We start from the raw sequence: 46,009 nt of genomic DNA, 5'->3' as shown, positions 1-46,009 counted from the left end.
AGACGCGCGGGATCCGATCCCCGCGGCGTCCCGCGGCATCGGACGGGCCTGGTCCCCGGCCGGTGCCGTCTTTCTCGTCGCGATGTCTTCGCGGCGCCCCGATCCTGCGACTCCGTGTTAGCGGTCTCGGACGAGGCTTTCGGCCTCCGGAACCCGCATCACCGCCGTGGCCTTCCAGCCGCCCCCCGCCTCGTAGTGGGCGGGTCCGCAGGTCGCTCAGGGTCGGCCCAGACCCGGGTCGGCGCGGGGGCATTTCCGCACCCCGCCGGGCAAAGGGCCGCCCGGTCTCACGCCCGCATCCGAGACACGCCCCGTACCGGCACGCCGCCCGGGGCGATGGCGGCTGAGAGCCACCGACGCGGGCACCGCCCTGTCGCCCCGAGCCCGCCCGGTCAGCCACCGGGACGGCCCCGAACCGAGCGCTGCGGGATCACCCCCGCGGCGCCGGGGAACAGGTGGCGGCTAATGAGCACAAAATAGGAACATTGTCAAGTCGGCGTGCGGCTCCCGCCGGGCTTCGAGGCCCTTCGCCGATCCCGGAGGTGGGCTGTCGCCCTGCTCCCCCCTCGCCTGCGCCCCGTCGTCCCGGGGCCGCGCAGCGGAGCCCGGGATCCAGAGCCGCCGACGCGCCAGGCCTCTGCGCCGACGATGCGTCCCGTGGGCCAAACCTGACGCGGGGACCCATGCGCGAGGTCTGCGATGGGTGGATTGCCGCACCGATGCGTTCGGGTGGATCCCCCCGTGATTCAGAGGTTGGTGGCGGACGGGTATCGAGGCGGCCAGATCGTCGTCACCGCTCATGTGCAGACATGTTTCCTTCCTGCTCAATCCAAGACAGGAAAGCAGAAGTGGGATCGCCCGCAGTCTTACTCGCACGGACGTACGTGCAATAGGTGCGAGCCGGGAGGAACGGGCCGGGGAAAGGAGCAACAAGGCGCCTTTGGGCCAGGTCGTCTGCTATCAAAGCCGTGGGACCCATAGCGATGCCGATGCCGTCCAGGGCGGCCTGAAGCGTGAGATAGAAATGGTCCAGGGTCAGCGTTGCGTCTGTTTCGAGACCCGAGATGCCAGCCTCAGACAGCCAATCGTCCCAGAGCCTCGGAAGACTCAGCGTATGCAAAAGCGTGTGACGCTTCAGGTCTTGGAAGGTCTGGAGCGGCAACCGGCTGAGCAGGGCGGGACTGCAGACCGGCAGCCGCTGTTCGGACAGGAAAGGACGCATTGCGTAGCCATAGAACGAGTCCGGACCACCCCGAATGATGACCTCGTACACGTCAGGCAAGGCTTCCAGAGCTTGGTTGGACGTTTCAACCCTGACCCTGATCTCGGGATATCGCTCCCGAAAGCTTGCAAGCCGAGGGATCAACCAGCGCAGGGCGAAGGTCGCTGGTGCGTTCACCCGAAGCACGGCAACGTCATTGCGGCCGTATCCCGCCGTCGCGGCGGCAACGCGATCAAATGCGGGACCCACCTCCGAGAGATAGGCGCGCGCAGCGGGCGTCAGCACGATGCGCCGGTTGTGCCGTTCGAACAGCGGCGCGCGCAGCCAATCTTCGAGGAGACGCACCTGTTGGCTGATGGCGCCGTGAGTCACGCCCAGCTCACCCGCGGCCGCCTTGAAACTGCCGAGGCGCGCGGCGGCCTCGAAGGCACGCAGGGCATTCAGGGAAGGAAGGATACGCCGCATACGCGTGAGATTTTCTGCTCGAAGATAGCCGAACAAATGGTTTGTGGCCGCATGACACGATAGGCAACCTATCGCATCTGCTCTTCGGAGTGCCTGCCCTTGTTCGATCCTCCACACCGGAGCCGCAGCGGGGTCGGGGGTGCCGCATGACCCCCTTCGTCTTCGCCTGCGTGACCTGCGCCGCCGTCCTTCATGCCGGCTGGAACGCGGTGCTGCGCGGCGGCAGCGACCGCCTGTGGTCGATGACGCTGATGATGGTCGCCGTCGCCTGCGTCACGGCGGTCGGGGCGATGGTCCTGCCCTGGCCCAAACCGGCCAGCTGGCCCTACCTGATCGCCTCGGCGCTCCTCCACACTGCCTACAACCTGTCCCTGGTGCGCACGTACCGCTCGGGCGATCTCGGCCAGACCTACCCGATCTCGCGGGGCTCATCCCCCGTCCTTGTCTCCCTCGGCGCGGTGGTCTTCGCCCAGGAAGCGATCGGCATCTCGACCGCTGTCGGCATCGCCCTGGTCTCCGGCGGCATCGTCTCGCTCGCCTTCCAGCGCAGCCGGGTGAGGGCCGATTTCCTCCCCGCCGCCTTCGCCACGGGCGTCCTGATTGGCGCCTACACCGTCGTCGACGGCATCGGCGTGAGGCTGTCGGGGGACAGCGTCGCCTACGCCAACGGCATGTTCCTGCTGTGGAGCGTGACGATGCCCCCGATCTTCCTCGCCCTGCGCGGGAGGCCCCCGGCCTATACGGGAGCGCAGACGGTATCGGCGCTGGCGGGCGGCCTCGTCTCCATCCTCGCCTACGGCATCGTCATCTGGGCGATGCAATACGACGCGATGGGTGTCGTCTCGGCCCTGCGCGAGACCAGCGTAGTCTATGCCGCGATCATCGGACGGATCTTCCTGAAGGAGGACCTGACCGCACGCCGGATCGCCTCCTGCCTCGCCATCGCGTCGGGGGTCGCCTGCCTGGCGGCCTGAGTGCCCCGGCGGCCGGCCCATGGAAATGATCCGAAGGGAAGCGCTACGACATGACGGGCGACAGAAGGGTCCGGAACGGCCAATGTCATTGCGGCGCGGTGCGCTTCGAGGTGACCCTCATCAACGGCTTCACGTCGATCCGCCGGTGTACCTGCTCCTATTGCCGGATGCGGGGCGCCATCGTCGCCATGGCGGCGTGGGGCGGCCTCAGTTTCGAGCGGGGCGAGAATGCGCTGACGCGCTACCGCTTCCATACCGGCTCGGCGGAGCACTTCTTCTGTTCCCGTTGCGGGATCTGCGCGCACCACCAGCGCCGGTCCGAGCGGAACCTCTATGCCGTGAACGTCGCCTGCCTCGACGGGGTGAGCCCGTTCGATTTCCCGGAGGTGCCCGTCATGGACGGCATCAACCACACGAACGACACCGGCAAGCCCACCCGCCGCGCCGGAACGCTCCGCTTCATCCCGGCTGACGAACCGTCGCGGTCAGACGACGGTCGCTCCGCGAACCTCCTTCGGACGGGCGAAGGTCGCCCTGCATAGCCAGCGCTCGCGAAGGTCGTGTCGGGTCCGTCCGCCTGCGGCCGCATCTATTGGGTGATGGGCGCGATGCCTCCGGCTCGCACCCTTGTCCGATGCCCGGTTCTCAGTGGGTGAGGAAGCCCACGTCTCTGACCGCGTTGTGTCGCAAGCGGCCGGCACCACGCGCCGGATCTCGGCCACGCGATCGCCCGCCTCGGGCGGCCCCCTTCGGCTCCGGCCCTGCCTTCGGCGCCCCGGATGACGGCGCGTCCTACGGAGCCTCGGCGAGGTCGCCGAACAGAGACAGCACCACCGGGCGCCGGTCGAGATTGTAGATCGCGGCGTCCCGGGCGGCACGGCCGAACCGTTCGGCGACCTCGACCAGGGCCGCGAGCCGGGCCGGCGGCTCGTCCCGGCGCCGGTGGAGTTCCGCCGAGACGAAGCGCTGGACCGCGTCCTGGGCGGCCTCGAACCGCGCTTCCGCGTCGCGCCCCGCCAGGGTCTCGGCGAGCTTGAGCACCCGGCCCCAGTCGGGCGTGCGCGCCCGGGCCAGCAGGGTCTCCACCTCCGCCACCAGCCCGGCCGTGACCGGATCGAGCATCGCCAGCGCCCGGGCGACCGAGCCCTCGCACGGGGCGACGGCCCGGGCGAGGGCGGCCTCGTCGGGCTGCGGGAACGGCTCGGGCAGCCCGCGCACCACCCGGGCGACCGCCTCGGCCGCGAGGGGGCGCAGCATCAGCGCCCGGCAGCGGGAGCGGATCGTCGGCAGCAGCCGGCCGGGCTGGTGGGCCAGGATCAGGAACAGGGCTCGGGGCGGCGGCTCCTCCAGCACCTTGAGCAGGGCGTTGGCGGCGTTGGCGTTCAGGTCCTCGGCGCTGTCGAGGATGCAGACCCGCCAGCCGGAATCGGTGGCCGTCGAGGCGAACAGGTCCAGCGCCCGGCGGACCATGTCCACCGAGATCTTGGTCGGCAGCGCCTTGGCGCCGGCGGTCCGGTGGCGGCGCAGGGCCACGAGGTTCGGATGCGACAGGCCCGCGACCTTGCCGGCGACGGGGTCGCCCTCCGGCACGTCGAGCCCGGCCGGGCCGCCGCCCGCCGGATAGGCGAGCAGGCGGCGCGCGACCCGGTAGGCCAGCGTCGCCTTGCCGATGCCGGGGGCGCCCCCGATCAGCCAGGCGTGATGCAGGCGCCCCTCCGCGATCGCCGCCCCGAAGGCAGCGGCGGCGGCCTCGTGGCCGACCAGCGCCTGCGTCTCCCGCGGGCGCGGGATGCCGGGGAGGTCTCCGGGCTCGACGTCGTCGGCGGCGCGGTCGGCGTAGCGCATGGGAGTCCCGCTCATCCGGCGATCAGCTCAGAGCGCCCGCCGCCGAAGCGGATACCGGTTCGGCGCAAGCGAGCGCGTTGCATCGAGGACTTGGAGCCGTTCCCGATCGCAACGCGCTCGGGAACGGCTGTCGTGCCCCTCACAGAACGCCCGCTGCGCCGTCGCGATCAGGTGATCGGGCGTCTTGTCGGGCGCTCTTATGGCCCGGGCCGCGCCGGTCCGAAAGCTCAGGCGGCATCGCCGCGGCTTCCCTCGGCCCCCGTGTCGATCCCGCCCTGGGGCGGCAGCAGGCCCGGCAGCCGGGCCGCCACGATGGCGCGGATCGCGGCCTCGACCGAATCGGGGTCGCGGCTCGCGTCGATCACCGCGCAGCGCTCCGGCTCGGCCCGGGCGATCGCCAGGAACGCCTCGCGCAGGCGGGCGTGGAAATCGAGGGATTCGGCCTCGAACCGGTCGGCCCCCTGCCCGCTCCCGGCGCCGCGCCCGGCCGCGCGGGCGAGGCCGGCCTCGGGCGGCAGGTCGAGGATCAGGGTGAGGTCGGGCCGGGTCGGGCCGACCACGACCCGCTCCAGGGCGGCGATCACCCCCGGATCGAGGCCCCCCGCGGCGCCCTGGTAGGCCCGGGTCGAGTCGATGAAGCGGTCGCACAGCACGGTCTCGCCCCGGCGGAGCGCCGGCCGGATCAGCCGGTCGAGGTGGTCGATCCGGGCGGCGCAGAACAGCAGGGCCTCCGCGAAGGGGCCGTAGGGCCTGGCGACGCCGCCGAGCAAAGCCGCGCGGATCTCCTCGGCCCGCGGCGAGCCGCCGGGTTCGCGGGTCACGCACACGCCCCGCCCCGAGCGCGCCCGCAGGGTCGCGGCCAGGCGGGCGACCTGGGTCGACTTCCCGGCCCCCTCCCCGCCCTCGAAGGTGATGAAGGCCGCCGGCGCCCCCTGCCCCGCCGCGGGATCCTCGAAGCGTGGCACGATCACGAGCGCGCGGTCACGACGGGTTCGTCGCCCTGTCGCCGGTCTTCGCATCGCCCTTCACGTCACCCTTGGGTCCGCCCTTGCCCGCCCGGTCGAAGGCCTTGCGCACGAGCCCGGTGCCGAATTCCAGCGCCGCGTCCATCGCCCGCTGCGGCAGCGTGCCGGGCTCCACCGCCGCGCCGGCGTAGAGCGGCTGGTCGAGAGCGACCGTGTCGCCGCGCTGGATCCGCAGCTCGCCGACCTGCTGGCCCTCCTGCACGGGCGCGACGAGCGGCCCGGTATAGACCACCTTGGCGCTCACCCGGTCGCTGGAGCCGCGGGGCAGAAGGACCCGCACGGGCTTCTTCGAGACCAGGGGCACGGAGCCGGCCTGGCCGCCGAACACGGAGGCCTCGGCCACGGTCTCGCCCGCCGCGAAGATCTGCCGGGGCTCGAACGCGCGAAACCCCCACTCCATCAGCTTGCGCGACTCGGAGGCGCGGTCCCGGGCGGTCTTGAGCCCCGAGACCACCAGGACCAGGCGCTGGCCGCTCTGCACCGCCGAGCCCGTCAGCGCGTAGCCGGATTCCTCCAGGTAGCCGGTCTTGAGCCCGTCCGCGCCGATATCGAGCGCCAGCAGCGGGTTGCGGTTCTGCTGGCGGATCTTGTTCCAGGTGAACTCCTTCTCGGAGAAGATCTTGTACAGGTCCGGGTAGGTGTCGATGATGTGGATCGCGAGCTTCGCCATGTCCCGGGCCGTGACCTTCTGGTCGGGCGCCGCGTAGCCGGTGGCGTTGCGGAAGCTCGAGTTCGTCAGCCCGATCTCCTTGGCGCGCTGGTTCATCAGCCCGGCGAACGCCTCCTCCGACCCGGCCATGTTCTCCGCGATGGTGATCGCCGCGTCGTTGCCCGACTGCACGACCAGCCCGCGCAGCAGGTCCGACATCCTGATGCGGCTGTTGACCTGCGCGAACATCGACGAGCCGCCGCCGCCGGCCCCGCCCCGCCGCCACGCGTCCTCGGTCACGGTGAACTCGGTATCCATCGAGAGCCGGCCCGACTTCAGCGCCTCGAACACGATGTCGGTGGTCATCAGCTTGGCCATGCTGGCCGGCGAGAAGCGCTCGTCGGCGGCCTTCTCGAACAGCACCGAGCCGGAATCGGCGTCGATCAGGATCGCGTGCGGCGCCGCCGTCTGGAAGCTCTGCGCCGCCGCGGAGGCGAGGCCGGCCCCCAGCGCGCAGGCGGCCGCGAGAAGGGTCAGAAGGGTCCTGCGCATCGCCGTTGCGTCCCGCGCCTGTCGCCCGGCCGGAGGAACTCCAGCCGCATCCGGATAACAAGCGTGACCATATTACGGTTTCGGCGTCGGATCGAATGCGAAATGCCGCATCGCAGGGCCGGGGCCGGACGTCCGGGCCGCTCGGCGCCTCAGTAGATCCCGGCCAGACGGGCGTGCCGCGCACCGGCCGGTGCCGCCGTCTTGGCCTGTGCTGCCGTCTTGGCCTGTGCTGCCGTCTTGGCCTGTGCCGCACCCTTGGCGGGGGCCGCGGCCTTGCCGGCCGCTGCAACCTTGGCCGGAGCCTCGATCCTGGCGGGGGCCGGAGCCTTGGCGGGGGCCTGGATCCTAGCGGGTGCCGCCGCGGAGGCGAGGCGTGCCATGGCGGACTTGGCCGCGGGCGGCAGCGCCGCGGGCGCGCCCCTGGCGGCGAGCTTCGCCGGGGCGGGCGCGCCCGCTCGGGCGGAGCCGGGGGCCGGCGGGCGGAGGGTCTCCGCGACGGCCGCACGGCTCGCGATCGCGGGCTTCAGGACGGCCGCGTGCCCGGCCGCCGACGGCGCGCTGTGGCCCAGGGCCGGGTTCAGGCCGGCGACCGTCACGGGCGCCGACTTGGTGCCCGCCGCCTGGTGGGCGGCGATCTGTACCGGCGCGGGGCGGAAGTCCCGCACGCGGGGGGCGGTCGGCTGCACGGCCGCGGGCACCGCCATCGCGGCGGAGGCCAGCACGATCGGGGCGCGCACCGGCGCGGGCCGCTCCGGCTGCGGCGCCTCCTCGCGCTCGGGAGCGGGCTTGAAGGCCAGCGGCTCGGGGGCCGAGCGCGCGTAGCGCTCCGGTTCCTCCGAGGGGCCGAGATCGGCCATCATCACGGTCGAGCGGCCGGCCGGGTGCCCGTCGGTGCGCAGGCTGGCGAGCAGCTTGCGGTCGTCGCTGCCGGCCACCGAGGCCTTGCCGGCATACTCGACCCGCACGCGCGCGGTGCCCCGGCGATGGAAGCCCAGGGCCTCGGCCGCCTCCTCGGACACGTCCATGACGCGGCCCGCATGGTAGGGGCCGCGGTCGTTGACGCGCACCACCATCGAGTAGCCGTTGTCGAGGTTCGTCACCCGGGCGTAGCTCGGCAGCGGCAGGGTCGGGTGGGCGGCCGCGATGGAGTGGCGGTCGAACACCTCGCCGTTGGCGGTCATGCGCCCGTGGAAGGCCGAGCCGTACCAGGAGGCCAGTCCCTCGCGCACGTAGCCGCGGGGATCCTCCTTGGGCACGTAGGTCTGGCCGGCCACCACGTAGGGCTTGCCGGTGTAGCGGCGGCCGCCGCCCTTCGGGATCACGTCGCCCTCGTTGTAGAGGCGCGGGCTCGCCTTGACGCCGTATTTCGGGTCGATGCCGTTGCCGGCGGCGAGCTTCTGCTGGGGCGTGGTGGCACAGTTGGCCGTGGCCAGGGCCACGCCCGAGACGGCCATCAGCCGCAGGGCGAGGCGCGCAGGCCTGGGGAGCGTCGTGCGCACCATGTCGGGGTTCACCAAACTCTACGCGGGACCGCGGCCCGGCGACGGACCAGAGCCGGCCGCGCCGCGAGGCCCAGACCGGTCCACTCAGGATTGTGTCGGTCGCGTAAAGGAAGCCTGAACGATATCGGATTCGGGAGGCGGTCGGCGCTCCCACGGCCGCGCGCATCCTCGCGCGTCACGTCAGGAACGCCGAACAGGGCGTTGATGTGGAACGAGATCCGGACCTGCGCGACATCCGTGCCGCCGGGACGGCCGGTGCCGTCCCGGGCCGGCTCAGCGGGACTGCGACTCGGTCAGCTGCGCGATGGAACAGGCGCCGCGCTGCTTGAACAGCAGGTCGAGACCCTCCAGCATCAGGGCGTGCATCTTGGTCCGCTCGGCATAGGCGAGGTCCCGCAGCTGATCGTAGACCGGCGGCTCCAGGTAGACCGACATCTGCCGGGCACGCTGCTTGAGCGTGGCGGCGGGCCGGGTCGCCGGAGGCGCGAGCGCCAGGGACACGATCTCCGCGCTCTGCGGCCGGGCGGACGCCGCCTGCGCGGCCTGGGGCGTGGCCGACAGGGAGTTGCCCGAGAGAGACCTGCCCGAGAGAGACCTGCCCGAGAGAGACTTGGCCGAGAGTGACTTGGCCGGCGGGCTCGCCGAGGCGACGATCGCCGCGAGGCTGAGCTTAGGCGGCTTGGACATGCTGGCCCGTCCTCAACAACTGCGTGCGGCGCTCGATCCAGGACCAGAGACGGCGGACCTCTCCGGCGGCCTGTCCCTTGGGGTTGAACTCGGTGACGCCCTGGCCGAGGCCAATGGCGTCCTGGTGGTCGGTGCGGGCGACGATGTTCACGTCGGGCAGGATCCCGAGCACCGCCAGCCCGTCCGCCGCGTCGCGGACCCGGTAGGAGCGGGGCGGGGTCTGGTTCAGCACGAAGGCGAACTTCTTCTCCAGCCGGTAGACCGCCGCCAGCGTCGGCTTGAACGCCCGCAGGTCGGCGGGGGTCGGCCGGCACGGGATGATGCAGAGGTCGGCCGCGCGGATCGCCGAGAGCGTGCCGGTGGAATCCACGCCCGGCGTGTCGATGAACACGTAGTCGTAGGCGGAATCCCGCAGGCGCTCCATCACGGCGTCGATCTGCGTGGCGTCGATCTGCGCCACCTCGGGGCCGTCGGCGGTGCGGTGGTCGAGCCAGTCCGAGATCGTGGCCTGCCGGTCCATCTCCAGGATGCAGACCGTGTGGCCCGCCTCCCGGGCGGCCACCGCCAGGGAGATGCACAGCGTGCTCTTGCCGCTGCCGCCCTTCTGCGTGACGAAGGTGATCGCTTTCATCCTGGGCGTCCTCCAGAAGGCCCCGCGCATCCGTCCGGGGCGCCCGCAATCGCGATTGCGGCGCCCTCGTCGGGCAACCTCAGGTGCGCAATCGCGGGCTGCCGCGATCCTGTGACCCAAGGATGTCCCGAGCCAAGCTGCGGCCGTCATGGTTAACGTCTCGTTAAAGCCGCGCCCCCGCAGCGGCCCGCCAATTCCGGACATGATGGTGGCGGTGGCGGCCTACCTAAACTTCAGGTTAATATTTGCGGGGGCTGAGGCCTCAACGGCCTTTCCAGAGCCAATAGGATACCGTAGCGTCACGACGGTCGGCGCCAGCGACGCGTTGAATTTAAAAACCTCAGGTTTGATGGCGCTCGACACCCCGGCGAGGAATGGCATGGCCGAATCCCCGATCCCGCAATCCGTACTGGAAGCCTCCGGCGTGGTCGGGACGTGGGTCCACGATCATTGGGCCGGGCGGCTGGCGCTCTCGGCCTCCCTGGCGGGGTTGCTCGGGCTCGACCCGGAGGCGGCCGCGACCGGCGTCTCCCTCGAGGCCTTCCTGGACCGGACCCATCCCGAGGATCGCATCCGGATCGAGAGCTACCTGCACGCGGTCGCCGAGACCGGCGGCCCCATGGAGGCGGAGTTCCGCACCCGCGACACGCGCAGCGGCATCCGCACCCTGCTGATGCGCGGCCGGATCGAGCGCGACCCCGCGGGCCGCACGATGCAGGGCTGCGGCATCGCCATCGACCGCACGGAGGAGCAGGCGGCCAACCTCGTGCAGAGCGAGCGCGTCGTGAACCGGATGGCCGAGCACATCATCGCCCTGCGCGACCTCGCCCGGGCCCTGCAGCGGCCGGCGCTCACCCAGGGCATCGAGCGCCTGATGATCGAGATCGGCTTCGAGCTCGCCCGCTTCCTGCCCGAGCCCGAGGACGAGGCGCGTCATTGAGAGCCTTCGCCGGCGCGCGCGATTGATCGTGCCCGTGCCGACAAGCTACTGTCCCGGCAATACTTTGCCGGGAGGATGGGATGGCCCGCAATACGATCTACGACCGCGATCTCGACCGCGTGCCGGCCAACCACCAGCCGCTGACCCCCCTGCTCTACCTCGACCGGGCGGCGCGGGTGTTCCCCGATCAGGTCGCCGTGATCCACGGAGACCTGCGGCGCTCCTACCGGGACCTCTACGACCGCGCCCGCCGCCTGGCCTCGGCGCTGGCGCGGCGCGGGATCGGCCGCGGCGATACCGTGGCGGCGCTGCTCGCCAACACCCCCGAGATGATCGAGTGCCACTACGGCGTGCCGATGACCGGGGCCGTGCTCAACACCCTCAACACCCGTCTCGACGCTGCCGCGATCCGCTTCTGCCTGGAGCACGGCGAGGCCAAGGTGCTCATCACCGACCGGGAATTCTCCCGGACCGCCGCCGCAGCGCTGGAGGGCCTGGAGACGAGGCCCCTCGTCATCGACGTGGACGACCCGGAATACGACGGGACCGGCGCGCGCCTCGGGGAGACCGACTACGAGGCGTTCCTGGCGGGCGGCGACCCGGAGCACGACTGGCGGCTCCCGGACGACGAATGGGACGCGATCGCGCTGAACTACACGTCGGGCACCACGGGCGACCCGAAGGGCGTGGTCTACCACCACCGCGGCGCGGCGTTGCTGGCGCTCGGCAACGTCATCACGGGCGGGCTCGGCCAGCACCCGGTCTATCTCTGGACCCTGCCGATGTTCCACTGCAACGGCTGGTGCTTCCCCTGGACCCTGTCGGTGGTGGCCGGCACCCATGTCTGCCTGCGCCAGGTCCGGGCGGAGGCGATGTACCGGCTGATGGCCGAGCACGGGGTCACGCATCTCTGCGGCGCACCGATCGTGATGCAGATGCTGATCAACGCCCCCGATTCCGAGCGCCGTCCCCTGCCCCGGCGCGTGGCCTTCTTCACCGCCGCCGCGCCTCCGCCCGAGGCGGTGCTGGCCGGCATGTCGGAGGCCGGCTTCGACGTGACCCATCTGTACGGCCTGACCGAGTGCTACGGCCCGGCCGTGGTCAATGCCTGGCACGCGGACTGGGACGCGCTGGCGGCCGACCAGCGGGCGGCGAAGAAGGCCCGCCAGGGGGTGCGCTACCCGGTCCTTGAGGCGCTCGACGTGCGCGACCCGGAGACGATGGCGCCGGTGGCAGCCGACGGGGCGACGATCGGCGAGGTGATGATGCGCGGCAACGTGGTGATGCGCGGCTACCTCAAGAATCCCGCGGCCACCGAGGCCGCGTTCCGGGGCGGCTGGTTCCGCACCGGCGATCTCGGGGTGAAGCACCCGGACGGCTACATCCAGCTCAAGGACCGGTCGAAGGACATCATCATCTCGGGCGGCGAGAACATCTCGTCGATCGAGGTCGAGGACGCGCTGTTCAAGCACCCGGCGGTGGCCGCCGCCGCGGTGGTCGCCAGGCCCGACGCGAAATGGGGCGAGACGCCCTGCGCCTTCGTCGAGCTTAAGCCGGGCGCGACGCCCAGCGCCGACGAGCTGATCCAGTGGTGCCGGGGGCGGCTGGCCGCCTACAAGCTCCCGCGCCACGTGGTCTTCGGCGAGTTGCCGAAGACCTCCACCGGGAAGGTGCAGAAGTTCATCCTGCGCGAGCGGGCCCGGCAGGACGGGGACTGAGCCGGGACCGGGGCGAGGGGCCCGCGCGTCCGGCTCAGCCCCGCGGGGGGGCCCGCCGGTGCGCGCGCACAGGCACGCGCACCGCCTTCGCGCCGCGGAGATCGGCCGCGACCTGGGCGAGGAGCGCCTGGACCGACACGAGGCTGAACAGGGCGATGGAGGCGACGAGAGCGGCGGAGACCAGGGTCTTGGCGGTTGCGGGATCCACGGGCTTGGAGTCCTTCGTTCGTCCCGCCGCGGGCGGCCTGGGCGGGGGGCGCCGCGGGCGGCGTCTGCAAGGTCTCCAGGTGGGCACGCGGCCGCGGCTTCACCAGCGTCGCGGTGATGGAGCCTGGCATGCGCCTGGGTTCGGGCTGGGGCACCGGCCTCTCGCGCCGCGCCTCCGTCCCGGCCGAGCGCGCGGCGCGGAACGGGACCTTTCGCGGGCCCCGTTGGAGGCTGGCCGAAGGCTCCGTTTCCCGCAATAAGCCCGGCACGGATGCGGGGCGCGTCCGGGGAGGGACCGCATGGCCGTCAGAGGCATCGCGAACGGCGCTCTGGCGGCGCTGCTCGCCGCTCACGGAGCGATCATGGCCGCGGCACCGGCAGGAGCCCAGGAGGGGGCGCCGCCCCAACCGCCGGGCCAGGGGTCGGCTCCTGCGTCGTCTCCTGCGTCGGCTCCTGCGACGGGCGCATCCGAGCCGGTCACCCGGGCCGGCTACTTCTACATCGGCGGCCGCTACCAGAAGCTCGGCGACAAGACCGTGATGGTCGGCCAGATGTTCGTGCAGTCGCGCGCGCCGGTCCGGATCACGCAGCCCTACCCGGTCGTGATGGTGCACGGCCTGGCCCAGACCGGCGTGAACTTCCTGGCCACCGCCGACGGCCGGCCGGGCTGGGTGCAGCGCTTCGTCGAGAAGGGCTATCGGGTCTACGTCGTCGATCAGGTCGGGCGCGGGCGCTCGGGCACCAACCCGGAGGTCTACGGCCCCTACGACCGGCTCGGCACGCGCAGCCTCGAGAAGACCTACACGGCGCCGGAGGTCTACGACCTGTTCCCGCAGGCCAAGCTCCACACGCGCTGGCCGGGGGGCGCCGGCGTGCAGGGCAACCCCGGCTTCGACCAGTTCTTCGCCAGTCAGGTCCCGTTCCTGGCCAACGGCCAGCAGACCGAGGAGCTGGTCGACCCGGCCCTGGTGGCGCTCCTCGAGAAGATCGGCCCGGCGATCCTGATCACCCACGGCCAGTCGGCCCTGTTCGGCTGGGCGGTCTCGGATGCAAGGCCCGACCTCGTGAAGGCCCATGTCACCGTGGAGCCGAACGGGCCGCCCTTCTTCGACGTGCAGTTCCGCGGCGGCAAGGAGTTCTGGGAGAAGTCCGGGGACGGGCGCGCCCGCGCCTACGGCCTGACCCGCATGCCGCTGACCTTCGACCCGCCGGTCAAGGCGCCGGAGGACCTGGCGGTGGTGCAGCAGGCCAAGGCGGCGGACGGCCATATCCGCTGCTGGCTGCAGGCCGATCCCGCCCGGACCCTGCCGAACCTCGCCAAGGTGCCGGCCGTGGTGGTGACCGCCGAGGCCTCGTTCCACGCCACCTACGACGATTGCACGGTGGCCTTCCTGGCCCAGGCCGGCGCCAGGCCCGACGTGATCCGGCTGGCCGACCAGGGCCTGCGCGGCAACGGCCACATGATGATGCTGGAAGCCAACAGCGACGCCGTGGCGGATGCCCTCGCCGCCTGGCTCGCCAGCCGCGTGAAGTAGCCCGGCCCGGCCGCGCCGCCCACGGAGATCCGCGCCGATCCGCGGGGCCGTGCCGCGCGGGTTCCTGCCCGGCTGCGCCCGCCGGGACGCCTGCGGGCGCTCCCACCCACACGTGTCGAAACCGCAACAACCATCGCCTTCCGCGCGAGGCCCGCTTGCGGCTGAGCCCGTCCGTCCGTACTGCGGGCGACAGAAAGATCAATAAAAACAGTAGTTTATCACCATTCTAAAGAGCCCATCAGCCACGCCGGGAGCGATTCCGGCGAACGCGGTCGGCTGCCCGCGGTGTCGCACAGGGCCAGATCGGAAGGGCCACGTCAGATGAGAGTCGCTCACCCCCGTCCCGGCGCCCTGCGCGCCCGCCTCGCCGGGGCGTCCCTCGCCGTGCTGGCGCAGGTCGCCCCGAGTGTCGCCGCCCCGCCCGCCGAAGGCAGCGTGCAGCTCGACGAGATCAGCGTGGAGAGCCGCGGCGGCGGCCCGGTCCAGGCGGCGCGGCCCGGCGCGGCCGCGCGCGCGGCGGAGAGCCCGACCGGCCCGGTCGACGGCTACGTGGCGACGCGCTCGGCCACCGCCACCAAGACCAACACCCGGCTGATCGAGACGCCGCAATCGATCACGGTCATCGGGCGCCAGCAGATCGACGCCCAGAACGCCCAGACCCTGACCCAGGCGACGCAATACGTGGCCGGTGCCTACGCGGGCACCTTCGGGGCGGACACGCGCATCGACTACCTCACCCTGCGCGGCTTCGTGGTGAGCGATTACGGCGTCTACCGGGACGGGCTGCAGCTCCTGAACTACGGCTTCGGCTACTTCAGGACCAACGCGTTCGGGCTGGAGCGCATCGAGATCCTGCGCGGGCCCGCCTCGGTCCTGTTCGGGGCCGGCTCGCCGGGCGGCATCGTCAACACGATCAGCAAGCGTCCGACGCAGGACCCGTTCGGCTCCGTCGAGGTCGGCGGCGGCTCGTTCGGCCAAGCATACGCCGCCTTCGACCTCGGCGGCCCGGCCGATCAGGACGGCCACTGGTTCTATCGGCTGACGGGCTATGGCCGCCAGGGCGGAACGCAGGTCGATGGCGCGCCGGACAACAGCTACTCCATCGCCCCGGCCCTGACCTATAAGCCCGACGGGTCGACCAAGATCACCGTCTTGGCGAGCTTCCAGCACGACACCACGGCGGTGACCGCGAACTTCCTGCCCTATCTCGGCACCGTGCGGCCCAACCTCTCGGGCCTGCGCATCCCGCGCGCGCTCAACGTCGGCGATGCCGGCTTCAACACCTTCCAGCGCGACCAGGCGTCCCTCGGCTACGAGTTCGAGCACGTCTTCGACGATACGTTCGCGGTCCGGCAGAACCTGCGCTACGCCTTCAATCAGAGCGACCAGAACTCCGATATCGGCCAGCTCGGCTACAGCGACGCCGCCCAGACCCGGCTCGCGCGCTACCAGTTCCGCGACAGCGCCAAGGTCAACCTGTTCCAGGTCGACAACCAGGGCGAGGCCCGGTTCTCCGACGGCTTCTTCCGCCACGATGTGCTGATGGGCCTCGACTACAAGAACTATCAGCTGCACGACAATCAGGCGTCGCTGTTCCCGGCCAACGACCTCAGCATCGTCGCGCCGGTCTACGGTGGCCCGGCGGGCATCCCGACACCCTACCTCGTCAACGCCGACAGCTTCCAGCAGCTCGGCCTCTATCTCCAGGACCAGATCAAGATCACCGACCGGCTCACCCTGCTGCTCGGCGGCCGCCAGGACTTCGCCGACAACCGCGTCCGCGACCGGCTGACGCCCGCCAACAGCAACGGGCGCAGCGACACCGGCACCACCTACCGCACGGCGCTGATCTACAACTTCGACAACGGGCTCGCTCCCTATGTCAGCTACTCGACCTCGTTCCAGCCGCTGATCGGCAGCGACATCAACAACCAGACCTTCAGGCCCGAGACGGGCCGGCAGGTGGAGGGCGGCGTCAAGTTCGAGCCGCCGGGCCAGGGCTACTTCCTCACGCTCGCGGGCTTCGACATCCACCGGCAGAACGTGCTGACCGCCAACCCGGCCAACACCCTGTTCCAGGCCCAGCTCGGCGAGGTGCGCTCCACCGGCTTCGAGGCGCAGCTCGTGGCGAGCCTCGCCGAGGGCCTCAACGTGGCCGCCTCCTACACGATCTACGGGCTGACCAACGAGCGCGGCACGGCCGACGCGATCGGCAAGGTCCCGGTCAACATCCCGGAGAACTTCGCCAACCTGTTCGCCGACTACACCATCCCGACGGGCGCCCTACGCGGCTTCGGCTTCGGCGGCGGCGTACGCTATGTCGGGCGCTCGTTCGCCGACGCCGCCAACCTGTACCGGGTGCCGGACTCCGTGCTGTTCGACGCGCAGGTGCATTACAACTGGGATCGCTGGCGCCTGCAGGTCAACGCGACGAACATCGGCGACCGGCGCTACGTCTCGTCCTGCCAGGCGTTCAACTCTTGCTTCTACGGCGAGGCGCGGCGGGTCCTGGCGAGCCTGAGCTACAGGTGGTGAGGCGCGTCGGTCAGGCGGGGTCGGGCGCGGCGGCGTGCATGGCCGGCCCGGAGAGGCGGGTCGGCAGCGCGTCGATGCGCAGGGACCGGCGCAGGCCCCGCGAGAGCCCGTCGACCGCCACGGTCACGACGGCGGTGGCGGCGATCAGCACCACGGCCACGTCGAGGCGCAGCTCCGAGATCGCGGCGTCGACGTAGAAGCCCAGCGTCGTGACGCCCAGGATGCCGAAGATCGCGCTCTCCCGCAGGATCAGCTCCCAGCGGTAGAGCAGGTAGGCCAGGAACTGCCCGTAGAGGCGCGGCACGGTCTCGTAGGCGTAGAGATTGAGGCCGGTCGGCGCGTCGGCCCGGTACGGGAGCGCGTCGGCGTGCCGGCCCATCAGGTAGCCGATGATCCCGGCATTGTGCAGCGTGAGCGCGATGATCGCCGGCAGCATCGAGGGGCCGAGAAGCTGCAGGCAGAGATAGGCCAGCATGTATTCCGGCGTCGAGCGCACCACCACGAGGAGCACCCGCCCGAGGGGGCGTCCGAGCGGCCCGGCGAAGCGCCGGGTGGTGAGCGGGAACAGCACCAGCGCTCCGAGGGCGGTGGCCGCGAGCGCGATCTGCGCCAGGATCAGGGTCTGGACCGTGCCGGGCAGGATCTGCTCGGTGAGGATCGGGCGCAGCCAGGACCAGAGCCGCGCCCAGGTCTCCGGATCCGCCAGCGCCGCGCCGCGCAGGGGCGCCGGCACGATGTCGTGACCGAGGAAGCGCACGAGGCTCGCCCCGATCGCCGCGTTGCCGATGGCGGGCGGCAGCGCCAGCGTCGCGCCGGCGAGGAGGACCGGCACGGTCCAGCCGCGCACCCAGAGCCGGCGGGTGCCGATCAGCGCGTAGAACACCAGGAGCAGCGCGCCGGCCTCGGCGTAGCGGCCCTGGCGGAAGGCGGATTCGAGGTAGAAGCCCATGGTCGGCAGGCCGATGAAGCCGAGGACCAGGCTGGAGCGCAGGCTGCATTCGAGACGGTAGAGGGTGTAGTCGCGGATCCGCCCGGCGACCTCGGGCAGGCGCGCGTATAGGAAGGCCGAGACGGCACCGGTGCCGGCGGGCAGCACCCGGACCGCCGCGAGATCGGCCTCCTCGATGATCTCGGCATAGACCTTGGCGCAGATGCCCGCGTAGGGCAGCGCGATGGCGAGCACGCCGGTGGCGGCCGAGAGGCCGAACACCTGCATCAGCAGCAGCGCCCAGAACAGCTCGTGCACGGCGCGAAGGCCCGCGCAGGCAAGCCGGACAGGGCGCGCGCGCGCGAACGGGATCGCCAGCAGCAGACCCGCTCCGGCCCCGAGCCCGACCCCCAGCACCGCGAAGGCCAGAGTGTAGACCACGCTCCAGCCCTCGACCGCGAGGATGTCGGGCCTGATCAGGCCGCCGAGCAGGCGCGCGAGGTCGGCCCAGGGATGCAGCGTGGTGACGTGCAGGTCCGCGACGAGCAGGCCGGCGAGCGCCGCCGCCAGGAACCAGCGGCTCACCGCGGCATAGCCGGGCCTCGGAAGGGTGAGCCGCATCAGGCGGCCTCGTAGTAGGGGCTCAGGCGCGCCGGATCCAGGGTCTCGGCCGGCGCGTCGAGGACGATCCGCCCGGCCTTCAGCACCACGATCCGGTCGGTGTGCGCCAGCGCCAGGGTCACGTCGTGGAGGGCCAGGATCAGGGTCTCGTGGCTGCGGGCCATCTCGGCCAGCACCCGCGCGCCCTGCTGGCGGTCGAGCGCCGAGACCGGTTCGTCGCCCACCAGCATCGGCCGGCCGTTGTAGAGGGCGCGGGCCACCGAGACCCGCTGCTGCTGGCCGCCGGACAATTCGCCGGCCTTCGCCCAGAGTTTGTCCGCCAGGCCGACCCGGGCGAGGACGGCCTCGACGGCGGCGACGTCGGCGCGCGCCGGGCGGACCAGACACCGCAGGTTGTGCAGCGTCGAGTGCCGGTCGAGGCGGCCCATATAGACGTTGTGGAACACCGAGAGCGGGCGCACCAGGGCGGCGGCCTGCGGCACCAGCGCGACCCGGTCGGGCGCCTGGGCCTGGATCAGCCCGATCAGGGTCGACTTGCCGGCCCCCGAGCGGCCCATCAGGGCGACGCGCTCGCCCGCCCGCACGGTCAGGTCGATGCCCGACAGGACCGTGCGCCCGCCATAGGCCGCCGAGGCGTTCTCGAGGACGACCGCCATCCCGAGCCTCCCGGCGCCCGACACCGCGTCAGTCCAGCAGGCCGGTGGACCGGCCGACCTCGACCAGGGGCTCGTAGGCGGCGTTGGTGACCGGGATGAACTTCGACCGCCCGAACGGCTCCAGGATCGCCGGGTCGGTGATGCCGGTCAGCGCCGCCCTCAGCCTCTCGGTGAAGCCGGCCCCGTAGGTCCGGTCCACGTCGCCCCGCACGGTCCACTGGTAGTCCGGGAATGTCGGGCTCTCCCAGATCACCGAGACCGCCTTCGGGTCGACCTTGCCGGCCTTGGAGTCGAGGTCCCAGACCGAATAGTCCACGGCGCCGACCGCGAAGGCGCCGGACTGCACCAGCTGGATCGTGCGGCTGTGGTCGCCGGAGAAGCCGACCCGGGAAAAGACCTGCTCCGGGCTCTGGCCCGGAAAGGCCTGCCGGATGAAGTATTCCGGCATCAGCCGCCCGGAGGTCGAGGACCGGGCGCCGAACGTGAAGGTCTTTCCGGCGCTGTCCTTCGGAAAATCCTTGCCGGGCTTCAGCCCGGTCGCGGCGTTGGCGATGAGGTAGGTCTTGAACGCCGCGTCCTCGGCGCCCTGTGCGATCGCCTGGGAACCCGGCACGGCCTTGCGGGCCTGCACCCCGGTGAAGCCGCCGAACCACGCGAGCTGCACCTGGCCGTTGGTGAAGGCGGTCACCGCCGCCGGGTAGCTCTTCACCGGGATGTACCGCACCGGCACGCCGAGCTTGGCCTCGAGATAGGCCGCGACCTTGCCGAAGCGCTCGACCAGGCGGCTCTCGTCCTGGTCGGGGATGCCGGTGAAGACGAAGGGCGGCACCGCCTTGGCCGCCTGCGCGTGCGCCGGACCGCCGGCCGCCAGCAGGGCCGCAAGGCATCCCAGGGCGAAATGCCCGAACCGTCCCAACCCCAGCATCGATCCCTCGTGGCGCCGCGGCGCGGCGCCGGCTCCCGGCACGCGCAGAACAGGACGCGGCGTAGCAGAAGCCGATCCGCCCGGCACTATCACGTCCCCGGTGATGCTTGCGAAAATCGGTCCGGTCGGCCTCCTTCAAGGGCGCAAACGGCCATGCGCGGCCGGACTGCGCCGCCTTGCCGCGGGCCCGTCACGCGCGAAGGCGGCCCCCGCCCGTGCGCGTCGCCCGCGCCGGAGCGTGCCTGCACGACCATCGTGCAGGCACGGGACCCGTGCGCTCAGCGATAGTGGCGGCGCATCATGTGGTGGTGATGGTGCCGGTGCATCATGTGATGGCGCATCATCCGGGACTCCCTCCGGGCGTTGCGGTGCATGCCGCCGAAGCGGTCATTGCCCTGGGCGGCGGCGTTCCGGTCGAGGCCGTCGCCCGGGGAGGCCAGGGTCGGGCTGGCGGCGCCGAGGACGAGGCCGAGCGCGAGCGTCGCGCCGAGGATGAGCTTGTTCATAGGGCTGTTCGATTCTCCGCGACCCTGCGCCGCGCCGACCGAACGGATCAAAGCCGCGCTTGTTCCCGGGACGGGGGTGTCGGGGCGCGGTCTCCTGCGGAGGCCCGGGAGGACGCCCGGGCGCCGACGGCGGAGTCCAGGGACGGGCCCGCCCTCAGGCGGCCGGCTCCGACGCGATGGCGAACAGGGCGGGCCGCCCGGACGGCGCGGCGTCCGGCACCGGGACGGCCCGGACGCCCGGCGGCAGCGGGCCCCCGAGCAGGTCCAGGAAATCCCCCGAGGCGGCGATCTCGATCTCGGCCGCCTTGGCCCGGCCCTCGAGGCGCGACAGGGCGTTCATCGCCGGGCCCAGCACCGTGTACTCGGCCCGCACGCCGTCGTCGAACACGCCGACCAGGAGGTCGCCCGCATGCAGGGCGACCACGACCCGCAGGGTGAACAGACCGTCCGCCGCCCGGGCGGCGTTGAGGGCGGCGATCCGGTCGTGGATCGCCAGGGCGCAGGTGAGCGCCGCCTGCGCCTGCGCGTCGGGGCGGCCGACCACGAACTGCACCAGCACCGCGTCGCCGACATACTTGTCCACGAGGCCGCCCTGCTCCGCCACCGCCGCCTGCGCGGCCGCCCGCACGGCGAGCAGGGCCGCCACCATCGCCTCGGGCGGGTGCTCGCGGCTCAGCCGGGAGAAGCCGCGGATATCGAGGACCATCAGGCAGGCGTGGCGCCGGTGCGCGCCCCGGGCGGAAAACGCGTCCTCGCCGGCGAGGTCGAGGGCGACCGCATCGGGCACGAAGCGCGCCAGCCGGGCGCGCTCATGCTCCATGCGCAGCGCCCGCGCCACCGCGTCGCGCAGGCGGGTCACGCCGTCGACCACCAGGAGCCCCGCCGCCACGAAGGTGGCGAGCCCGGTGATCTGCGCGGTCGGGAAGGTGTCCGGCCCCGGGAACAGCTCCGGATGCGCCAGCCCGACCAGGAAGGCCGCGCTCCAGCACGCCGTCACCAGCGCGCAGAACAGCACCGTCTGCGCCACCCGCATGCTCAGGCCGGTCTGGAGCAGGAGCAGGAAGGCCGGCAGCCGGCTCACCGCGTCGGCGCCGAGGCCCGCCCCGCCGCCGGCCAGCATGTGCTCGATGATCACGTAGACGGCGAGCCCGGCATTGAGCAGGGTCCCGGCCCAGCCATAGGCGGTGGCGGACGGCCCCTCGCCCCGCTCTCCCAGCCCGAACCAGACCGTCCCGAGGCCGTAGAGGCCGAGGATGATCCAGTGGCTGAGGGCGTGCAGCGAGCCGTCATAGGCCTGGGCCGCCATCAGCAGCACCAGCACGATGACGATCCGCAGCCCGAGCAGGCGCAGGCCGCCGCCCGCCCGCATGGCCCGCAGCACCGCGGCGTCGTCCCGGTCCGCCTCCGCCTTGCGCGCGGCGGATTCCCGCGCCGTCCGGAGGGCGGGAACGGCTCCGGCCTCGGGGGGTGACGCGCTCTTCGGCGCGGGCTCCGCCGACTCGGTCGCCACTTCGTCGCAGAGCGCTCTTCGGGCCCCGCCCGAGGCCATCACCCGCTCCGGCCGAGGCGCCGCGCCGCACCGAAGCGGTTGAGGAAGCGCGGCTCCTTCTCGGGGGCGATCCGCACCGCGAGGTGCAGGGTGCCGTCGGCCTCCGACCGGCGGTCGAGGATCTCGGCGTTCTCGTAGAGCCAGTTGAGCGCCGCCCCGTCCTCCGGCGGCAGCGACACCGCGAAGCTGGCGCGATGGCGGCCGATCCGCGCCTCGATCCGGGCCGTGAGGGCGGAAAGCCCTTCCCCGGTGAGCGCCGAGACCAGCACCGGCGCGGCGCTGTCGCGGTCGTTGCGGGCCTTGGCCTGGCCGCTGAGGTTCATGAGGCGGTTGCGCTCGTCGGCGTCGAGGAGGTCGGCCTTGTTCCAGACCTCGATGATCCGCTCGGCCGTGGTCTCGATGCCGAGTTCGCGCAGCACCTCGCCGACATCCTCCGCCTGCGCCTCGGAATCGACGTGGCTGACGTCGCGCACGTGCAGGAGCACGTCGGCCTCGATCGCGTCCTCCAGGGTGGCCCGGAAGGCCGCGATCAGCGGCGTCGGCAGGTCGGAGATGAAGCCCACCGTGTCCGACAGGATCACGGTCTCGCCGTGGGGCAGCTTGGTCGCCCGGGCGGTGGGGTCGAGGGTGGCGAACAGCATGTCCTTGGCGGTGACCTCGGCCTGGGTCAGGGCGTTGAACAGGCTCGACTTGCCGGCATTGGTGTAGCCCACCAGCGCGACGATCGGGTACGGCACCCGGGCCCGGCTCTGCCGGTGCAGGCCGCGGGTGCGCACCACCGCGTCAAGGTCGCGCTCGATCCGGGTCATGCGCTCCTGGATCATGCGCCGGTCGGCCTCGATCTGGGTCTCGCCGGGGCCGCCCAGGAAGCCGAAGCCGCCGCGCTGGCGCTCCAGGTGGGTCCAGGACCGGACCAGGCGGGATTTCTGGTAGGCGAGGTGCGCGTGCTCGACCTGGAGGGTGCCCTCCCGGGTCGAGGCGCGCCGCCCGAAGATCTCCAGGATCAGGCCGGTGCGGTCGATGACCTTGGCGCCCCAGGCCTTCTCGAGGTTGCGCTGCTGCACCGGCGAGAGGGCGCAGTCCATCACCACGAGGCCGATATCCCGGGCGCGGATCAGCCCGGCGATCTCCTCGACCCGGCCCTTGCCGAGATAGGTCGAGGGCCGGATGCGCGGCAGGCTGACCGCGAGGCTCTCGATCACGTCGAGCTCGATCGCGGCGGCGAGCCCGGTCGCCTCGTCGAGGCGCGCCTCGACGGAGCGCGTCGGCGCGGCGGGACCGTGTCCGGGGCCGCCCGTCCCGCGCGCCGGGTAGGGCCCGATCACCAGGGTGTGGGTCGCCGCGGCGATCTCCCCTTCGGGGGCGGCCTGCGCCTGGAGGCGGGCTTCGCCGGACGTCAGCGTCTCGCTCATGCAGCCTTTGACACCGCCGGATCGCCGGCGGCTTCGTTCGAGAGATCGGATCCGACAGAATGGGGATGCGGGCGGGCCGGGCCAAGGCTTGAGGCGGGGAACAGGGCAGATATCCGCACGGCCCGCGTACGGTCCACCGCGGTCACGCATCGGGCGGGATCTGGCGCGATGCGCCCCCTCTCCCGTGCGGGAAAGGGTCGGGGTGAGGGAGGAGACGCCTTGGGACTGAGCACGCCATCGACGCGCGTTCGGCGCGAGCCTCTTCCGGGAAGGTCGCACCCCTCGGCCTATCCCTCTCCCTTCAGGAAAGGGGGACCCGCGTTCCATCCTGGATCCCTATCGCCGGACCCGACGTGCCCTCCGCTGGGGCCGCTCACGCCTTCTCGGCGGTCTCGTCCGGCTCGAACAGCTGCACCGGATGGCCGGGCATGATCGTCGAGATCGCGTGCTTGTAGACGAGCTGCGAGTGGCCGTCCCGGCGCAGCAGCACGCAGAAATTGTCGAACCAGGTGACCACGCCCTGGAGCTTGACGCCGTTCACGAGGAAGATGGTCAGCGGGATCTTGTTCTTGCGGACATGATTGAGGAACGTGTCCTGAAGGTTCTGTGCGCGTTCGCCCGCCATCTTCTTTGCCTTCTTGTTGTCCCGGCCCGATCAGCCCGGAATCGATACGCCACGCGCGGGATCGTCCGATCATCCCGCGCGCGACCGTGTATACAGCATGACCGCGCGAAAGCGTGGGCGCAAGCAAGGCCCGGCCGGTCCGATCCGTGACGGATCGGCGCCCCTCTCACGGGCCGATGCCGAGGGATTTCAACTTGCGGTGAAGGGCCGAGCGCTCCATGCCGATGAACTCGGCGGTGCGCGAGATGTTGCCCGAGAACCGCGCGATCTGCGCCACGAGGTACTCGCGCTCGAAGATCTCCCGCGCCTCGCGGAGCGCCAGGCTCATCAGCTTCTCGCCGCCCGCGCCCCCCGGGGTGGTCGGCACCAGGGCGCCGATCTCGGAGGGCAGCATCTCGGAGGTGACCTCCTGGTCCGGGTCGGCCTGGGTGAGGATCATCAGCCGCTCGACGTTGTTCTTGAGCTGGCGGACGTTGCCCGGCCAGTTGTGCGACTGAAGCACCGCCATCGCGTCCTCGGCGATCACCCGCTTCGGCAGGCCGGTCTGGGACGAGATGTTGTCCATGAAGAACTGGATCAGCTCGGGCACGTCCTCCCGGCGCTCGGACAGGGCCGGCACCCGGATCGGCACTACCGAGAGCCGGTGGAACAGGTCCTCGCGGAAGCGGCCCGCGGCGATCTCCTCCTGCAGGTCCCGGGAGGACGACGAGATGATCCGCACGTCGACATGGACGCGGGTCGTGCCGCCGACCCGCTGGAAGTTCTGGTCGACCAGGACGCGCAGGATCCGGTTCTGGGTCTCGCGCGGCATGTCGGCGACCTCGTCGAGGTAGAGGGTTCCGCCATGGGCCTCCTCCAGGGCGCCGACACGCCGGCCGGTCTCGCCCTCGACGCCGAACAGCTCCGCCTCCATGGTCTCGGGCAGGATCGCCGCCGCGTTGAGCAGCACGAACGGGCCGCTCGCCCGGGCCGAGGCCTTGTGCAGGCTGCGCGCGGCGAGTTCCTTGCCGGAGCCCAGCGCCCCGGTGATCATCACCCGGGCGTTGGTCGGCGCCACCCGGTCGAGGGTCTGGCGGAGCTGGTTGATCGCGAGCGAGCCGCCGACGATGCGGTTGGCCGTCCCCGAGCGCGCCGTCAGGTCGCGCACCTCGCGCCGGAGCCGCGAGGCTTCCAGCGCCCGCTCCGCCACCAGGATCAGCCGGTCGGCCTTGAACGGCTTCTCGATGAAGTCGTAGGCCCCCGCCTTGATGGCCGAGACCGCGGTCTCGATGTTGCCGTGGCCCGAGATCATCACCACCGGCAGGTCGGGATTGGCCGCCTTGATCAGGTCGAGCACCTGCAGGCCGTCGAGCCGGGAGCCCTGCAGCCAGATGTCGAGGAACACCAGGTGCGGGCGCCGCGCCTCGATGGCGGCCAGCGCCTCGTCCGACCCGCCGGCGGTGCGGCAGCGGTGGCCCTCGTCGTCGAGGATGCCCGCCACGAGGTCGCGGATGTCGGCCTCGTCGTCGACAATCAGGATATCGGCGCTCATGCGTGCATCTCCGCGATCCGGGGGGCCGTCGGTGCGGCGCCCTTCTCCTCTGTCGTGACGGGACTGGTCTCGGGGGCCGCCGCGGACGGCTCGGGCCCGTGCTCGCGCGGGACCCGCATCCGCACCTGCCCGCCGCGGCCGGCGGGGTTGTCGTTCAGCTCGATCCCGCCGCCGTGCTCCTCAAGCACCTTGCTGACGATGGCAAGCCCCAGCCCGGTGCCGCCCTCGCGCGTCGTCATGTAGGGCTCGAGCAGCCGCTGGCGCCCCTCGACCGGAAAGCCCTTGCCGTTGTCGGTGACGCTGATCACCGCGAAGCCGTCCTCGACCGCGAGGTTCAGGGCGATCTTGCCCTTGCCGAGCTCGGCCTCGGGCACCTCGGCCACCGCCTCGACGGCGTTCTTCAGGATGTTGGTGATCACCTGCGACAGGAGCCTTATGTCGAAGGCCGCCACGATTTTTTCCGCGGCGCCCGCCCCGCCCTGGGCCGAGAACGCGAAGTCGATGTCGGGGTGCGCCACGCGCATCATGAACAGGTTCTGCTTGGCGATCTCGGTGAGGTCGTTGGGGGCGATCGCCGGCTTCGGCATCCGCGCGAAGGCCGAGAACTCGTCGACCATGCGCTTGATCTCGTCCACCTGGCGCACGATCGTGGCGGTGCACTGGTCGAACACCTCCTTGTCGGCGGTGATCACCTTCCCGTATTTCCGCCGGATGCGCTCGGCCGAGAGCTGGATCGGGGTCAGCGGGTTCTTGATCTCGTGGGCGATGCGGCGGGCCACATCCCCCCAGGCCGAGCTGCGCTGGGCCTGGACGAGGTCGGTGATGTCGTCCAGCGTCACCACCGAGCCGCGCGATGTCTCCTGGGCCTGCTCGCTCGTCACCCGCACGGTCACGGTCCGCTCGCCCCGCGACCGGGTGAGCTGGAGCTGCTGCTGCAGGGCGCGCTGGCGGCTCTCGCTCTCGGCCAGCACCGGGGCGAGCTCCGGCACCGCGCGGGCCAGCGACTGGCCGACGAGGGCGTCGCTCTCCAGGTCGAGCATCCGCTCGGCGGCCGGGTTGGCGATGGTGACGAAGCCCGCCGCGTCGAGGCCGATCACCCCGGGCGAGACCCCCGACAGCACCGCCTCGGTGAAGCGGCGGCGGGTGTCGATCAGGTCGTTGGCGGCGATCAGCCCGGCATGCTGCCGGCGCAGCTCCTGCGTCATCTTGTTGAAGCTCTCGCCGAGATGGGCCAGGTCGCCGCTGGTCTTCTTGGTGGGCACCTGGGCGTAGAAGTTGCCGGACGCGACCTGGTCGGCGGCGTTGATCAGCCGCCGGATCGGCGCGACGAAGCGGTTGGCGAAGTTCATGCCGAACCACACCGCCGACAGCAGCGCGATCAGGGCGATCAGCAGGAACACCGACGCGAAGGTGATCTGGATCGAGCGCCGGAGCGAATCGTAGGTGAGGTACTCGGCCGCCGCCGCGCGCGAGACCCCGGGGAAGTCGATGGCGAGCTGGCTGACCTCCCGCTGCACCATCAGCACGGCGTCGTCGTAGGCCGGCATCCGCAGGAGCGCGGCGAAGACCCGGCCCTCGGAGGGCAGCAGGCAGATCGGGTCGGCCGATTTCGCCGCCTCCTCGAAGGCCGCCGCCGAGGGCAGGCGCACTTGCTTGAGCACGTCGATCTTGGCCCGGGCGACCACGTCGGTGGGGCCGCGCATGATCTGCGCCACCGGCAGGCCGAGGTTGGTCGCCCGGGTGGTCAGGAAGCTCTCGAACCAGGCCCGGTCCACGTCGAAGTTGGGGCGCGCGCGGGTGAGGTCGTCCACCAGGATGCGGATCTCCCGGGCGAGCGACTGGCACTGGTTCTCCTGATACGCGTCGGCGACCTCGACGGATTTGAGCACCACGTCGCGGACCCGGTCGGTGAAGCCCAGCGACAGGCCCCGGTCGATGGTCACCGAGGCGACCACGGCCAGGAGCACGGTGGGCAGGATCGCGATCAGCGAGAACAGGCCGACGATGCGCGAGTGCAGGCGGGCGACCGCCGCGTTGGCCTTGCGGGCGTGCAGGAAGACCCGCGCCTCCCAGGCGATCACGAAGGCGAGCCCGAGCACCAGGACGGCGTTGATGGCGAGCAGCGTCACGCCGTAGGCCGGCGTCGGCGTCACCCGGATCACGCCGGCGAGGATCAGGAAGGTCGCCAGCGCCGAGATCAGCGCGGTCACCACCACGGCGGCGCCGATCCAGCCCGGCCCGCGCGGCCCGGGCCGCAGCGAATCCGCCAGCGTCCTCGGCTCCGCGGCCGGTGAATCCTGGCCCGCCTCCTGGCTCGAACCTCGGCTCGACATTTGGCCGACCCCCGCGCCGACCGACGTGGCAGGCGAGCGGGCAGCCCCGTCGGGGTCCGGCGCGGTGCCTTCCACAGGCGGTGAGCGTCGCAGGAACGGCATGACTGGTGCAGGGCCACAACAGTGTGGCGGAATTAATACGAATGGAGCGCTGGGGTGAAACCGGCGGCGCCCCAATCCGCCGCAGAGGGCCGCGCTTGACCGGGTCGGCGCAGGGCCGTACCCCCGCCCGCGGAGGCGAACGGGGTCTGGTGGCCCCCCTGGTCTTCAAAACCAGTGGTACGCCAACAGCGTACGGTGGGTTCGATTCCCATCCGCTTCCGCCAGATCAACCTTTGGGCCCTCTTGGTCTCTCTCGGGCCAGCGCCTGTCAGCGGCGGCCTCGTGCCGCATGTCCTGCCGACGCGCTCGATCGCGCGGTGTTCGGGTGCGCGTCCTTGAGGGGCGTCCCGATGTGACGCGGCCCGGGACCGCCTCGAAGACGGCGCAGTGGCCGGGTTCCTGAAGGATCAGGCCGGCGAACCGACGCCTCGCGTCAGGGCATCGCCACCGCACAGGCGCCTGTCTCGCGATCGCGGCGAGACCAATGGCGACCGGGCTGTGCCGCCGGGCCTGCGCGCCGTTCCAGGAGGCTTGTGGCCTCGACCCGCGTGTCGGGTGTCCTCCGCGGGCGGCCTGGGGCTGCGGATGCGCGACCGGGATGTGCGAAGCGTGATGATCCGGCAATCAGCCCCGATCCTGGCATTCTCCCGGCGGCCTTGCGCTGGATCAACGACCCTCTCGTCGAACTGGAAAGACTGCGGAGGCGGCAGGGATTTCGATCCTGAGCCTCACGGCATCCGGCCGATGGAGATTTCCGTGATCGCAAGACGCTATCTATTCTGCGTTCCGAGCCACAGGCGCGTCAGCCGCCTGCCCCGCTGGAGGTCGTTGAAGACGGCGCGGCAATGGATCGCCGCCCGTGCGGATCGGGAACGCGCGCGAACGGCTCAGGGCCCGATGGACATTCACAGGCTGATGGTCGTCGTCCAAATGGCCGCCAACCGCGGGTTCGGTGCAAACGAGGGATCGACGGCTCACGCGCCGTCCCTGAAGGATGTGGCGTGATGGTCGCTTCGCTGGCGTTCCGGGCCTGACGCGCACGGCCGTCCAGGCGGTACGGTCGCGTCTCCCTGCGCAGGGGGCGGGAGTCCGGCCGGGAGTCGGCCGGGGTTCGGCTGACGCGAGGCCTGCGGGGCCGCAGGGCCGCTCCCGTCCTCGGGCTGTCCTCCGTGGCCGCCGGGTCGACCCCGCACCACGCTCAGGGACCCGAGCCGAAGCCGACGGGCCGGCAAGCCGGCCCCGGGGGGCCGGTCGTACAGGATCCCGGTCGGCCGAGACCGTTCAGGATGCGAGGATGAGGTCGCTTTCCCGCGCGGCGCGCTCGCCGCCCGCCGACCGGATCCGGTAGGAGGGCTCACCGGACCGGTCATCCGGCAGCAGCCGAACGACCTCGAACAGGCCGTCGAGCGTGCTCTTGCTGCCGACGTAGCTGAGCCCTGGCTGCCGGACGTTTTGACCGATTTTGAACTTGTGAGACATCTGCCGTCCTCCAGGGGGTGGGGTCTTGCGGGCCGGGCCCGGCCTAGCGGTGGGCCCGGGCCTTGCGGGCGGCGAAGCGTGCGTCGCGCCCGGCCTTCTGCTCGGCCGCGAGGGCGGCCTGCCGCTCCGCCTTCTCGGCAGCCGCGCGGGCGACCTCGGCCACCGCACGCTCCCGCCCCGCAACGGCCTCGGCCTCCTGCTGTGCCTCGGCCGCGACACGGGCGGCTTCCCGCTCGGTGGTCCGAACCGCGCGCGCGTCGACGACGGCTTGCCGCACCGCCTGCCGCTCGAGGACGACGGGGTCATCCGCGGCGGGCCGTGCCCGGAACCGGTCGAGTGTGGCCTGCCGCGCCTTCGCGACGGCCTCGAGGCGATCGACCAGCTGGTTGGCTTTGAATTGACCCACGGACACTCCTCATGCGCACCGTGGCCCGGTGCGGGCGGTGAGAAACAGATGAAGCCGTTCCGGAGGGAACGGCTTCGAAACCCGTCACAGGACGACGAGCGAGGGTTCAGGCGGATTGAAGACTGCCGGCCGACTGCTTGCCGCTGCGGCGGTCGGTCTCCAGCTCGTAGGAGAGCTTCTGGCCTTCGATCAGATTGCGCATGCCAGCGCGCTCCACAGCCGAGACGTGCACGAACACGTCCTTGCCGCCATCGTCAGGCTGAATGAAGCCGAAGCCCTTGGTCTCGTTGAACCACTTAACGGTGCCGATGCTCATAGATATTCCATATGTTTAGGCAATCGAATAGGTCGAGCGCATGCACCGCACGCGCTCGTTCGCTGGTCGTCGAAAGTGGGAGAGATGCAGAGCGCTCGCCCTGTTCAGGCGAGACGGCCGAATATCTGGCCAAAAATCGATCCGTGATCTTTACGCCCTCGGCGGCGTAATCGCAAGCACGAATCCGATTCGGCGAGAAATTGATCTGCGGCGCTGGCGAAAATAAACCCGTCGGGATGATCTTTCAGAGTATAAATAGAAGGGCTCGAGCCCCTGTGGTAGACGGCGCGGGGCGATCTCTGCAACGGCGCGGGGGCACAAGGCCGTGTCCGCTTCACGCGGACGCGGCGCAAGGGCGGCCGCACCATCGGCAGCCTCGTCCATCCCTCGCTGTCGGCGGTCTGTTCCCGGTCCGGGGAGCGGGTGGCCGTCTGCCGCGGGCGCCTTCGGGAGCGCCCCACGAAGCGCCCGCTGCGCCGTCGCGCTCAGAGAGAGAGAACGCCCGGTGATCGGGAGTTTCGTGAGAAGCTCTGAATGGCCGTCGGCCCGAAGCCGGCCTCTGACCGGACAGCCGCCTGCGGGTCAGCGACGTCGCCCGATCCGAAGATTGTTGGCACTCTCGCACGTTGAGTGCTAAGATGCAGTCGACGCGGTGCCGGTGAGTCGGTTCGCCGTCGCCGTTCCCGCAACCGCTCGGCCATATCGGCGCGAGCGGCGCAGGCGGGATGATCAGGATCGCACGATGACATTCCGCCCTCTGCACGACCGCGTGGTGCTCCGCCGCATCGAGGGCGAGGAGAAGACCAAGGGCGGCATCATCATCCCCGACACCGTCAAGGAGAAGCCGCAGGAGGGCGAGGTCGTCGCCGTCGGCCCCGGCACCCGCGACGAGGCGGGCAAGATCAACCCGCTGGACGTGAAGCCCGGTGACCGCGTCCTGTTCGGCAAGTGGTCCGGCACCGAGGTCAAGATCGACGGTCAGGACCTCCTGATCATGAAGGAATCCGACATCCTGGGCGTCGTCGCCTGAGCACGGCCGCATAGGGCGATTCGGATCGGGCTCCCGGTCCGGCATCCTCGTCACCGCCGAACCGGCGCCCCGCTTCGGCGAAGGACGCCGAGGCGCTCAGGCCGCCCGCGGTCCCGAACCACGACCTGCCCTTCGAGGCGCCCGCTGTGGCGTGCCTCGGGGCCGAACGACAGAAGATGAGACCCACCCCATGTCCGCTAAAGATGTCCGCTTCTCGGTCGATGCCCGTGACAAGATGCTGCGCGGTGTCGAGCTGCTCGCCAGCGCCGTCAAGGTGACGCTCGGCCCGAAGGGCCGCAACGTCGTCATCGAGAAGAGCTTCGGCGCGCCGCGCATCACCAAGGACGGCGTCACCGTCGCCAAGGAGATCGAGCTCGTCGACAAGTTCGAGAACATGGGCGCCCAGATGGTGCGCGAGGTGGCCTCGAAGTCGAGCGACATCGCCGGGGACGGCACCACCACCGCCACCGTGCTGGCGGCCTCCATCGTGCGCGAGGGCGTGAAGTACGTCGCCGCCGGCATGAACCCGATGGACCTGAAGCGCGGCATCGATCTCGCGGTCGCCGCGGTCGTGCAGGATATCGGCGGCCGCGCCCGCAAGGTCGCCTCGTCCGAGGAGATCGCCCAGGTCGGCACGATCTCCGCCAACGGCGACAAGGAGATCGGCGAGATGATCGCCCATGCCATGCAGAAGGTGGGCAACGAGGGCGTGATCACGGTCGAAGAGGCCAAGACCGCCGAGACCGAGCTCGACGTGGTCGAGGGCATGCAGTTCGACCGCGGCTACCTGTCCCCGTACTTCATCACGAACGCGGAGAAGATGGTCGCCGAGCTCGAGGACCCCTACATCCTCATCCACGAGAAGAAGCTGTCCTCGCTCCAGGCGATGCTGCCGGTGCTCGAGGCGGTGGTGCAGACCGGCAAGCCGCTCTTGATCATCGCCGAGGACATCGAGGGCGAGGCGCTGGCCACCCTGGTGGTGAACAAGCTGCGCGGCGGCCTGAAGGTCGCGGCCGTGAAGGCGCCGGGCTTCGGCGATCGCCGCAAGGCGATGCTCGAGGACATCGCGATCCTGACCAAGGGCCAGATGATCGCCGAGGACCTCGGCATCAAGCTCGAGAACGTGACGCTCGACATGCTCGGCCGCGCCAAGCGGGTGCGCATCGAGAAGGAGAACACCACGATCATCGACGGCGCCGGCGAGAAGTCGGACATCGAGGGCCGCATCTCGCAGATCAAGGCACAGATCGAGGAGACCACCTCGGACTACGACCGCGAGAAGCTCCAGGAGCGCCTGGCCAAGCTCGCGGGCGGCGTCGCGGTGATCCGCGTCGGCGGCTCGACCGAGGTCGAGGTCAAGGAGAAGAAGGACCGCGTCGACGACGCGCTTCACGCCACCCGGGCGGCGGTCGAAGAGGGTATCGTCCCCGGCGGCGGCACCGCGCTGCTGCGCGCCAAGGCGGCTGTTCAGGGGCTCTCGAACGACAACCCCGACGTCCAGGCCGGCATCAAGATCGTGCTGAAGGCCCTTGAGGCCCCGATCCGCCAGATCGCCCAGAACTCGGGCGTCGAGGGCTCGATCGTCGTCGGCAAGATCCTGGCCAACGCGTCGGAGACCTACGGCTTCAACGCCCAGACCGAGGAGTATGTCGACATGCTCCAGGCCGGCATCGTCGACCCGGCCAAGGTCGTGCGCGCCGCGCTTCAGGGGGCTGCCTCCGTCGCGGGCCTTCTGGTGACCACGGAGGCGATGATCGCCGAAGCGCCGCGCAAGGAGGCGCCCGCCATGCCCGGTGGCGGCGGGATGGGTGGCATGGGCGGCATGGATTTCTGACCCGGACATCGCATGCAGGCCGCCTTCCGACGAGCCGCCCCGCGGGGGGGGGCTCGCCGGAAGGGGCCGGGGCGAGGCCACCACCCTTCGCCCCTCGATCCCGGCATTCCCGTCGCGATCGCGGTGACCCCGACGCCTTGGCGGCCGCGCCAGCATCCGCAGCGCTGCGGATGCTGGCGCGTTGAACCTCCTGCTGGCCGGAGATCTCCATGACCGCGCGCGTCGATCCGGGTTCGCACATCGTCTCGGTCGGCCGCGCGCCGTTCAAGACGGGCGCCGCCGTGCTGGTCCTGGTGGCGACCATCGGGGCGCCCGCCGCGGCCTGGGCCTGGGGCGTTCCCGGATGCACCAACCTGCCCGAATACAATCGCGCTCTGGGCGCGCTCCAGGGGATGACCAGCGCCTGCGACATGACCGTCGAGGAGGCCCGGCGCGTCGTCGCGGCGCATGACGGCGTTCCCGTCGTGGAACAACCGGCCGCGCCGGCACCCCGGCTGCAGGACCGGCGTCACCGGGTCCGGTCGGACCACGTGCCGAAGCCGCGTCGGCGCCCTCCCCGCCCGGACGGACGCCGTAGCCCGGCCCGCTAGCAGGCCATGGGCGGCACGCGGCGCCACCATGCGTGCGCCTGCTCGTAGCGGTGCGCGACGCGCAGCAGCAGATCCTCGGCGAAGGGCCGGGCTGCGATCTGGAGGCTGATCGGCAGCCCGCGCCGGTCGAAGCCGCAGGGCAGCGCGATGGCCGGTAGGCCCGTGAGATTGAACGGATAGGTCAGGCGCCAGGAGGCCGCCAGCACGCTCTCCGGCCGCCCCGCGATCGCGACGGTCGCCTCGTCCGCCCGCCAAGCGGTGAGCGGCGTCGTCGGGCCGACGATCACGTCCGCCTCGGCCAGAACGGTCGCCATCTCGGCCATGATCACGGCGCGGACCTGCTCGGCCTTCAGGTAGTCCGGGGCGGTCACGAACCGGCCCATCTCCACGAGGTCGCGGACGTCCTCGGCGAAGCCCGCCACGTGGCCGCGCGCGATGCTGCGGTCGTGATAGGCCGCCGAGGAGGCGAGCTCGATCGCGAAGATGGCGCCGAGCCCGTAGCGCAAGGCCGGCACCGTGGCGTCCCGCACCGCGCAGCCCTGGTCGGCGAAGAAGCGGATCGCGTTCTCGATGGCGCCGCCCACCGCATCGTCGACCGCGTCGAAGACGTGGTTGCGGATCACCGCGACCCGCAATCCGCGGACCGGCCGCTCCAGCCCGGCCAAGTAGTCGGGAACCGGGGCCGCGCTGGCGGCGGGATCATCCGGGTCCGGACCGGCCAGGACCTGCAGCAGCCGGGCCGCGTCAGCCACCGTCAGGGTCAGCGGTCCGGCATGGTCGAGGGACCAGGAATGCGGCACGATGCCGGACCGTCCGATCCGCCCGTAGGTCGGCTTGAGGCCGACCACGCCGCACAGGGCGGCCGGGATGCGGATCGAGCCGCCCGTGTCCGAGCCGAGCGCCGCGGGGCAGAGCCGAGCGGCGACCGCCGCCCCCGAACCGCCGCTCGAGCCGCCGGGCACCCGCGTGAGATCCCACGGGTTGCGGGACGGCGGCGTGACGGTGCCCCAGGCGAATTCGTGCATGCGGAGCTTGCCGATCACCACCGCGCCCGCCGCGCGCAGCCGCGCGACGCAGTGGCTGTCCTCCATCGGGAAGGTCAGGGCCTCGACCGCGGTGCCGGCCCGCGTCGGCAGGTCCCGCGTCGTGTAATTGTCCTTGATGGCGATCGGGATGCCGTGCAGCGGGCCCCGCACCCCCGTCCGGGCGATCTCGGCATCGGCCGCGCGCGCGTCGTCGAGGGCCGTCGGGGACACGTGGACGAAGCTCTCGAGCCCGCCGTCGAGACGCTCGATCCGCGCCAGGAAGGCCCCGACGAGTTCGGCGCTGGACACGCGCCGCGCGCTGATCTGCGTGGCGAGCGCCCCGATCGGCATCTGCCAGAGGGCGTCAGTCATGGGGCTTCCGTCGATAGGGCAGGTTCGGATCGAAGACGACCGGCGGATGGATCTGGGACAGATCGAGGGCGCGCAGCGTCTCGATCTCCGCGAGCACGGGCCCGAACTGCGCGAGCAGGTGGGCGATCCGCCCGGGCTCGCTGCGCAGGCCGATGACCTCCCGCATCAGGTCGAGCGCGCCCTCGGGCTGCGCGCCCAGCCGCCGGTCGGGAGCCTCGAGCAGCATCGCGGCCACGTCGTCCGGCAGGGCGCCGGCCGGCCCGGTCTTCTTCGGCATGCCGGCCACGAACGGCGCGAGCTGCCGGCGGGCGACCGTGAGCACCCGGCGCAGCTCCGCGACGGGGGCGGTGTGCTCGTCGACGCGCAGATCGAGCAGCGGGTAGTCCTCCTCGGCGACGATCCGGAGCGCCGCCGACTGCTTGCCGCGCTTGTCGCCGCCCGCAGCGTCGCCGGCTTCCAGCGCCCGCATCAGCCGCTCGTCGAGATCGGACGCGGCGCTGCCTTCGAAGGCCTGCGCCATGGCGTCGAGCACGTCCGGGCCGGTGAGCATGTTGCCCTGCACGGCGTAGCCCGCGCCGGTGCGGTGCCCGGCCTGGACGGTGCAGCCCGCCCCGGTCCAGGCCGCCGCGGCCCCCCGCGCGTCGACGAGGCCGAGCTGGCGCAGGTCGGCACGGTCGTCGGTGGCCAGCGCCGAGGCGAGCGCGGCGTCGGGGGACTGACCCTCGGCCAGCCGGTCGAGCGCCCGGGCGGCGAGGTAGGGATTCACCCAGGCTTGGGTCGATGCGGCTCCGACGCCCGCCCGCAGGGCGGGGCAGAGGCCGCCCACGGCCGGGACCGCGGTGGCGACTGCGACCCCGAGCTGCCCGGTCCGGGGACAATGGGCGGCGATGGAGAAGGTGTTGAGCTCCGGCATCCTCGTGTCCGGCATCCTCGTGTCCGGCATGGGTCACACCGCCAGGTGGTCGACGACCCGGGCCCGGGCCTGCGGGGCCTTGGCGGGGCCCCTGTCGACGATCTCGCCGAGCTTGAGGACGGCGTAGCTGTCGGCGAGGGCGAGGGCGAAGGCGACGTTCTGCTCGACCACCAGCATGGACAGGCCGGACGCGCGCTCGGCGAGGAGGACGTCGCGCAGGCGATCGATCATCGACGGCTGCACCCCCTCGGAGATCTCGTCGATCAGCAGGAGCCGGGGCCGCAGCATCAGGGCGCGCCCGAGGATCAGCATCTTCTGCTCGCCGCCCGAGAGCGTGCCGGCGCGCTGGGAGAGCCTGTCCTTCAGGAACGGAAAATGCCCGACGATGCGGCCCAGCGCCTCCGGGAGCTGCCGGTCCGACGGCACCGCGAGGCGCAGGTTGTCGCGGATCGAAAGGTCCTGGAACAGCGGCTGTTCCTGGGGGGCGTAGCCGACGCCGAGCGCGACGAGCTTCGCCGGCGACAGGCCCGCGCCGGGCTGCCCGTCGATCGCGATCGAGCCGCCGCGCAGCGCCACCATCCCCAGGGTGGTCTTGAGCAGGGTGGTCTTCCCCATGCCGTTCTTGCCCAGCAGCGCGACGATCTCGCCCGGCCGCACCGACAGGGTCACGCCCTTCACGATCGCGACCGCACCGTATCCGCTCGATACCGCCTCCAGGGCGAGCGCGCCGCCCGCCGCTCCGGTCCGCCGCGCAGCCTCAGGCATGGACGCCTCCCGCATAGATGGTCCGGACCAGCTCGGAGCCGACGACCTCCTCGACCGTGCCGTCGAGCACCAGCCGGCCCTGGTGCAGCACCACGATCCGCGACGAGATCTGGCGCACGAAATCGAGGTCGTGCTCGACCAGCACGGCGGCGATGCCGAGCTCGGCGGTCAGCGCCTTGAGGACGGCGCCGATGGTGGTGCGCTCGGCCTTGGTGAGGCCGGCGGTGGGCTCGTCGAGCAGGATCAGCCGGGGCTCGAGGGCCACCACCATGGCGAGTTCCAGGGCCTGCTTCTGGCCGTGGGACAGGAGGCGCGTCGGCTGCGCCAGCAGGCGGTCGAGCCCCGTCATCCGGAGCACGTCCAGGGCCGCCTGCGGCAGGCCGAGCGTCGCGTCCTGTCCGACCGGGTTCAGGCCGTCATGGGGCGCGCGCGCGAGCCGCAGGCAATCCGCCACCGAGAGGCTTTCGAACACGCTCGCCACCTGGAACTTGCGCCCGACGCCGAGGCCGACGATCCGGTTGGGGGTCAGTCCCCGGGTCGGGACGCCGCCGATGGCGATCGCGCCGCGGAACGGTTCGGTGCCGTCGCTGAGGCAGCGCATCAGGGTCGTCTTGCCGGCGCCGTTGGGGCCGACCAGGCTGACGAGCTCGCCCGCCCGGATCTCGAGGTCGATGTTCTCCAGCACCGTGAGGCTGCCATACGACTTGGCGAGGCCCTCGACCCTGAGGGCGGGGGCGTCCGGGGCCGCCGCGGCGCTGCCGGGGGCCTGCGCGACGAGGCGCGGGACCGCCCCCTGTGGGCGGCCGACCGGAAGCACGCCCCACAGGCGGCGGACGAGGTCGGCGAGGCCGCCCGGCAGCAGGATGATGATGGCGACGAAGGCCGTCCCCAGGAGGAGCTGCCAGAGGAAGGGCAGGTCCCCCGAGAGGTTCGCCGCGAGGTAGTCGATCGCGACCGTGCCGAGGACCGGGCCGAGCAGCGTGCCGCGGCCGCCGAGCGCGACCCAGATCACCAGTTCGGTCCCGAACAGGAAGCCTGCATTCTCCGGCGCGACCACCCCGGACGCGTTGGCGAACAGGAACCCCGCGAGCCCGGCCACGCCGGCGAGCGCCGTGGTCAGCAGGATCTGCAGGCGCCTGGGGTTGAGGCCCAGATAGGCGCAGCGCGCCTCGTTGTCCCGCAGGGCGACGAGCGCGCGCCCGGCATCCGCCCGGACCAGGATCCAGGCCGCCAGCGTGACCGCGATCAGGAACAGGGCCGCCAGCCGGAAGAAGCCCTCGATCTCGAAGGGCAGCACGTCGAAGCCGACCAGGCCGCTGCTGGATCCGGTCCATTCCCCGCCGGAATAGATCAGCTGCGTCACGACGATCGGGACGACGAGCGAGATCACCGAGGCGTAGAGCGGCGTCGAGCGGTGATAGAAGGACAGCCAGCCCACGGCGGCGCCGAGCAGGGCCGGTGCGGCCAGAGCGGTCGCGACGGCGGCCGAGAACCCGAGCGGCGTCGCGCCGTAGGTCCCCAGGATCATCGCGGCGGCGTAGGCGCCGACGCCGAAGAAGGCGGCCTGCCCGAAGGTGAGGATGCCGGCGAACCCCCAGAGCAGGTCCACCGTGACGGCCAGCACCGCGTAGATCATCGAGCGGGTCAGCACGTTGACCGCGAAGGTGTCCAGGAACAGCGGCGCCACCCAGAGCGCCATGGCGGCGAGTGCGGCGACCACGAAGGGGGCTGCGCGCGCGAGGCGTGGGCGGCCATCCGCGGCGGCCCGCTCGGCGGCGGGGACGGTATCAAGCACGGGAGAAGCCTTTCGGGCTGACGCGCAGCACGAGGGCGGCGAGCACGGCGACCGCGATGCTGCCGAGGATCGGGCTCACGAAGGTGCTGATCAGCACCTGGGCGGCCCCGAACACGAGGCAGGCCGCCGCCAGGGCCAGGAACGACGCGTCGGCGACCATCACCAGCATGAAGGCGCCGATCAGCCAGGAGACGCCCATGTTCGGATCGACGCTGGTGAGCGGCGTCAGGAGCACCCCCGCCAGCGCGGCGAGGCCGGCACCGATCATGAAGACCACGAGGCGCACGCGCGTCGTGTCGATGCCGAGGCTCCGGGCGAGCGTCGCGTTCATGATGACCGCCCGCGCCGAGAGCCCGAGGCGCGTCCGCTCGATGGTCAGCGCGAACAGGGCGCCGATGACGAGCGCGATGCCGAGGGCGACGAGCCGGTAGGCGGAATAGTCGACGCCCAGGACCGCGACGGTTCCCGGAAGGAGGTTCGGGGTGAGCTGGACGTCGCGGCCGAAGCCGAGGGTGATGAGCTGCCCGACCACGATGCCGAGCCCCCAGGTGGCGAGGATCGCGTCGAGGGGCCGGCGATAGAGGGGGCGGATGATGAAGCGCTCCGCCAGGCCGCCGAGTGCGGCGCCGACCAGGAACGCCAGCGGCAAGGCGGCCCAGGGGTTCAGCCCGAGCTTGGCGGTCACCACGGCGCAGTAGGCGCCGATCGTGAGCCAGGCCCCGTGCGCGAAGTTGATGATCTTGAGCACGCCGAAGATCGCCAGCAGGCCGATCGCCACCACGAAGAGGATCGCCGCGGTCGTCAGGATATCGAGGATGAGCAGCATCGCGCCTTCCGGTTGGGACGGGGCCGGACCTCGGCCGGTCGGCGCGCCACCGAACCGAATTCCGTTCGGCGGCGCGCGTCAGGGCCTCAGAGCTTCGGGCATTGCGCGCCGGGATCGACGTTCTTGAAGGTCCCGACGACCTTGACCGCTCCGTCGCCCTGGATCTGGCCGAGATACATGGTCAGGGGGGCGTGGTGCTGCTTGCTCATGCTGATCGTGCCGCGGGGGCCGGTCACGCTCACGCTCGGCAGCGCCTCGAGGACCTTGGCGGTCTCGGTGCCGCCGGCCTTCTCGACCGCGGCCTTGTAGAGGTAGATCGCCTCGTATTCGGGCACGGAGAGGTCGTTCGGCGTCCGCATGCCGGAGCCGAACTTCTTCTCCATCGCGGCCAGGAAGGTCTTGTTCTGCGGGCTGTCGATCCCCGTGACGTAGGAGGCCGAGAGGTAGACGTCCTTGGCGTCGGCGCCCATGCTCTTGGCCGTCCCCTCGTCGAGGGCGAGGTTGGCGAAGGGCAGGGACACGCCCGCGCCGCGCAGCTGCTTCGTCAGCGTGACGTTCGGTGCGCCGCCGGCCGTGGAGGTGATCAGCGCGTCCGGCTTGGAATCCTTCAGCTTGGAGATGATCGCGGTCCAGTCGCTGCCGTCCATCGGCAGGTATTCCTCGCCGATCACCTTGCCGCCGGTCTTCTCGATGTAGCTTCGCGCGAAGCCCAGCATGCCGCGGCCGAAGGCGTAATCGCTGCCGATCAGGAAGTAGGTCTTGGCGCCCTTCTCCTTGGCGAAGGCATCGACCACGGGCGGCACCTGCTGCTCCGGCACCCAGGCATCCACGAACAGGTTCTTGTTGCAGGACCGGCCCTCGTAGAACGAGGTGTAGATGTACGGGACGCGGCCCTTGGTGACGGCGGGCAAGCCGGCGTTGCGGGCCGCGCTCGTCTCCATCGAGATCAGGACATCGACCTTCTTCTGGTAGATCAGCCCGTCGAAGGCCTTCTGGGCGCCGGCGGCTCCGGACGCATCGTCGGCCACCTCCAGGACGAGCTTCCGGCCGAGCACGCCGCCGGCGGCGTTGATCTCCTCGACCGCCAGTTCCGCCGACTGCACCACCGAGGGGGCGACGACGCTGTTGGCCCCCGACAGGCCGACCGGGACGCCGATGACGATCGGCTTGCTGTCGGCGGCTTGCGCGGCCGAAGCCGCGAGCGCAAGCGCGGCGACGGTGCCGATGAGGTGAGACTTCGACATGGACGGGCTCCTCGAGACAGGCATGTTCACGGTGGGGTGTGGTTCTCAGTCTTCGATGTCACGCGCTCGCTGGTGCCGGGCCGGCATCCGGTCCGGCGGCGCGCGCTCTAGCCGTAGATGTCGCTGCGGCGGTCGCGCAGGACGGAGTTGAACTCGTTGAGGTCCTTGCGGCCGGCCTCCGCGAGGTCGATCACGGCCGAGATGGTCTCGGCCCGGTCTCGGCTCGCCGGGCCGGCGAGCGGCCAGCCCTTGGGGCCGATGATCAGGCTCTGCCCCTCGAAGGGCTGGCCCCGCTCGACGCCGACCCGGTCGGCGCAGGCGATGAAGATGCCGTTCGAGTGGGCGGCGGCGCGATGCAGGGTGTTGGCCATGGCGGCCTCCCCCGCGGGCTGATCGGGCATCGGCACCCAGTTGGTCGGGACGCACACGATCTCCGCGCCGCCCAGCGCGAGCTGGCGGAAGGTCTCGGGGAACCAGCCGTCGTAGCAGATCGCGACGCCAACCTTGCCCAAAGCGGTCTCGAAGACCGGGAAGCCGAGATCGCCCTTGGCGAAGAACACGTTCTCCCGATGCCACAGATGCGCCTTGCGGTAGGTGCCGATGTAGCCGTCCGGCCCGGTGATCAGGGCCGCGTTGTAGAGGGCGTCCCCCGCGCGTTCCGCGATTCCCGCGACGATGTGCACGCCGAGTTCCGCGGCGAGCGCCCCCCAGGCCCGGGCCGACGGTCCGTCCGGCACCGGCTCGGCGAGCGCGGCCGCCTCCTCCCGAGACGCGAACACGTAGCCGGTATTGGCGAGTTCCGGCAGGACGATCAGCCGGCTGCCGGCAGCGGCGGCCTCGCGAATGAGCTCAGACGCGCGCGCGAGATTGGCGTCGACCGCCCCGATCTGCGGCTCGAACTGGATGCAGGAGACCCGTAATGGCGGGCGCGCGGGACCGTTCGCTTGGATCATGATTGCTCCAAAACGCAAAAAGCCCCTGGCTGCGGAAGTCATCCGCGTACCAGAGGCTACAAAGCCGAGATGTAATGCAGCAATCCTGCTGCGGGGCAGCCCTGCCCAACAACCCCACGATACCCGCCGAGAGACGGTCCGCAAGACCATAATTGCGGCATGCTGCTGCGATCAGGTCTTTTCCGCCAACGCGATGCGCAGGCCGAGACCGCTCATCGCCTCGTGCGCCGCCACCACGCTCTCGGCGACGCTCGCCATCGGCACGCGGGCGGCGGTGGCCCGGTCCCGCAGCAGCCTGTAGGCGGCGTCCTCGTCGATCCCGTTGAGCTCGACGAGCAGACGCACCGCCTTCTCGACGGTGCGGCGGCCCTTCATGGTCTCCTCGAGCCGGTGGATCTTGCTGACCAGCCGGCCCTCGTAGCCGCGCCGGTATCGGGCGAGGGCGAACTGGGTCAGCACGCCGCGCGGGTGAAGCGGCTTGTTCAGCACGCCGTGGGCGTTGACGTCGGCGATCGCCTTGAGCGAGGTCGGGCTCTCGTAGGCCACGATGGCGATGACGGCGGGCTCGATCTCCTCGATGGAGGGCAGGAGATGCATCACCTGCGCGTCGTCGAGCTGGATGAACAGTGTGTCGATGTCCGGCGGCAGGGCGGCCGGCGGCGGCCAGGCGAGCGAGACCGCGCAGCCGAGGCGGCGCAGCTGTTCCATGAGGGACGCGCCCTCCTCGTCCCGGGGGTGGATGACGAGCGCGCGCGCCCGTCTCAGATCATCCAGGATCTTGCGGGCTGGCGCAGTCACGCGGCGAGGCCCTCCTCGAGCCAGTTCGTCTCGAACCGGGACCACGCCAGGTAGGGATCGGGCCGCACCGGCCGGCGCGCCCGCCAGACGACGTCGAACTGCCCGTCGGCGCGGGCGACGCCGATGCCGGGGGTGAGCCAGACATGCCGCGTCTCGCCGTCGAAGGCGAGTTCGCCCTCCGGCGCCACGATGCGCTGCCGCAGGGCCGCCGCGCCGAGGCGCTCGGCATCGAGCGTGCCGGTCTCGGCGAGGGCGCGGGCGAAGAGATGCACCTGCGCGTAGGCGGTCTCCGACCACATGCTGGTCGGCCGCTCGGCCCCGAACCGGGCCTTGAAGGCCGCCACGAAGCGCCGGTTCTCCTCGCTCTTGAGGTCCGCGAAATACGGGGCCGCCAGGATGTGGCCGGTGCAGCGCTCGGGACCGATCTCCCGGATCTGCCCCTCCGACAGGGTCAGGCTCGCGATCGGGCAGCGGGTGCGGCCGGTCCCGGATTCCGCGTAGGCCCGGTAGAGCCGCTCGGCCCCGCGCCCGACCACCGTCGAGAACACGGCGTCCGGCGCGACATGCCGGATCTCGGCGATCATCGCCCGATGGGCCGCGTCGTCCGCGTCGAGGGGCGTGTAGAGTTCGCCGACGATCGTCCCGCCCTTCGCCTCGATCAGGTCGCGCATCACCCGGTTCGACTCGCGCGGGTAGATGTAGTCGGATCCGATCAGGAAGATCCGCGAGCCGTGCGCCTGGAGGAGAAAATCTGCGAGGGCGAAGACATTCTGGTTGAGGGTCGCACCGGTGTAGATGACATTCTCCGAGTATTCGAAGCCCTCGTAGATCGACGGATACCAGAGCAGGCCGTTGTGCCGCTCCACCGTCGAGAGCACCGACTTCCGGCTCGCCGAGAGCGAGCAGCCGAACACCACCTCGACCCCGTCCTCGCCGAGCATCCGCCGGGCGAAGGTGCGGTAGGCGTCGTTGTCGCCGGCCGGATCGTAGCAGATCGGCTCGATTGGGCGCCCGAGCACGCCGCCTCCCGTGTTGATCTCCTCGATGGCCAGGGCGGTGCCCAGGAAATGCTCGGTCTCGGTCACACCGCTCACGCCGCTGCGGGAGAACAGGACGCCGACCCGCCACGTCGCTTCATCCCTGGCCGCCATCAAAGCCCTCCACGATCGCCGCAGCGGCCCGATCCGGGCCGGCTGCGGACACTTCCTGAGCCGACGGGCAGCACGCAAGGCGGCCGACGCACCTTCGTGGCGGCGATCGAGGGCGGCCCGGATCCCCGTGCGGGCTGATATCCGCTTCGGACGGCGGACCGGAAGCCCGTGAACGGGAGGGCTGCACACAAACCGGCGATCGGGCGATCGGGTTCGAGCGGGCGCGTGCGGACCTCCGCATCGTTCTTCAGACGCGACAATCTCCATCGTTGCGGTTCTGCTCCGGTCGGCCCGCCAGCAAGACCGAGGCTTCGGGGTTGCGGGTTCCGGCATAGGACCGCCGTGCCAGACGCATCCGGAGCCCCCCGGCGCCGGCGAGGTCCCGCCTCTGTCCGCGCTGCCGGGAACGCACAGGCGGCCTGGCTCAGCACTCCGGAAGGTTCACCGCGAGCCCGGCCAGGCTCGTTTCCTTGTACTTGGCGCTCATTTCCTCGCCGGTCTGCCGCATCGCCGCGATGCAGTTGTCCAGCGGCATGAAATGCGAACCGTCGCCCCGCAAGGCCAGGGACGCGGCCGCCACCGCCTTCATGGCGCCGATCCCGTTGCGCTCGATGCAGGGTACCTGCACCAGGCCGCCCACCGGGTCGCAGGTCATGCCGAGGTGATGCTCCAGGGCGATCTCGGCGGCGTTCTCGATCTGGGTGGCGGTGCCCCCGAGCACGGCACAGAGGCCGGCCGCCGCCATCGCGCTGGCCGAGCCGACCTCTCCCTGGCAGCCGGCCTCCGCCCCGGAGATCGAGGCGTTGTGCTTGATCAGGCCGCCGATCGCCGCCGCCGTCAGGAGGAATTCCGGGATCCGGGCCGGGTCGGAACCGATGCAATGGTCGACGTAGTACCGGATCACCGCCGGAACCACGCCGGCGGCGCCGTTGGTCGGCGCGGTCACGACCTGGCCGCCGGCCGCGTTCTCCTCGTTGACCGCCATGGCGTAGACGCTCAACCAGTCCGCCACGACGTGCGGTTGCGCCGTGTTCGAGCCCTGTTCGCGGTCGAGCTGGTCCCGGATACGCTTGGCCCGGCGCCTGACCCGGAGACCGCCGGGCAATTCGCCCTCCCGGGACAGCCCGCGCTCGACGCACGCGTTCATGGCCCGCCAGATGCGGGCGAGCCCCGCATCGATCTCCGCCTCGGAGCGGCCGACCGCCTCGTTCGCGCGCTTCATCGCGGCGATCGACAGGCCGCTCGCGCGCGCCATGCGCAGCATCGCCGCCGCGGTCTCGAACGGGTAGGGCCAAAGAAGCGGATCCGCGGCCCCGGTGGGCGGCGGCAGGTCGGCCGCGCGCTGGGCCGCGGTGACCACGAAGCCACCGCCGATCGAGTAGTAGATCTCGGACAGGACGGGGACGCCCTCGGGGTCCAGCGCCGTGACGGTGAGCCCGTTCGCGTGGCCGGGCAGCGGCGGCCCGTAATCGAACACGATCGCCGTCGCGGGATCGAAAGCGAGGACCGGCAGGCCCGCCGGAGCGAGCCGCTTGCTGGCGCGCAGGTCCTCGAGCCCGCGCTCCGCGTCGTCCATCGCGATATCGGCGGGCCGGAAGCCGAGAAGACCGAGCGCCACCGCCCGGTCGGTGGCGTGGCCCCGGCCGGTGAAGGCCAGCGAGCCGTGCAGTGTCACCCGGAGTGCGGCGGCCGCGCCGCGCCGGTCCTGCGCGCGCAGGAGATCCAGGAAATCAGCGGCCGCCGTCATCGGCCCCATCGTGTGGGACGAGGAGGGCCCGATGCCCGGCTTGAACACATCGAAGACGCTCAGAAACATCGGTTCCGCCTGCTCCGGCCGCGGCGTCCCCCTGCGAGGGGATTGCGGTCGCTTTCCCTGACGCCAGCCTCGGCATCGAGGCGGATGGACATTGGAAGAAACGCGCCAGGCGCCGACGGGGCGCGTGTCGGGGCAAAGGCCGGCCGCGTTCCGCCCCGTCGGACATCGCCCATGCGGGCGCTGGTCTCGATGCACTTCCTTGCGCCGGACTGGTGTCCGGATCGGTGGGGAGTCCGACGTCGGGTTGCACCGCACCGCCAGGCGCCGCCGGGAACACGGCTACAGGGCTCGTGTCGGTCGCCGGATCCTTTTTGCGAGGCGCGACGATGTCGGAAGCCGCCAGGAAGACCGATCCGGCGCTGTGGGGCGCGGTCAAGCACCGGCTACGGAACTCGGACAAGGGCGGCAGGCCCGGTCAATGGTCGGCCCGCGAGGCGCCGATGGCGACCGCCGAATACGAGAAGGAAGGCGGCGGCTACGCCGGCAAGAAGGGGCCCGACAACCCCCTGCAGCAATGGACCGGCGCGGCGTGGGGCACGAAGTCTGGCGCGGCGAGCGGGACCTGCCGAGGAAGGCCCGCGAGAGCCTGGCCGACGCGGAATACGCGGCCAGCCCGCGATGCGTCCGACCCATCGCGGGCCGCCGATATCGGAAACGAAAACGTCCCGGGATATGCTCCCGGGACGTTCCTCGACCAAGCGGCCAGTCTGATCGGGCTGGGGATGCTCAGGTCAAGCGGGGTTGCAGGTCGGACTTAGTACGATCCGAACTTGTAGTTCAGGCCTGCGCGGACGACGGCGAACTCGTCGCTGCGGCGTCCGATGCCGCTGTAGACGACGGGGAAGTTATTGGCGGCGTTGATGACGAACGCGCCCTGGTTGCGGGTGTTGCGGTCGAGGTTGACGTAGAGGCCTTCGACCTTGAGCGTGACGGCGCTGGAGCGGAAGAAGTTCAGGAACGAGTCGGTGGGGAGGGCGTACTCGATGCCGCCGCCGACCGCGTAGCCGGTGCGGAAGCTGTC

General features: G+C 71.3%; 39 protein-coding genes, 1 tRNA gene and 1 pseudogene. 10 read left to right on the top strand and 31 right to left on the bottom strand.

The genetic code is table 11. The annotated features are described in order from the left end of the window. Positions 1-790: 790 nt before the first annotated feature. A complete protein-coding gene (locus Q8W67_RS22990) occupies positions 791-1,687 on the bottom strand; it encodes a LysR substrate-binding domain-containing protein (protein WP_305550126.1) in 897 nt (298 codons plus the stop codon). Between the two features lie 146 nt (positions 1,688-1,833). On the opposite strand from Q8W67_RS22990, the gene Q8W67_RS22985 reads away from it, so the two are divergent. Beyond that, positions 1,834-2,661 (top strand): EamA family transporter, encoded by an 828-nt coding sequence (locus Q8W67_RS22985; RefSeq protein ID WP_305550124.1) that lies wholly within the window; start codon positions 1,834-1,836, stop codon positions 2,659-2,661. 50 nt (positions 2,662-2,711) lie between these two features. After that, entirely contained in the window at positions 2,712-3,203 is a 492-nt protein-coding gene (locus Q8W67_RS22980; protein ID WP_305550122.1) for a GFA family protein, read from the top strand. Positions 3,204-3,453: 250 nt separating this feature from the next. Here the strand turns inward: Q8W67_RS22980 and Q8W67_RS22975 are convergent, their stop codons facing one another. From Q8W67_RS22975 to Q8W67_RS22950, 6 genes are all read right to left on the bottom strand, one after another. After that, on the bottom strand, positions 3,454-4,506 hold the full coding sequence (locus tag Q8W67_RS22975; RefSeq protein WP_305550128.1) for a DNA polymerase III subunit delta': 1,053 nt from the start codon (positions 4,504-4,506) through the stop codon (positions 3,454-3,456). A gap of 227 nt (positions 4,507-4,733) precedes the next feature. Beyond that, positions 4,734-5,477, bottom strand: a complete 744-nt coding sequence (gene tmk / locus Q8W67_RS22970; protein WP_305550120.1) for a dTMP kinase — start codon at positions 5,475-5,477, stop codon at positions 4,734-4,736. A gap of 10 nt (positions 5,478-5,487) precedes the next feature. Further along, complete coding sequence (locus Q8W67_RS22965) at positions 5,488-6,732, bottom strand: D-alanyl-D-alanine carboxypeptidase family protein (RefSeq protein ID WP_305550118.1); 1,245 nt, start codon at positions 6,730-6,732, stop codon at positions 5,488-5,490. A 149-nt stretch (positions 6,733-6,881) separates the two neighbouring features. Next, positions 6,882-8,234 (bottom strand): septal ring lytic transglycosylase RlpA family protein, encoded by a 1,353-nt coding sequence (locus tag Q8W67_RS22960; protein ID WP_305550116.1) that lies wholly within the window; start codon positions 8,232-8,234, stop codon positions 6,882-6,884. Positions 8,235-8,507: 273 nt separating this feature from the next. Beyond that, positions 8,508-8,921: a ribbon-helix-helix domain-containing protein gene (locus tag Q8W67_RS22955; RefSeq protein ID WP_305550114.1), complete on the bottom strand. Its 414-nt coding sequence runs from the start codon at positions 8,919-8,921 to the stop codon at positions 8,508-8,510. Beyond that, the gene (locus tag Q8W67_RS22950) at positions 8,905-9,552 is read right to left on the bottom strand and encodes a ParA family protein (RefSeq protein WP_305550113.1); all 648 of its coding nucleotides are present in this window, start codon (positions 9,550-9,552) and stop codon (positions 8,905-8,907) included. The genes Q8W67_RS22955 and Q8W67_RS22950 overlap by 17 nt, the downstream gene beginning before the upstream one ends. A gap of 379 nt (positions 9,553-9,931) precedes the next feature. On the opposite strand from Q8W67_RS22950, the gene Q8W67_RS22945 reads away from it, so the two are divergent. Both Q8W67_RS22945 and Q8W67_RS22940 read left to right on the top strand, forming a co-directional pair. Beyond that, positions 9,932-10,492 carry a PAS domain-containing protein gene (locus tag Q8W67_RS22945; protein WP_305550111.1) on the top strand — a complete coding sequence of 187 codons (561 nt, stop codon included), beginning with the start codon at positions 9,932-9,934 and terminating at the stop codon, positions 10,490-10,492. An 80-nt stretch (positions 10,493-10,572) separates the two neighbouring features. Further along, positions 10,573-12,210, top strand: a complete 1,638-nt coding sequence (locus Q8W67_RS22940; RefSeq protein ID WP_305550110.1) for an acyl-CoA synthetase — start codon at positions 10,573-10,575, stop codon at positions 12,208-12,210. 34 nt (positions 12,211-12,244) lie between these two features. Here the strand turns inward: Q8W67_RS22940 and Q8W67_RS22935 are convergent, their stop codons facing one another. Further along, a complete protein-coding gene (locus tag Q8W67_RS22935; protein WP_305550109.1) occupies positions 12,245-12,418 on the bottom strand; it encodes a hypothetical protein in 174 nt (57 codons plus the stop codon). Between the two features lie 298 nt (positions 12,419-12,716). On the opposite strand from Q8W67_RS22935, the gene Q8W67_RS22930 reads away from it, so the two are divergent. Together Q8W67_RS22930 and Q8W67_RS22925 are read left to right on the top strand one after the other, a co-directional pair. Further along, positions 12,717-13,952: an alpha/beta hydrolase gene (locus Q8W67_RS22930; protein WP_305550107.1), complete on the top strand. Its 1,236-nt coding sequence runs from the start codon at positions 12,717-12,719 to the stop codon at positions 13,950-13,952. Between the two features lie 321 nt (positions 13,953-14,273). Further along, positions 14,274-16,487 (top strand): TonB-dependent siderophore receptor, encoded by a 2,214-nt coding sequence (locus Q8W67_RS22925; RefSeq protein WP_305550105.1) that lies wholly within the window; start codon positions 14,274-14,276, stop codon positions 16,485-16,487. 10 nt (positions 16,488-16,497) lie between these two features. Here Q8W67_RS22925 and Q8W67_RS22920 read toward each other — a convergent pair whose 3' ends face one another. From Q8W67_RS22920 to Q8W67_RS22880, 9 genes are all read right to left on the bottom strand, one after another. Beyond that, positions 16,498-18,036 carry an ABC transporter permease gene (locus Q8W67_RS22920; protein ID WP_305550103.1) on the bottom strand — a complete coding sequence of 513 codons (1,539 nt, stop codon included), beginning with the start codon at positions 18,034-18,036 and terminating at the stop codon, positions 16,498-16,500. Then, positions 18,036-18,692, bottom strand: coding sequence for an ATP-binding cassette domain-containing protein (locus Q8W67_RS22915; RefSeq protein ID WP_305550101.1), 657 nt, complete (start codon positions 18,690-18,692; stop codon positions 18,036-18,038). Before Q8W67_RS22915 ends, Q8W67_RS22920 begins: the two co-directional genes overlap by 1 nt. A 28-nt stretch (positions 18,693-18,720) precedes the next feature. Then, positions 18,721-19,617: a putative selenate ABC transporter substrate-binding protein gene (locus Q8W67_RS22910; RefSeq protein ID WP_305550099.1), complete on the bottom strand. Its 897-nt coding sequence runs from the start codon at positions 19,615-19,617 to the stop codon at positions 18,721-18,723. Between the two features lie 278 nt (positions 19,618-19,895). Continuing rightward, positions 19,896-20,123, bottom strand: coding sequence for a hypothetical protein (locus Q8W67_RS22905; RefSeq protein ID WP_305550098.1), 228 nt, complete (start codon positions 20,121-20,123; stop codon positions 19,896-19,898). A gap of 154 nt (positions 20,124-20,277) precedes the next feature. After that, the gene (locus Q8W67_RS22900; RefSeq protein ID WP_305550097.1) at positions 20,278-21,672 is read right to left on the bottom strand and encodes an adenylate/guanylate cyclase domain-containing protein; all 1,395 of its coding nucleotides are present in this window, start codon (positions 21,670-21,672) and stop codon (positions 20,278-20,280) included. Continuing rightward, positions 21,672-23,084 (bottom strand): GTPase HflX, encoded by a 1,413-nt coding sequence (gene hflX, locus Q8W67_RS22895; protein WP_305550096.1) that lies wholly within the window; start codon positions 23,082-23,084, stop codon positions 21,672-21,674. The genes Q8W67_RS22900 and hflX overlap by 1 nt, the downstream gene beginning before the upstream one ends. Before the next feature lie 373 nt (positions 23,085-23,457). After that, positions 23,458-23,709 carry an RNA chaperone Hfq gene (gene hfq / locus Q8W67_RS22890; RefSeq protein ID WP_007563033.1) on the bottom strand — a complete coding sequence of 84 codons (252 nt, stop codon included), beginning with the start codon at positions 23,707-23,709 and terminating at the stop codon, positions 23,458-23,460. Positions 23,710-23,875: 166 nt separating this feature from the next. Next, positions 23,876-25,240, bottom strand: coding sequence for a sigma-54 dependent transcriptional regulator (locus Q8W67_RS22885; RefSeq protein WP_305550094.1), 1,365 nt, complete (start codon positions 25,238-25,240; stop codon positions 23,876-23,878). Beyond that, positions 25,237-27,573, bottom strand: coding sequence for an ATP-binding protein (locus tag Q8W67_RS22880; protein ID WP_370693937.1), 2,337 nt, complete (start codon positions 27,571-27,573; stop codon positions 25,237-25,239). Before Q8W67_RS22880 ends, Q8W67_RS22885 begins: the two co-directional genes overlap by 4 nt. Before the next feature lie 233 nt (positions 27,574-27,806). Here Q8W67_RS22880 and Q8W67_RS22875 point away from each other — a divergent pair. Next, positions 27,807-27,899, top strand: a tRNA-Sec gene (locus Q8W67_RS22875). A 1,057-nt stretch (positions 27,900-28,956) separates the two neighbouring features. Here the strand turns inward: Q8W67_RS22875 and Q8W67_RS22870 are convergent. From Q8W67_RS22870 to Q8W67_RS22860, 3 genes are all read right to left on the bottom strand, one after another. Further along, the gene (locus Q8W67_RS22870; protein WP_305550090.1) at positions 28,957-29,154 is read right to left on the bottom strand and encodes a hypothetical protein; all 198 of its coding nucleotides are present in this window, start codon (positions 29,152-29,154) and stop codon (positions 28,957-28,959) included. Between the two features lie 43 nt (positions 29,155-29,197). After that, complete coding sequence (locus Q8W67_RS22865) at positions 29,198-29,560, bottom strand: DUF6481 family protein (protein ID WP_305550088.1); 363 nt, start codon at positions 29,558-29,560, stop codon at positions 29,198-29,200. Positions 29,561-29,666: 106 nt separating this feature from the next. Beyond that, positions 29,667-29,876: a cold-shock protein gene (locus Q8W67_RS22860; protein WP_305550086.1), complete on the bottom strand. Its 210-nt coding sequence runs from the start codon at positions 29,874-29,876 to the stop codon at positions 29,667-29,669. Positions 29,877-30,618: 742 nt separating this feature from the next. Here Q8W67_RS22860 and groES point away from each other — a divergent pair. The 3 genes from groES (at position 30,619) to Q8W67_RS22845 (ending at position 33,330) form a co-directional block, all read left to right on the top strand. After that, on the top strand, positions 30,619-30,906 hold the full coding sequence (groES, locus tag Q8W67_RS22855; protein WP_305550084.1) for a co-chaperone GroES: 288 nt from the start codon (positions 30,619-30,621) through the stop codon (positions 30,904-30,906). Positions 30,907-31,096: 190 nt separating this feature from the next. Then, positions 31,097-32,740: a chaperonin GroEL gene (groL, locus tag Q8W67_RS22850; protein ID WP_305550082.1), complete on the top strand. Its 1,644-nt coding sequence runs from the start codon at positions 31,097-31,099 to the stop codon at positions 32,738-32,740. Between the two features lie 209 nt (positions 32,741-32,949). Next, the gene (locus tag Q8W67_RS22845) at positions 32,950-33,330 is read left to right on the top strand and encodes a hypothetical protein (RefSeq protein WP_305550080.1); all 381 of its coding nucleotides are present in this window, start codon (positions 32,950-32,952) and stop codon (positions 33,328-33,330) included. Here Q8W67_RS22845 and Q8W67_RS22840 read toward each other — a convergent pair. From Q8W67_RS22840 to Q8W67_RS22785, 11 genes and pseudogenes are all read right to left on the bottom strand, one after another. Then, the gene (locus Q8W67_RS22840) at positions 33,327-34,727 is read right to left on the bottom strand and encodes an amidase (protein WP_305550079.1); all 1,401 of its coding nucleotides are present in this window, start codon (positions 34,725-34,727) and stop codon (positions 33,327-33,329) included. The genes Q8W67_RS22845 and Q8W67_RS22840 overlap by 4 nt on opposite strands. Next, positions 34,720-35,655: a DUF1028 domain-containing protein gene (locus Q8W67_RS22835; RefSeq protein WP_305550078.1), complete on the bottom strand. Its 936-nt coding sequence runs from the start codon at positions 35,653-35,655 to the stop codon at positions 34,720-34,722. Before Q8W67_RS22835 ends, Q8W67_RS22840 begins: the two co-directional genes overlap by 8 nt. An 18-nt stretch (positions 35,656-35,673) precedes the next feature. Beyond that, positions 35,674-36,405 carry an ABC transporter ATP-binding protein gene (locus Q8W67_RS22830; RefSeq protein ID WP_305550077.1) on the bottom strand — a complete coding sequence of 244 codons (732 nt, stop codon included), beginning with the start codon at positions 36,403-36,405 and terminating at the stop codon, positions 35,674-35,676. Continuing rightward, positions 36,398-38,200, bottom strand: coding sequence for an ATP-binding cassette domain-containing protein (locus Q8W67_RS22825; protein WP_305550076.1), 1,803 nt, complete (start codon positions 38,198-38,200; stop codon positions 36,398-36,400). The genes Q8W67_RS22830 and Q8W67_RS22825 overlap by 8 nt, the downstream gene beginning before the upstream one ends. Continuing rightward, positions 38,193-39,026, bottom strand: coding sequence for a branched-chain amino acid ABC transporter permease (locus Q8W67_RS22820; RefSeq protein WP_305550075.1), 834 nt, complete (start codon positions 39,024-39,026; stop codon positions 38,193-38,195). Before Q8W67_RS22820 ends, Q8W67_RS22825 begins: the two co-directional genes overlap by 8 nt. An 86-nt stretch (positions 39,027-39,112) precedes the next feature. Continuing rightward, positions 39,113-40,270, bottom strand: coding sequence for a substrate-binding protein (locus Q8W67_RS22815; RefSeq protein ID WP_305550073.1), 1,158 nt, complete (start codon positions 40,268-40,270; stop codon positions 39,113-39,115). Positions 40,271-40,377: 107 nt separating this feature from the next. Next, positions 40,378-41,223: a nitrilase family protein gene (locus Q8W67_RS22810; RefSeq protein WP_305550072.1), complete on the bottom strand. Its 846-nt coding sequence runs from the start codon at positions 41,221-41,223 to the stop codon at positions 40,378-40,380. Between the two features lie 171 nt (positions 41,224-41,394). Beyond that, on the bottom strand, positions 41,395-42,021 hold the full coding sequence (locus Q8W67_RS22805) for an ANTAR domain-containing response regulator (protein WP_305550071.1): 627 nt from the start codon (positions 42,019-42,021) through the stop codon (positions 41,395-41,397). Beyond that, on the bottom strand, positions 42,018-43,172 hold the full coding sequence (locus Q8W67_RS22800) for a transporter substrate-binding domain-containing protein (RefSeq protein WP_305550070.1): 1,155 nt from the start codon (positions 43,170-43,172) through the stop codon (positions 42,018-42,020). Before Q8W67_RS22800 ends, Q8W67_RS22805 begins: the two co-directional genes overlap by 4 nt. Positions 43,173-43,596: 424 nt before the next feature. Beyond that, positions 43,597-44,988: an L-serine ammonia-lyase gene (locus tag Q8W67_RS22795; RefSeq protein ID WP_305550068.1), complete on the bottom strand. Its 1,392-nt coding sequence runs from the start codon at positions 44,986-44,988 to the stop codon at positions 43,597-43,599. 754 nt (positions 44,989-45,742) lie between these two features. Further along, a pseudogene (locus Q8W67_RS22785) lies at positions 45,743-46,009 on the bottom strand (porin family protein); the annotation flags it as partial.

It is taken from the genome of Methylobacterium sp. NEAU K (assembly GCF_030700285.1).
Classification (GTDB): domain Bacteria; phylum Pseudomonadota; class Alphaproteobacteria; order Rhizobiales; family Beijerinckiaceae; genus Methylobacterium.
Note: the sequence above shows the minus strand (reverse complement) of the source record. Positions and strands in the feature narration are given on the sequence as shown.

Excerpts from the sequence above, each read along its gene's own strand:
- Q8W67_RS22990 (WP_305550126.1), bottom strand. The coding sequence starts at position 1,687 with ATGCGGCGTATCCTTCCTTCCCTGAATGCCCTGCGTGCCTTCGAGGCC.
- Q8W67_RS22985 (WP_305550124.1), top strand. The coding sequence starts at position 1,834 with ATGACCCCCTTCGTCTTCGCCTGCGTGACCTGCGCCGCCGTCCTTCAT.
- Q8W67_RS22980 (WP_305550122.1), top strand. The coding sequence starts at position 2,712 with ATGACGGGCGACAGAAGGGTCCGGAACGGCCAATGTCATTGCGGCGCG.
- Q8W67_RS22975 (WP_305550128.1), bottom strand. The coding sequence starts at position 4,506 with ATGCGCTACGCCGACCGCGCCGCCGACGACGTCGAGCCCGGAGACCTC.
- Q8W67_RS22965 (WP_305550118.1), bottom strand. The coding sequence starts at position 6,732 with ATGCGCAGGACCCTTCTGACCCTTCTCGCGGCCGCCTGCGCGCTGGGG.
- Q8W67_RS22960 (WP_305550116.1), bottom strand. The coding sequence starts at position 8,234 with ATGGTGCGCACGACGCTCCCCAGGCCTGCGCGCCTCGCCCTGCGGCTG.
- Q8W67_RS22955 (WP_305550114.1), bottom strand. The coding sequence starts at position 8,921 with ATGTCCAAGCCGCCTAAGCTCAGCCTCGCGGCGATCGTCGCCTCGGCG.
- Q8W67_RS22950 (WP_305550113.1), bottom strand. The coding sequence starts at position 9,552 with ATGAAAGCGATCACCTTCGTCACGCAGAAGGGCGGCAGCGGCAAGAGC.
- Q8W67_RS22945 (WP_305550111.1), top strand. The coding sequence starts at position 9,932 with ATGGCCGAATCCCCGATCCCGCAATCCGTACTGGAAGCCTCCGGCGTG.
- Q8W67_RS22940 (WP_305550110.1), top strand. The coding sequence starts at position 10,573 with ATGGCCCGCAATACGATCTACGACCGCGATCTCGACCGCGTGCCGGCC.
- Q8W67_RS22930 (WP_305550107.1), top strand. The coding sequence starts at position 12,717 with ATGGCCGTCAGAGGCATCGCGAACGGCGCTCTGGCGGCGCTGCTCGCC.
- Q8W67_RS22925 (WP_305550105.1), top strand. The coding sequence starts at position 14,274 with ATGAGAGTCGCTCACCCCCGTCCCGGCGCCCTGCGCGCCCGCCTCGCC.
- Q8W67_RS22920 (WP_305550103.1), bottom strand. The coding sequence starts at position 18,036 with ATGCGGCTCACCCTTCCGAGGCCCGGCTATGCCGCGGTGAGCCGCTGG.
- Q8W67_RS22915 (WP_305550101.1), bottom strand. The coding sequence starts at position 18,692 with ATGGCGGTCGTCCTCGAGAACGCCTCGGCGGCCTATGGCGGGCGCACG.
- Q8W67_RS22910 (WP_305550099.1), bottom strand. The coding sequence starts at position 19,617 with ATGCTGGGGTTGGGACGGTTCGGGCATTTCGCCCTGGGATGCCTTGCG.
- Q8W67_RS22905 (WP_305550098.1), bottom strand. The coding sequence starts at position 20,123 with ATGAACAAGCTCATCCTCGGCGCGACGCTCGCGCTCGGCCTCGTCCTC.
- Q8W67_RS22900 (WP_305550097.1), bottom strand. The coding sequence starts at position 21,672 with ATGGCCTCGGGCGGGGCCCGAAGAGCGCTCTGCGACGAAGTGGCGACC.
- hflX (WP_305550096.1), bottom strand. The coding sequence starts at position 23,084 with ATGAGCGAGACGCTGACGTCCGGCGAAGCCCGCCTCCAGGCGCAGGCC.
- hfq (WP_007563033.1), bottom strand. The coding sequence starts at position 23,709 with ATGGCGGGCGAACGCGCACAGAACCTTCAGGACACGTTCCTCAATCAT.
- Q8W67_RS22885 (WP_305550094.1), bottom strand. The coding sequence starts at position 25,240 with ATGAGCGCCGATATCCTGATTGTCGACGACGAGGCCGACATCCGCGAC.
- Q8W67_RS22880 (WP_370693937.1), bottom strand. The coding sequence starts at position 27,573 with ATGTCGAGCCGAGGTTCGAGCCAGGAGGCGGGCCAGGATTCACCGGCC.
- Q8W67_RS22870 (WP_305550090.1), bottom strand. The coding sequence starts at position 29,154 with ATGTCTCACAAGTTCAAAATCGGTCAAAACGTCCGGCAGCCAGGGCTC.
- Q8W67_RS22860 (WP_305550086.1), bottom strand. The coding sequence starts at position 29,876 with ATGAGCATCGGCACCGTTAAGTGGTTCAACGAGACCAAGGGCTTCGGC.
- groES (WP_305550084.1), top strand. The coding sequence starts at position 30,619 with ATGACATTCCGCCCTCTGCACGACCGCGTGGTGCTCCGCCGCATCGAG.
- groL (WP_305550082.1), top strand. The coding sequence starts at position 31,097 with ATGTCCGCTAAAGATGTCCGCTTCTCGGTCGATGCCCGTGACAAGATG.
- Q8W67_RS22845 (WP_305550080.1), top strand. The coding sequence starts at position 32,950 with ATGACCGCGCGCGTCGATCCGGGTTCGCACATCGTCTCGGTCGGCCGC.
- Q8W67_RS22840 (WP_305550079.1), bottom strand. The coding sequence starts at position 34,727 with ATGACTGACGCCCTCTGGCAGATGCCGATCGGGGCGCTCGCCACGCAG.
- Q8W67_RS22835 (WP_305550078.1), bottom strand. The coding sequence starts at position 35,655 with ATGCCGGACACGAGGATGCCGGAGCTCAACACCTTCTCCATCGCCGCC.
- Q8W67_RS22830 (WP_305550077.1), bottom strand. The coding sequence starts at position 36,405 with ATGCCTGAGGCTGCGCGGCGGACCGGAGCGGCGGGCGGCGCGCTCGCC.
- Q8W67_RS22820 (WP_305550075.1), bottom strand. The coding sequence starts at position 39,026 with ATGCTGCTCATCCTCGATATCCTGACGACCGCGGCGATCCTCTTCGTG.
- Q8W67_RS22815 (WP_305550073.1), bottom strand. The coding sequence starts at position 40,270 with ATGTCGAAGTCTCACCTCATCGGCACCGTCGCCGCGCTTGCGCTCGCG.
- Q8W67_RS22810 (WP_305550072.1), bottom strand. The coding sequence starts at position 41,223 with ATGATCCAAGCGAACGGTCCCGCGCGCCCGCCATTACGGGTCTCCTGC.
- Q8W67_RS22800 (WP_305550070.1), bottom strand. The coding sequence starts at position 43,172 with ATGGCGGCCAGGGATGAAGCGACGTGGCGGGTCGGCGTCCTGTTCTCC.
- Q8W67_RS22795 (WP_305550068.1), bottom strand. The coding sequence starts at position 44,988 with ATGTTTCTGAGCGTCTTCGATGTGTTCAAGCCGGGCATCGGGCCCTCC.